This is a genomic window from Type-E symbiont of Plautia stali, from assembly GCF_059731115.1.
In genome coordinates this window covers 2,587,198-2,644,868 of record NZ_AP035906.1, presented here as the reverse complement: position 1 = coordinate 2,644,868, position 57,671 = coordinate 2,587,198, and the positions used below count along the sequence as shown (strand labels likewise).

52 protein-coding genes (2 of these 52 only partly in view) are annotated in these 57,671 nt (G+C 55.3%); 46 read left to right on the top strand and 6 right to left on the bottom strand.

What is annotated here, in order from left to right; genetic code table 11:
- The 14 genes from AC6I8L_RS12200 to AC6I8L_RS12135 form a co-directional block, all read left to right on the top strand.
- Nucleotides 1-1,019 carry the 3' portion of an NAD(P)/FAD-dependent oxidoreductase gene (locus AC6I8L_RS12200; protein ID WP_479398903.1) on the top strand. It extends 259 nt beyond the left edge of the window, so only the last 1,019 of its 1,278 coding nucleotides appear in the window; its start codon lies beyond the left edge, outside the window; the stop codon is at nt 1,017-1,019.
- Between the two features lie 229 nt (nt 1,020-1,248).
- A complete protein-coding gene (locus AC6I8L_RS12195) occupies nt 1,249-2,853 on the top strand; it encodes an ABC transporter substrate-binding protein (RefSeq protein WP_058962120.1) in 1,605 nt (534 codons plus the stop codon).
- A gap of 27 nt (nt 2,854-2,880) precedes the next feature.
- Entirely contained in the window at nt 2,881-3,834 is a 954-nt protein-coding gene (locus AC6I8L_RS12190) for an ABC transporter permease (protein WP_058962119.1), read from the top strand.
- On the top strand, nt 3,834-4,685 hold the full coding sequence (locus tag AC6I8L_RS12185; protein ID WP_058962118.1) for an ABC transporter permease: 852 nt from the start codon (nt 3,834-3,836) through the stop codon (nt 4,683-4,685). The genes AC6I8L_RS12190 and AC6I8L_RS12185 overlap by 1 nt, the downstream gene beginning before the upstream one ends.
- Nucleotides 4,682-6,346: an ABC transporter ATP-binding protein gene (locus tag AC6I8L_RS12180; RefSeq protein WP_058962117.1), complete on the top strand. Its 1,665-nt coding sequence runs from the start codon at nt 4,682-4,684 to the stop codon at nt 6,344-6,346. The genes AC6I8L_RS12185 and AC6I8L_RS12180 overlap by 4 nt, the downstream gene beginning before the upstream one ends.
- Nucleotides 6,347-6,446: 100 nt before the next feature.
- A complete protein-coding gene (locus tag AC6I8L_RS12175; RefSeq protein WP_058962116.1) occupies nt 6,447-7,292 on the top strand; it encodes a GNAT family N-acetyltransferase in 846 nt (281 codons plus the stop codon).
- Complete coding sequence (locus AC6I8L_RS12170; RefSeq protein WP_058962115.1) at nt 7,292-8,218, top strand: 2-hydroxyacid dehydrogenase; 927 nt, start codon at nt 7,292-7,294, stop codon at nt 8,216-8,218. The genes AC6I8L_RS12175 and AC6I8L_RS12170 overlap by 1 nt, the downstream gene beginning before the upstream one ends.
- A 1-nt stretch (nt 8,219) precedes the next feature.
- Entirely contained in the window at nt 8,220-9,359 is a 1,140-nt protein-coding gene (locus tag AC6I8L_RS12165; protein WP_058962114.1) for a M20 aminoacylase family protein, read from the top strand.
- Between the two features lie 115 nt (nt 9,360-9,474).
- Nucleotides 9,475-10,791: a 4-aminobutyrate--2-oxoglutarate transaminase gene (gabT, locus tag AC6I8L_RS12160; protein WP_058962113.1), complete on the top strand. Its 1,317-nt coding sequence runs from the start codon at nt 9,475-9,477 to the stop codon at nt 10,789-10,791.
- Between the two features lie 142 nt (nt 10,792-10,933).
- Entirely contained in the window at nt 10,934-11,446 is a 513-nt protein-coding gene (locus AC6I8L_RS12155; protein ID WP_034824599.1) for an Lrp/AsnC family transcriptional regulator, read from the top strand.
- 209 nt (nt 11,447-11,655) lie between these two features.
- Complete coding sequence (locus AC6I8L_RS12150) at nt 11,656-12,102, top strand: GNAT family N-acetyltransferase (protein ID WP_034824597.1); 447 nt, start codon at nt 11,656-11,658, stop codon at nt 12,100-12,102.
- An 18-nt stretch (nt 12,103-12,120) separates the two neighbouring features.
- Nucleotides 12,121-14,169, top strand: a complete 2,049-nt coding sequence (locus AC6I8L_RS12145; RefSeq protein ID WP_058962112.1) for a hydantoinase/oxoprolinase family protein — start codon at nt 12,121-12,123, stop codon at nt 14,167-14,169.
- Between the two features lies 1 nt (nt 14,170).
- Nucleotides 14,171-16,186 carry a hydantoinase B/oxoprolinase family protein gene (locus AC6I8L_RS12140; RefSeq protein ID WP_058962111.1) on the top strand — a complete coding sequence of 672 codons (2,016 nt, stop codon included), beginning with the start codon at nt 14,171-14,173 and terminating at the stop codon, nt 16,184-16,186.
- Nucleotides 16,187-16,269: 83 nt separating this feature from the next.
- Nucleotides 16,270-17,112, top strand: coding sequence for an oxidoreductase (locus tag AC6I8L_RS12135; RefSeq protein ID WP_058962110.1), 843 nt, complete (start codon nt 16,270-16,272; stop codon nt 17,110-17,112).
- 108 nt (nt 17,113-17,220) lie between these two features.
- On the opposite strand, the gene AC6I8L_RS12130 is transcribed toward AC6I8L_RS12135, so the two are convergent.
- Nucleotides 17,221-19,386, bottom strand: a complete 2,166-nt coding sequence (locus tag AC6I8L_RS12130) for a putative bifunctional diguanylate cyclase/phosphodiesterase (protein WP_058962109.1) — start codon at nt 19,384-19,386, stop codon at nt 17,221-17,223.
- 310 nt (nt 19,387-19,696) lie between these two features.
- Between AC6I8L_RS12130 and phnF the strand changes: the two genes are divergently transcribed.
- The 14 genes from phnF (at nt 19,697) to phnE (AC6I8L_RS12060) (ending at nt 30,946) form a co-directional block, all read left to right on the top strand.
- Nucleotides 19,697-20,413, top strand: a complete 717-nt coding sequence (gene phnF / locus AC6I8L_RS12125; RefSeq protein WP_034824586.1) for a phosphonate metabolism transcriptional regulator PhnF — start codon at nt 19,697-19,699, stop codon at nt 20,411-20,413.
- Nucleotides 20,410-20,856: a phosphonate C-P lyase system protein PhnG gene (phnG, locus tag AC6I8L_RS12120; protein ID WP_058962108.1), complete on the top strand. Its 447-nt coding sequence runs from the start codon at nt 20,410-20,412 to the stop codon at nt 20,854-20,856. Before phnF ends, phnG begins: the two co-directional genes overlap by 4 nt.
- Complete coding sequence (gene phnH, locus AC6I8L_RS12115) at nt 20,856-21,431, top strand: phosphonate C-P lyase system protein PhnH (RefSeq protein WP_034824582.1); 576 nt, start codon at nt 20,856-20,858, stop codon at nt 21,429-21,431. Before phnG ends, phnH begins: the two co-directional genes overlap by 1 nt.
- Entirely contained in the window at nt 21,431-22,507 is a 1,077-nt protein-coding gene (locus AC6I8L_RS12110; protein WP_058962107.1) for a carbon-phosphorus lyase complex subunit, read from the top strand. Before phnH ends, AC6I8L_RS12110 begins: the two co-directional genes overlap by 1 nt.
- A complete protein-coding gene (locus AC6I8L_RS12105; protein ID WP_058962106.1) occupies nt 22,500-23,348 on the top strand; it encodes an alpha-D-ribose 1-methylphosphonate 5-phosphate C-P-lyase PhnJ in 849 nt (282 codons plus the stop codon). The genes AC6I8L_RS12110 and AC6I8L_RS12105 overlap by 8 nt, the downstream gene beginning before the upstream one ends.
- Entirely contained in the window at nt 23,338-24,099 is a 762-nt protein-coding gene (gene phnK / locus AC6I8L_RS12100) for a phosphonate C-P lyase system protein PhnK (protein WP_058962105.1), read from the top strand. Before AC6I8L_RS12105 ends, phnK begins: the two co-directional genes overlap by 11 nt.
- An 18-nt stretch (nt 24,100-24,117) precedes the next feature.
- A complete protein-coding gene (gene phnL, locus AC6I8L_RS12095; protein WP_034824574.1) occupies nt 24,118-24,822 on the top strand; it encodes a phosphonate C-P lyase system protein PhnL in 705 nt (234 codons plus the stop codon).
- Nucleotides 24,819-25,955: an alpha-D-ribose 1-methylphosphonate 5-triphosphate diphosphatase gene (gene phnM, locus AC6I8L_RS12090; RefSeq protein WP_058962104.1), complete on the top strand. Its 1,137-nt coding sequence runs from the start codon at nt 24,819-24,821 to the stop codon at nt 25,953-25,955. The genes phnL and phnM overlap by 4 nt, the downstream gene beginning before the upstream one ends.
- Nucleotides 25,955-26,491 carry a ribose 1,5-bisphosphokinase gene (gene phnN / locus AC6I8L_RS12085; RefSeq protein ID WP_034824570.1) on the top strand — a complete coding sequence of 179 codons (537 nt, stop codon included), beginning with the start codon at nt 25,955-25,957 and terminating at the stop codon, nt 26,489-26,491. The genes phnM and phnN overlap by 1 nt, the downstream gene beginning before the upstream one ends.
- Nucleotides 26,488-27,258: a phosphonate metabolism protein PhnP gene (gene phnP / locus AC6I8L_RS12080; RefSeq protein ID WP_058962103.1), complete on the top strand. Its 771-nt coding sequence runs from the start codon at nt 26,488-26,490 to the stop codon at nt 27,256-27,258. The genes phnN and phnP overlap by 4 nt, the downstream gene beginning before the upstream one ends.
- Before the next feature lie 79 nt (nt 27,259-27,337).
- Nucleotides 27,338-28,168, top strand: coding sequence for a phosphonate ABC transporter ATP-binding protein (phnC, locus tag AC6I8L_RS12075; RefSeq protein WP_034824566.1), 831 nt, complete (start codon nt 27,338-27,340; stop codon nt 28,166-28,168).
- Between the two features lie 26 nt (nt 28,169-28,194).
- On the top strand, nt 28,195-29,121 hold the full coding sequence (phnD, locus tag AC6I8L_RS12070) for a phosphonate ABC transporter substrate-binding protein (protein ID WP_034824564.1): 927 nt from the start codon (nt 28,195-28,197) through the stop codon (nt 29,119-29,121).
- Between the two features lie 80 nt (nt 29,122-29,201).
- On the top strand, nt 29,202-30,065 hold the full coding sequence (phnE, locus tag AC6I8L_RS12065) for a phosphonate ABC transporter, permease protein PhnE (protein WP_058962102.1): 864 nt from the start codon (nt 29,202-29,204) through the stop codon (nt 30,063-30,065).
- A complete protein-coding gene (gene phnE / locus AC6I8L_RS12060; RefSeq protein WP_058962101.1) occupies nt 30,062-30,946 on the top strand; it encodes a phosphonate ABC transporter, permease protein PhnE in 885 nt (294 codons plus the stop codon). The genes phnE (AC6I8L_RS12065) and phnE (AC6I8L_RS12060) overlap by 4 nt, the downstream gene beginning before the upstream one ends.
- Here phnE (AC6I8L_RS12060) and AC6I8L_RS12055 read toward each other — a convergent pair.
- Nucleotides 30,900-33,485, bottom strand: a complete 2,586-nt coding sequence (locus AC6I8L_RS12055) for an ATP-binding protein (RefSeq protein WP_479398873.1) — start codon at nt 33,483-33,485, stop codon at nt 30,900-30,902. The two genes, phnE (AC6I8L_RS12060) and AC6I8L_RS12055, sit on opposite strands and share 47 nt — an antisense overlap.
- 145 nt (nt 33,486-33,630) lie before the next feature.
- On the opposite strand from AC6I8L_RS12055, the gene AC6I8L_RS12050 reads away from it, so the two are divergent.
- The 6 genes from AC6I8L_RS12050 (at nt 33,631) to AC6I8L_RS12025 (ending at nt 39,810) form a co-directional block, all read left to right on the top strand.
- Nucleotides 33,631-35,136: a sugar ABC transporter ATP-binding protein gene (locus tag AC6I8L_RS12050; RefSeq protein WP_058962100.1), complete on the top strand. Its 1,506-nt coding sequence runs from the start codon at nt 33,631-33,633 to the stop codon at nt 35,134-35,136.
- A 10-nt stretch (nt 35,137-35,146) separates the two neighbouring features.
- Complete coding sequence (locus AC6I8L_RS12045; RefSeq protein WP_058962099.1) at nt 35,147-36,130, top strand: ABC transporter permease subunit; 984 nt, start codon at nt 35,147-35,149, stop codon at nt 36,128-36,130.
- A gap of 81 nt (nt 36,131-36,211) precedes the next feature.
- Complete coding sequence (locus AC6I8L_RS12040) at nt 36,212-37,150, top strand: ABC transporter substrate-binding protein (RefSeq protein WP_058962098.1); 939 nt, start codon at nt 36,212-36,214, stop codon at nt 37,148-37,150.
- 50 nt (nt 37,151-37,200) lie between these two features.
- Nucleotides 37,201-37,884 carry a D-lyxose/D-mannose isomerase gene (locus AC6I8L_RS12035; RefSeq protein WP_058962097.1) on the top strand — a complete coding sequence of 228 codons (684 nt, stop codon included), beginning with the start codon at nt 37,201-37,203 and terminating at the stop codon, nt 37,882-37,884.
- Between the two features lie 11 nt (nt 37,885-37,895).
- Entirely contained in the window at nt 37,896-38,756 is an 861-nt protein-coding gene (locus tag AC6I8L_RS12030) for a ketose 1,6-bisphosphate aldolase (protein WP_479398868.1), read from the top strand.
- Nucleotide 38,757: 1 nt separating this feature from the next.
- A complete protein-coding gene (locus AC6I8L_RS12025) occupies nt 38,758-39,810 on the top strand; it encodes a carbohydrate kinase family protein (protein ID WP_058959929.1) in 1,053 nt (350 codons plus the stop codon).
- Here the strand turns inward: AC6I8L_RS12025 and AC6I8L_RS12020 are convergent.
- The gene (locus AC6I8L_RS12020) at nt 39,747-40,493 is read right to left on the bottom strand and encodes a response regulator (protein WP_058959928.1); all 747 of its coding nucleotides are present in this window, start codon (nt 40,491-40,493) and stop codon (nt 39,747-39,749) included. The two genes, AC6I8L_RS12025 and AC6I8L_RS12020, sit on opposite strands and share 64 nt — an antisense overlap.
- Before the next feature lie 416 nt (nt 40,494-40,909).
- Here AC6I8L_RS12020 and AC6I8L_RS12015 point away from each other — a divergent pair, with 416 nt between their 5' ends.
- Both AC6I8L_RS12015 and AC6I8L_RS12010 read left to right on the top strand, forming a co-directional pair.
- Nucleotides 40,910-42,208, top strand: a complete 1,299-nt coding sequence (locus AC6I8L_RS12015) for an NCS2 family permease (protein WP_211728366.1) — start codon at nt 40,910-40,912, stop codon at nt 42,206-42,208.
- Nucleotides 42,209-42,465: 257 nt separating this feature from the next.
- On the top strand, nt 42,466-43,089 hold the full coding sequence (locus tag AC6I8L_RS12010; RefSeq protein WP_236699727.1) for a hypothetical protein: 624 nt from the start codon (nt 42,466-42,468) through the stop codon (nt 43,087-43,089).
- 48 nt (nt 43,090-43,137) lie between these two features.
- Here the strand turns inward: AC6I8L_RS12010 and AC6I8L_RS12005 are convergent, their stop codons facing one another.
- Nucleotides 43,138-44,586: an AMP nucleosidase gene (locus tag AC6I8L_RS12005; protein WP_058959926.1), complete on the bottom strand. Its 1,449-nt coding sequence runs from the start codon at nt 44,584-44,586 to the stop codon at nt 43,138-43,140.
- Between the two features lie 402 nt (nt 44,587-44,988).
- Here AC6I8L_RS12005 and AC6I8L_RS12000 point away from each other — a divergent pair, with 402 nt between their 5' ends.
- The 10 genes from AC6I8L_RS12000 (at nt 44,989) to AC6I8L_RS11955 (ending at nt 55,634) form a co-directional block, all read left to right on the top strand.
- Nucleotides 44,989-46,047 carry a branched-chain amino acid ABC transporter substrate-binding protein gene (locus AC6I8L_RS12000; protein WP_167347104.1) on the top strand — a complete coding sequence of 353 codons (1,059 nt, stop codon included), beginning with the start codon at nt 44,989-44,991 and terminating at the stop codon, nt 46,045-46,047.
- A gap of 80 nt (nt 46,048-46,127) precedes the next feature.
- Nucleotides 46,128-47,042 carry an ABC transporter permease subunit gene (locus tag AC6I8L_RS11995; protein ID WP_045832249.1) on the top strand — a complete coding sequence of 305 codons (915 nt, stop codon included), beginning with the start codon at nt 46,128-46,130 and terminating at the stop codon, nt 47,040-47,042.
- Nucleotides 47,043-47,052: 10 nt separating this feature from the next.
- Nucleotides 47,053-48,336: a high-affinity branched-chain amino acid ABC transporter permease LivM gene (livM, locus tag AC6I8L_RS11990; RefSeq protein ID WP_058959924.1), complete on the top strand. Its 1,284-nt coding sequence runs from the start codon at nt 47,053-47,055 to the stop codon at nt 48,334-48,336.
- Nucleotides 48,329-49,204, top strand: coding sequence for an ATP-binding cassette domain-containing protein (locus AC6I8L_RS11985; RefSeq protein ID WP_058959923.1), 876 nt, complete (start codon nt 48,329-48,331; stop codon nt 49,202-49,204). The genes livM and AC6I8L_RS11985 overlap by 8 nt, the downstream gene beginning before the upstream one ends.
- Nucleotides 49,197-49,946 (top strand): ABC transporter ATP-binding protein, encoded by a 750-nt coding sequence (locus AC6I8L_RS11980; protein ID WP_058959922.1) that lies wholly within the window; start codon nt 49,197-49,199, stop codon nt 49,944-49,946. Before AC6I8L_RS11985 ends, AC6I8L_RS11980 begins: the two co-directional genes overlap by 8 nt.
- Nucleotides 49,947-50,066: 120 nt before the next feature.
- Nucleotides 50,067-51,479 (top strand): EmmdR/YeeO family multidrug/toxin efflux MATE transporter, encoded by a 1,413-nt coding sequence (locus tag AC6I8L_RS11975; RefSeq protein ID WP_034824533.1) that lies wholly within the window; start codon nt 50,067-50,069, stop codon nt 51,477-51,479.
- Between the two features lie 135 nt (nt 51,480-51,614).
- Nucleotides 51,615-51,782 carry a hypothetical protein gene (locus tag AC6I8L_RS11970; protein ID WP_167347102.1) on the top strand — a complete coding sequence of 56 codons (168 nt, stop codon included), beginning with the start codon at nt 51,615-51,617 and terminating at the stop codon, nt 51,780-51,782.
- A 360-nt stretch (nt 51,783-52,142) separates the two neighbouring features.
- Entirely contained in the window at nt 52,143-54,422 is a 2,280-nt protein-coding gene (locus AC6I8L_RS11965) for a catecholate siderophore receptor Fiu (RefSeq protein WP_058959921.1), read from the top strand.
- Nucleotides 54,423-54,469: 47 nt separating this feature from the next.
- A complete protein-coding gene (gene ybiX, locus AC6I8L_RS11960; protein ID WP_034824529.1) occupies nt 54,470-55,147 on the top strand; it encodes a PKHD-type hydroxylase YbiX in 678 nt (225 codons plus the stop codon).
- A gap of 115 nt (nt 55,148-55,262) precedes the next feature.
- On the top strand, nt 55,263-55,634 hold the full coding sequence (locus tag AC6I8L_RS11955) for a hypothetical protein (protein ID WP_167347101.1): 372 nt from the start codon (nt 55,263-55,265) through the stop codon (nt 55,632-55,634).
- Nucleotides 55,635-55,827: 193 nt separating this feature from the next.
- Here AC6I8L_RS11955 and AC6I8L_RS11950 read toward each other — a convergent pair whose 3' ends face one another.
- Both AC6I8L_RS11950 and AC6I8L_RS11945 read right to left on the bottom strand, forming a co-directional pair.
- Complete coding sequence (locus tag AC6I8L_RS11950; RefSeq protein WP_131028749.1) at nt 55,828-56,997, bottom strand: hypothetical protein; 1,170 nt, start codon at nt 56,995-56,997, stop codon at nt 55,828-55,830.
- Between the two features lie 379 nt (nt 56,998-57,376).
- On the bottom strand, nt 57,377-57,671 hold the 3' end of the coding sequence (locus AC6I8L_RS11945) for a HEPN domain-containing protein (protein ID WP_117117013.1). 524 nt of this gene lie beyond the right edge of the window; the window shows 295 of its 819 coding nt (coding positions 525-819); its start codon lies beyond the right edge, outside the window; it ends in the stop codon at nt 57,377-57,379.

The window sequence follows — 57,671 nt, the reverse complement described above, 5'->3', positions numbered from 1 at the left end:
GGATCGAGCAAGCCAGTCGCTTCTATCGGGCTTTTGATGACGCCGTGAGTTATGTCCAGCAACTGGTGCGGGAAGAGCAGATTGATTGTGATTTTCGCCTGTGCGGCAAGCTCAAGCTTGCCAGCAAAGCGTCGCATTTTCCCGGTCTGCGCAGTGCGTGGCAGCTGATGCGTGACACGGTGGATCCGGAAATCGAGTTGATCAGCAAAGATGAGATTCGCCGTGAAGTCGGCAGCGATGCCTTCCACGGTGGCTTACTGCAAAAACGCGGTGGCCAGATGCATATGGGCAAGTTCGGCATTGGTCTCGCCAATGCCGCAGCCCGCGCGGGAGCGAAGATCTTTCCCCATCACGCGGTGACCGGCTTGACGCGTCTGGACGGCTACCGTCATCGCGTCACTACCGCCCAGGGCGAGATCATCGCGGAAAAAGTCATGATGGCCACCGGCGTATCGAATGAAGGGCCGTTCCCGTGGTTCCAGCGCCGCATCGTGCCGGTAGGCAGCTTTATCGTGGTGACTGAACCGCTGGGTGATGCGCTGATTGAACAAGTGCTGCCCAAAGACCGCACCTATGTCACCTCGCTGAACATCGGCAACTATTTCCGCACCACTGCCGATCGTCGCCTGGTGTTTGGGGGGCGCGCACGTTTTGCCGTCAGCAATCCGACCTCGGATACGCGCAGCGGCGAAGTGTTGCGCGCCGCGATGACCGCGCTGTTCCCGCAGCTGGGCCAATCGCGCATCGATTACTGCTGGGGCGGCATGGTGGATATGACGTCCGATCGCCTGCCGCATGCGGGTGAGCACGATGGTGTGTTCTATTCACTGGGCTACAGCGGCCACGGCACACAGATGTCGGTGTGGATGGGGCGGGTGATGGCCGATTTACTGGCAGAAAAGCGTAACGAAAATCCCTGGCAGCGCGATACATGGCCTGCGCTGCCCGGTTACCACGGGAAACCCTGGTTTTTGCCTCTCGCGGGGCTGTATTACAAGGCTAAGGATCGGCTCTCCTGATCGTTAATCCGGTGCGCATCAATGTGCACTCTACGATGGGATTCTTCAGGTCGCTATTGATGCGCGCCAGGGGAATGCTTTCGAGGGGAACGCATAAATGCACATCCTAAGGTGTCATTGATTTGGCATTCATGCGGACGCTATCCGGTTTGGTAGGGGCCACATTAATGGCGATCTGATTGACGCTCGATTATCAAAACAAACCACTTTTCATATTGAGGGTGTGCAGATGAGTAAAATCGATAAAGAGTCTGACGCTGTAAATCCGGCCCTGACACGTATGCTGACTGAGGGATCCCTGTCACGTCGTGGCCTGATGAAGTTGTTGTCTGCGGGTGCTGTCATGAGCAGCGGCTTTATAGGTTTTCCGCAGATGAGCTTTGCGGCTGAAACACCGGTGAAAGGCGGCAAGATGCGCGCAGCCATGTCCAACGCCTCCGCTACTGACACACTCGATCCTGCCAAAGGCAATAACAGCGGTGACTATACCCGCCAGTTTATGGTCTACAGCGGCCTGACCGAACTCGACCAAAAGTTGGCGATTCAACCGGGGCTGGCGGAGTCCGTGGAGTCTTCGGATGGTGTCACCTGGCACATTAAATTGCGCAAAGGGGTCACGTTCCACGACGGTAAACCTCTCACCGCGAAAGACGTCATTTACTCACTCAGCCGCCACAAAGATCCCGCCGTGGCTTCCAATGCCTTCAAGCTGGCCGATCAGTTCAAAACCTTCACGGCGGTGAACGATAACGAAGTCACACTTGAGCTGAGCAGCGCCAACTTTGACGTGCCTTATATGCTCGCCAGTGCCCCATTCCTGATTGTGCAGGATGGCACCAAAGACTTCAGTAAGGGTATAGGCACGGGGCCGTTCAAATTGAAAGAGTTCACGCCGGGCGTACGCTCTGTTGGCGTGAAGAACCCAAACTACTACAAGCCCGGCTTGCCACATCTCGACGAAATCGAACTGCTGGGCGTCACCGATCAGGCGGCACGTGTCAATGCGCTAATGTCGGGTGACTTACATATCGTTTCGACCCTGAGCGCAGCCGACAGTAATCGTTTGAAAGCCACGCAAGACTTCGCCGTGCTGGAGAGCAAGGCGGGGATGTACACCAACCTGATTATCCGCACCGACATGAAGCCGGGCAGCAGCGAGGATTTCGTGTTGGCGATGAAATATCTGCAGCCGCGTGACATCGTGCTGAAAACCGTGCTGCAAGGCTACGGTGATATCAGTAACGACACCCCCGTGCCGCCGTGGCATCCGCTGTTTAACGCCGATCTCAAACCGCGTCCGCTGGATGCCGAAAAGGCCAAATTCCATATCGAGAAAGCCGGTATGAAGGGCGCAACGGTAGAGATCATCACCACACCAAACATTGAAGGTGCGGTGGAAGGGGGGCAGTTAATCCAGCAGGTGGCACGTAACACCGGGCTGAACGTTAAGGTGCGTCGCGTGCCGTATGACGGCTACTGGTCAACACACTGGACTAAAGACCCGGTGGGTTATGGCTCGATCAACCCGCGTCCAACGCTGGATATGCTGTTCTCTCAGTTCTATATGTCGAGCGCGGCCAACAATGAATCGGGCTGGAAGAACGATCAGTTTGATCAGTTGGTCGTCGCCGCACGCGGTGAGCGCGATCAGGGCAAACGCAAGCAGATGTATGGCGATATGCAGAAGCTAATCTATGACCACTGCGGCACCATCATCCCCACCTTTATCAGTACCCTCGACGGGTACAGTAAAAAAGTGGGCGGTGTTGAAGCCTGGCCAAGCGGCATGATGATGGGTTACCGATTCCATGAGTTCGCCTGGCTGAAAGCCTAATCCGTCATCCGTCAGAGGAGAACGCCGATGAACCGATACATGTTGTTTCTGATTGCCCGGCGTGCAGGTGCGGGCATCCTGACCTTGCTTATCGTCTCGGCGGTGGTGTTTTTTATCACCAGCCTGCTGCCCGGCGATGCCGCGCAGATGATCCTGGGGCAAAACGCCACGCCGGAAACGGTGGCGGCGTTACGCCAGCAGCTGGGTCTCGACCAGCCGTTATTGATGCGCTACTTCAGCTGGCTCGGTGGAATGTTGCAGGGTGATTTTGGTACCTCGTTTGCCAGTCATCTGCCAGTGACGCAACTGGTGGGGCAGCGTATTCCTGCCACGCTGGAACTGGCAGGCATCACTACGGTGATCTGCGTCCCTCTGGCGATGGTGATCGGCATTCTGGCCGCTATGAACCGCGGTTCAACGCTGGATCGATTCCTGGTGATCGCCACCATGGCGACAGTGGCCGTACCGGAGTTTCTGGTGGCCACCGTGGCGGTGTTGATCTTCGCGGTCAAACTGCATTGGGTCTCGGCAATGTCGTTTGGCAGCCCCGATATGGATCTCGTCAGTTATTTGAAAGCCTATGCACTGCCGGTACTGACATTGTGCTGCGTATTGGTGGCGCAGATGGCACGGATGACGCGTTCGGCGATCATTAATCAGCTCGACAGCCCGTATCTTGAGATGGCGTTGCTGAAAGGGGTCTCGCCGCTGCGTGCCGTGTTGCGTCATGCGCTGCCGAATGCGGTGGGACCGATTGCCAACGCCATTTCGCTCAGCCTGTCTTACTTGTTTGGTGGCGTGATCATTATTGAGTCGATCTTCAGCTACCCCGGTCTCGCCAGTGCGCTGGTGGATGCCGTGAGTAATCGCGATCTGCCGGTGGTGCAGCTATGCGTGATGATGTTCGCCGCCTGTTATCTGGTGCTGCTGCTGATTGCTGACATCCTGACTATCGCCTTTAACCCAAAATGGAGGAGCTGATGAATAGCTTGCTGCTTCCTGTACGTATCTTTCAGTCGCTGTCGATCTCCGGTCGCATTGGCCTGGCAATCTCTCTGTTTTGGGTACTGATGGCGCTGTTCGGCAATCAACTGGCGCCGCATAGCGTAGAGGATATCGGTGGTGGCCCGATGCTAGGAGGGATGACCGCTGACAACCTGCTGGGCACCGATTATCTCGGTCGCGATATCCTCAGCCGCATCTTATACGGTGCGAAGTTCTCCATTGGTCTGGCGTTGACCGCTGCGCTGGGTGCCAGTTTAATTGGCACCTTGCTGGCGCTGCTGGCCGCCGTTGCAGGACGCTGGCTCGAAGAGTTGCTGGGCCGCATCAACGATGCCATGTTGGTGCTGCCAGGCAAAGTGCTGTCGCTGATGATTGTGGCCGTGTTTGGTTCCTCGCTGCCGATGCTGATTCTGACAGCCATCTTCACCTACTGGCCCGGTGCGTTCCGTATCGCGTTCGCTATGGCCAGCAGTTTGCGCAATATGGATTATGTCCGTGCTTCACGACTGCGTGGCGAAAGCCGCTGGTACGTGGCTATCCATGACATTCTGCCGAATATGGTGCATCCGATGCTCACCGATTTTGGCCTGCGTTTTGTCTATATCGTGCTGTTACTCAGCGGCTTGAGCTTCCTGGGCTTAGGCGTGCAACCACCTTATGCTGATTGGGGCACGCTGGTACGTGAAAATCTACAAGGCCTGTTTAACGGTTCGCCTGCGGTATTGATGCCGGCAGTGGCGATTGCCAGTTTAACCATCGGCGCCAACCTGTTTATTGACAGCCTGCAACAGATGCGTCCGCTGACGCTGGCGAAGGAGGGAGCATGAACGTGACACCCCATACAGCCATGCCCGTGATCTCCGTTGAAAACCTGCGTGTCACCGCCGAGACGGATAAGGGCGAAGAGATCGATCTGGTTTCTGATATCCGTTTTACCGTACAAAAAGGCGAAGTGCTGGCGCTGATCGGTGAATCCGGTTCGGGTAAAACCACCATCGCCATGGCGCTGATGGGCTATGCGCGCCACGGCTGTCGCATCGCCGAGGGCAACATTCATCTGGCGGGCACCGATGTGCGTAGTCTGTCGCCCGGCCAGCTGCGCGAATTTCGCGGCAACAAAGTGGCCTACATCGCCCAAAGTGCAGCAGCCTCCTTCAACCCGGGGATGCGTATTCTCGACCAGGTTATCGAGCCAGTGGTGATCCATGGCACCATGAAACGCAAAGCCGCCAAAGAGAAGGCGATCACGCTGTTTCGCGAGCTGGCACTGCCGAATCCTGACACCATTGGCGACCGTTTCCCGCATCAGGTCTCTGGCGGACAGCTGCAACGTCTGATGACGGCCATGGCACTGATTGGCGACCCGGATGTGGTGATCCTTGACGAGCCGACCACCGCCCTGGATGTCACGACACAGGTTGAAGTGCTAAAAGCGTTTCGTCGCGTAGTGGCACAGCGCGGTGTCACAGCTATCTATGTCAGTCACGATCTGGCGGTGGTGGCGCAGATGGCCGACCGCATTCTGGTGCTGCTGCGCGGAAAAATGGCGGAATATGGTTCCACAGAGCGGCTGATTGGTGCGCCGCAGGCCGAATATACCCAACTGCTGATGGATGCCGCTCGTCAGAAAGAGCGCGAGAGCAGCTGGACCTGTGCAGAGGCTGATGCACAGCCGCTGATGGAAGTGCGCGATCTCAGCGCCGGTTATGGCTCGCGTGACAGTGAGGGCAAACCGAAAACGCTGATTCTGGAAGATATCAATCTCAAGCTGTGGAAAGGGCAAGCGATTGGCATTATCGGCGAGTCGGGTTCGGGTAAAACCACGCTGGCGCATGCGATTGCCGGCCTTAATGCCCCGAGTCACGGTCATATTCTGTTTAATGGTCACTACATCAATGGCGACATGCACAAACGCCCGGATAACGAACTGCGCCGGATCCAGTATGTGTTCCAGATGGCGGATACGGCGCTCAATCCCGCGCACAGCGTTGAGCGCATTCTTTCACGTCCGCTGACGCTGTTTCACGGACTGAAAGGGCCCGAACTGCAGCGCCGTCTGCATCAACTGCTGGATTTGGTGAAACTGCCACGCACCGTGTTGTGGCGTCGCCCCTGGGCGCTGTCGGGCGGACAGAAGCAGCGCGTGAATCTGGCGCGTGCACTGGCGGCGGAGCCGGATCTGATTCTGTGTGATGAAGTCACCTCGGCACTAGATACCGTGGTCGCGGCGGCGGTGCTGGATCTGATCAGTGAGCTACGCCGTGAGTTAGGGCTGTCAGTGTTGTTTATCAGTCACGACATGCACGCGGTTCGCGCCGTATGCGACGACATCGTGGTAATGAAATCCGGTCGCATCGTGACGCAGATTTCCCGTGCTGATTATGATAAACCCACCAGTGAGCTTTATTTTGAACGCCTGAAGCGAGCCGTACCGGAACTGCGTCAAGGCTGGCTGGACGAGCACGAAGAAGTGCTGAAAGCGGAATAGAGATGGTGCAAGCCAGCGTACATGCGTGCCCACCCTGTGGCAGCCGCGCAAAGAATTTGTCAGGTGGCCATTTATGGCGGCCCCAAACCAGGAGCAGCAAATGATCACATTACGCGCCATGACGCAGGATGATATTGAACATGGCTATGCCATCACCCAACAGCTTAAGTGGCCACATCGCCGTGAAGACTGGCAGCAGGCGCTGGCGCTGGGTGAGGGCGTGGTGGCGGAAGAGCAGGGGCAGTTTGTCGGCAGCGCCTTCGGTTGGCGCTGGGGTGACAGCGCGGCAACCATTGGTTTGGTGGTGGTGAATCCAGCCTGCCAGGGACGGGGAATTGGCAAACAGTTGATGCTGGCGGTGATGGAGAAATTCCCGGATTGCGTGATTCGCCTGCATGCTACCGAAATGGGCCAGGGGCTATACGAGAAACTGGGTTTTGTGGTGAAAGGCACCATTCAGCAGCACCAGACGCGTGAACTGGCAGCGGTGCCCGCCGTCAACATCCCGACGGGGTTAACGCTGCGCAATGCTGAAGCCGATGACGTTGAATTGCTCACTGAGTTGGATCATCAGGCGCACGGCATGTGGCGCCCGCAACTGATAAAAACGCTGGTTGCCGATCAACAGACCGTGTTACTGCAAGATCCGCAGCAACAGGTGCAGGGTTTTGCCAGCCTGCGCCGTTTTGGGCATGGCTGGGCAATTGGCCCGGTGATTGCGCGCCATGTTGATGTCGCGCAGGCGCTGGTGGCCGCGCTGATGCAAGGGCTGGGCGGTGAGTTTGTCCGCATCGACACCGACAGCGCGCTGCCACTGGCAAACTGGCTGGTGAGTTTAGGGCTGGTCAAGGTTGACGCGCCGACCACCATGTATCGGGGAATGCCGTGGTCACCGCAAGCCGGTGAGATGCAGGCATTTGGGTTAATGACCCAGGCGATGGCCTGATGCATATCGTTTATAAATCAGAAGCCACGCGCGGTGTCCACTGGCAGCGCTGGCTGGCTGAACATGCTCCCGATGTGCAGATGCATATCTGGCCAGATATCGGCGATGCCTCGGAGGTTGAATTTCTTATCGCATGGCAGCCGCCAGAAGCGGTGATGACCACCTTCCCAAATCTCAAGGCCTTACTCTCTGTGGGCGCGGGGGCCGATCAATTCGACCTGAGCCTGTTACCGCCAGAGTTGCCGGTGGTGCGCATGATTGAACCCGGCTTAACGCAAGGCATGGTGGAGTATGTCACCTTTGCCGTGCTGGGATTGCATCGCGACATGCCGCGCTATTTCCAGCAACAGCGCGCGGCGCAGTGGCAAACGCATCCGATTCGTACCGCCCATCAACGTCGTGTTGGCGTAATGGGGCTGGGTGAACTGGGGCAGGCAGCGCTAAAACAGCTGGTGTCACTGGGATTTGACTGTGCAGGCTGGAGCCGCACCCCGCGCGAACTCGACGGCGTGCGCTGCTGGCATGGTGCTGAACAGTTAGAGGCGTTTTTGGCGCACAGTGAGATTCTGGTGTGTTTGCTGCCGCTCACCGACAGCACCCGCGGCATGCTCAACGCGGGTCTTTTTGCCAGGTTGCCGCACGGTGCGGCGCTGGTGCAGGTCGGGCGTGGCCCTCAGCTCAATGATGACGATTTACTGACGACGCTTGAGAGTGGGCAACTGAGTGCCGCGGTGATCGACGTCACCGATCCGGAACCTTTACCGCCAGAGCATCCTTTCTGGCAGCATCCGGCGATCTGGCTCACACCGCACATTGCCAGCCAGACGCAAACCGACAGCGCGGTGGCTGCGCTACTCGATAACCTGCGCCGCTATCAACGTGGCGAACCCATGGTCGGCCTTATCGATCGTAACCGGGGATACTGATATGCAACGGGATCAATTAGTCGCTCTGCGACGGGATCTGCACGCCCATCCCGAACTGGGCTATCAGGAAACGCGCACCAGCGACATCGTGGCGCAGGTGCTGCAAGAGCACGGTGTTGAGGTGCATCGCGGCCTGGGTAAAACCGGCGTGGTCGGTGTGCTGAAACGTGGGAATAGCCCGCGCATGATAGGTCTGCGTGCGGACATGGATGCGCTGCCGATGCAGGATAACGGCACCCAGCCGTGGAAAAGTGTGCATGACAATGTCTGTCACGCTTGCGGTCACGATGGTCACACGGTGATGCTGCTGGGCGCGGCTATCCAGTTGGCTCAGCAGGGCGATTTTGACGGCACGCTGGTGTTTATCTTCCAGCCAGCGGAAGAAGGTTTAGCCGGCGCGAAAGCGATGATCGATGACGGCCTGTTCCAGCAATTTCCTTGCGATGCGGTATTTGCCCTGCATAACTGGCCTGAACTGCCTCTGGGCGAAGTGCAGACGCGGCCGGGTGCCATCATGGCGGCGGCGGACCGTTTTGATATCACGGTAAAGGGCGGTGGCGGTCATGCGGCACAGCCACACCTGACGCGTGACACCTTGCTGGCCACCAGTGAATTGGTGGTGCAACTCAATACGCTGGTGGCGCGCGCACTTGACCCGTGCGAGCCGGGTTTGCTGACGGTGACGCGCATGCAGGGCGGTTTCTCACACAACATGATTCCGGCGGAGGCCAGTATCACCGGCACGGTACGTACGTTCAGCCCAGCGGCGCAGGACATCATTGAAAGCCGCCTGCGTGAAATGGCGCAACATGTCACGGCGGCGCACGGTCTGCAGGCAGAGGTAAGCTATCTGCGTTATTACCCGGCCACGGTCAATCAAGCGGGTGCTGCGCAACTGGCGCTGGATGCCCTGCGTGAGGCAGGCATCCCTGCTGAACAAGCCAGACAGCCTGCTCTCACCTCGGAAGATTTTGCCTTTATGTTGCAGGCCAGAACGGGGGCTTATCTATGGATCGGATCGGCACCCAGCCAGCCCTTGCACCATTCCTCTTACGACTTTAACGACGCACTGATCCCGCACGGTATTCAGACTTTGACGGCCATCGCCCGCCACGCGCTGCGTGCAGAATTTCCCTGCTGATTGGCAGAAGATTTTGAAACGAAATGCCGCTGCTTTGCTGATTACGGCAGCGTGAGAAACCAACGGGTTGCGATACTTGAGCCAACCGAACGTTACGTGGATGAGGATTTTGAAAATGCAGAATGTCATGGCGGAGCAGCAAACGTATAGCGATAACGGCCTGTTACTGGATGCACGTGAACAGAACGTGCCGCGTGGTGTGGTCACCGCGCATCCGTTGGTGATTGAACGGGCAAAGGGCAGTGAAGTATGGGATGTTGAGGGCAATCGCTATCTCGATTTTGTCGGCGGGATTGGCGTGCTCAACGTGGGTCATAACCATCCGGCAGTGGTGAATGCGGTGACGAAACAGCTTGGACTGGTGTCACACGCATGCTTCCAGGTCGTTGCCTATCCCGGTTACATCGAACTGGCGCGGCGCCTGAATGCGCTGGTCGGCAAAGGTGAAGATTTCAAAAGCGTGTTCTTCACCAGCGGGGCGGAAGCGGTAGAAAATGCGGTGAAAATTGCCCGTGCGCACACCAACCGCAGCGGCATTATCGCGTTTGATGGTGCCTTCCATGGGCGTACGTTGCTAGGCTGTACCCTGACGGGGATGAGCCAGCCGTATAAACAGAACTTCGGCCCGTTCGCCTCAGAGGTGTATCGCCTGCCTTATCCTAATGCCTTCCATGGCGTCAGCGATGATGACTGCCTGCAAGCGCTGGAACAGTTGTTCGCCGTGCAGATCCTGCCGGAGCGTGTGGCAGCAATCATTATCGAGCCTGTTCAGGGCGACGGTGGCTTCCTGCCAGCGGGTGCGAACTTTATGCAAGCGCTGCGTCGCATTACCGAAAAACACGGAATCGTGCTGATTCTCGATGAAGTGCAGACCGGATTTGGTCGCACCGGTACGCTGTTCGCCTTCGAGCAACTGGGCATTACACCGGATCTGGTGACCGTGGCGAAGAGTCTGGGGGGCGGTCTGCCGATTTCCGGCGTAGTCGGCAAAGCGGCCATCATGGATGCGCCATTGCCGGGCGGTCTTGGCGGCACCTATGGCGGTAACGCGCTGGGCTGTGCGGCGGCGCTGGCGGTGCTGGACCTGCTGGAAAACGACAATCTGCTGGCGCGCAGCAATCAGCTGGGTGAACAGCTGAATGCACGTCTGCAACAGCTGGCGGAGAAATATGCCTGCATTGGTGAAGTACGTGGCGTGGGCTTTATGCAGGCGGTGGAGATCATCGACTTCGAAACCAAACGCCCTGACGCAGCGATGACGCAGAAAATCCTCGACTGCGCCTGCCAGGAAGGTCTGTTGCTGATCAAATGCGGCCTGCATCGCAACGTGGTGCGCTTCCTCGCGCCACTGGTGACCACAGATTCTCAACTGGAAGAAGCGTTACATATCTTTGATATTGCGCTGGCCCGTGCCAGTGGTCGCCTGGGATAAATCCGGCTTCCTCATTGATATCTCTGGAATTATTGACTCGACCAATGAATGACGTGGCGTGCGGAAGTCGCTAGCGCCGTCACGTCAAAGCGTGATATACCATCGTATCAGCCTGCGCGATTGGTCAACAATGAGGGGTGCTATGAACGGCTTAATGAAACTCGACCGCATCGACATCAACATCCTGGTGCAACTACAAAAAGATGGCCGTATCAGCAACGTCAATCTCGCCGACGCCGTAGGACTTTCGCCCAGCCCTTGTCTGCAACGGGTGAAGCGCCTGGAGCAGGCTGGATTTATTACCGGCTATGAAGCCCATATCAATCTGACCAAAATTACCGATTCCGTTACGGTGTTCACTGAGGTCACGCTCTCGGGCCATCGACGCGAAGATTTTATGAAATTCGAAAATTCGGTTCGCGACGTGGATGAGCTGATGGAGTGCCATCTGATTACCGGCGGCTACGACTATTTGCTGCGCTTTATTACCCGCAGTATCGAGCACTATCAGGAAGTGATTGAGAAGATGCTGGACGCACAAATCGGCATCGATAAGTACTTCAGCTATATCGTGATCAAATCCCCGATTATGAAAAGCACCGTTCCATTGCGATCGCTGATTGCTAAGCATAATTCTGTGGATTTTAGTGTGTAATTGACCCCATCCTGACCTTCTCCCAGACAGGGAGGAGGTATTGTTTCAAAACCGCTATTTGCCCCAGAACCTCCGTACGCATCTGCCACAGCATAAAATTTCTTCTCTGCCGTAAATTCCCTTTATCTTTACTGTTCCGGTCGTGGCTTCACGCGCGTCCTGTGCCTGCATATCCGTACACTCAATTTATCGCTTTACAAGGAGTTGCCATGACCGCTTTAACCCTTGCCGATCATCAATGGCAGCGCGACGAGTTCACCATCTCTACCGATCGTCAGCGCCTTGATATGGATTACATCCACCAGCAATTGACTGAGAAGTCTTACTGGGCCAACGCGCAGCCACGCGCCAAAACCGAGCGCGCATTTGCTGGCTCGTTGCCGTTTGGTGTTTACCATCAGCAACAGCAGATTGGCTTTGCGCGACTGGTGACGGATTACACCCGATTCGGGTGGTTGTGCGATGTGATGATCGACGAAAACTGGCGGGGACATGGACTGGGCAGCTGGCTGGCGACCTGTGTGCGTGCGCACCCGGAGTTAGCCACGGTGCACCGCTGGATGCTTTCTACTAATGATGCCCATCAGCTGTATCAGCGCCTTGGCTGGCGCGTGGTGCAGGATCCGCAAAAACTGATGGAATTTCCTCTCTCCTGATAACGGAGTTTTCTCACCATGGGTTACCGCGTTGGCGTTGATATTGGCGGATCCTTTACGGATTTTGCCGTGCTGAATGAACAGACTCATCAGATTCATACCTTAAAAGTCCTGTCGCGACCGGATCAGCCCGGCAGCGAAATCCTCACCGGGCTGTCGCAGTTGCAGCAGCGTGACGGTATTGAAACCCAGCATATTGACTACTTTACCCACGGCACCACCGTGGGCATCAACGCGGTCATCCAGCGACGTGGCGTGCGGCTGGCGCTATTTGCCACCGAAGGATTTTGTGATGTGCTGGAGCTGGCGCGTCTTAAAATTCCCCATATTCACGATCTCTTTTCGCGACGTCCGGCACCGTTGATTACCCGCGATCGGGTGTTTGCCATCAAAGAGCGCACCGACCGCCATGGCACGGTGTTGCAGCCAGTGGATCGGCAATGTGTGCTGGATGCCATTGATCAGGCGCGTGCGGCGGGTTGTCAGGGCATTGTGGTGTCGCTGTTACACAGTTATCGCAATCGCCACAACGAAGCAGCAGTCAAAGCCATTATCGACGAGGTGGCGCCTGAACTGCTCACCTCTTGCTCCGCCGACATCTGGCCGATCATTCGCGAATATGAACGGACTATCACCGCCACCATTAATGCCTATGTGCAGCCGATGGTGATTCACTACCTGGAATCGTTTGAACAGGCGTTGCACACCATGGGCGTGAAGTCGCCGCCGCGTATCACCAAGTCCAATGGTGGCGTGATGGGCGTGGAGCAGGCGAAAAGTGAATGTGTGCAGATGGTGTTGTCCGGCACGGCTTCAGGGGTGATCGGTGCCAGCTTCCTTGCCAGCGCTTGTGGTTTCGACAAGATTCTGAGTCTTGATATTGGCGGCACCAGCGCGGACGTGGCGGTGATCGTCGATGGGCAAGTGGCGCAGGGCAACGGTGAAATCATCGGTGATTTCCCGATTTATATTCCGTCAGTGGCAGTCACCTCGGTGGGGCAGGGTGGCGGCTCGCTGGCGTGGATCGATAACCAGGGCGTGCTGCAGATGGGTCCGGATAGCGCCGGATCGCTGCCCGGCCCGGTATGTTTCCAGCGCGGAGGGACGCAACCGACGGCGACCGATGCCTTTGCCGCCTGTGGCATGATCGGTCATGGCGATCTTGGTTACAACGCGGTGAAAGTCGATGTTGCTGCTGCACGTGCTGCCTGGCAACCGCTGGCAGATCAACTGGGTATCACGGTGGAAGAGACGGCGGAAACCGCCATCGAGCTGGCGATCTCCAGTATGTACGGTGATACCAGCGGATTGCTGTCGCGTTTTGGGCTGGATCCGCGTGAATTTTGGTTCCTTGCCTTTGGCGGCGCGGGCCCGATGATGGGGTGTTTCCTCGCCCGCGAACTCAATATGAAAGGGGTGATCGTGCCGCCTACGCCGGGCGTGCTGTCTGCGCTTGGGGGGCTGGTGGCGGATATCCGCAATGATTTTATCCGTACGCTCTATAGCAATCTGGACGCGACGCTGGCGGATGCACTGGCAACGGAAGCGGAAGGCCTGAGCCAACGCGCACGCGGCTGGCTGTGCGAGCAACACGGCGCTGATATGCCATTCACCTTGCACTACAGCGCTGATATGCGCTATCGCGGTCAGTCGTTTGAGATCGAAGTCGCGCTACAGCCACAATGGCTGGCGCAGGCCAACGTGGCGGCCTTGCACGAGGCCTTTGACCGCCAGCATCAGCTGCTATTTGGTCACTGTGATGCCAATGCACCCGTGCAGATTATCAACCTGCGTTTAGTGATCGCCTCGCCCACACCGAAGCCGACGCTCAACATCTTACCCGACGCGACCGAGCCCGTTGCTGTTGCGAAACGTGTCAGTGCCTGGATTGATGGCGCATCGCATCAGGTGGATGTGGTGGTACGTGCCAGTCTGCGGGCCGGGCATCATCTCAACGGACCGGTGATCATCGCACAAGATGACTGTACCACCTGTGTTCCACCGCAGATGCAGGTGGATGTCGATACTTTTGGCAACTTGCTGATTACGCCTGTGGAGGCAAACTAATATGGCCATTAACGGACGTAACCTGCAAATTCTCGCGAACTATTGTGCCGCTGCGGCCGATGCGATGGCGTTTACGCTGATGCGCACCGCGCACTCCACTTTCGTTAAAGAGACCGAAGATTTTTCCTGTCAGATTGTCAGCCGTGACGGCATGGCGTTCGCTTCGCCACGCAGCTTTGGCGCGCCCTGGTACAGCGGCATCGATTACGGCCCGGTGCTGGCGTTAATCGATCATTATGAAGAGGGTGATATCTGCATCACCAATGATTCGTATGCGGGCAATGTGGCAACGCACTCGCCGGATATCCACATCTGGAAGCCGGTGTTCCATAACGGTGAAATTGTCTGTTTTGTGGTGGGTCATATTCACAACACCGACGTGGGCGGTGCGGTGCCGGCTTCGCTGTCGCGCTCGCTGACTGATATCGTGCAGGAGGGCATCCGCATTCCGCCACTCAAGATTGTGCGCAACGGTGAGTTGAATGAAGAAGTCGCCAGCATTATGCGCCTCAACGTGCGTGTACCAGACCAAAATTGGGGGGATTTCAAAGCGCAGATTGCCTCGGTAAACGTGGGCGAGCGTAAGATCCACGACATTATTGCGCGTTTTGGTATAGAGGATTTCCTGCAGGGTATCGAAGGCATTCTGGACTATGCCGAAGCGCAGGCGCGCAGCATTATCGCCACCATTCCGGATGGTGAATACTTCTATGCTGACTTTGCCGACGAAGATGGTGAAGGCGGCTATCCGTGCCGCGTGGCGATCACGCTGCGCATTAGCGGCGACACGCTGGAACTGGATTATACCGGCAGCGATCCACAGCTGGCCTCCTCGCTGAATATGCCCACCGGCGGCCGTGAACGGCATCCGCTGGCGCTGGTGGGCGTCACTTATGTGCTCTCAACGCTGGATCGCCATCTGCTGCTTAATGCGGGCACCTTACGCCCGACGCGCGCCATCCTGCCGCCGGGCACCGTAATGAACTGTGAAGCGCCCGCAGCGGTGGGCATGCGTTCGCTGACCTGTGCGCTGTCACAGATTGCCACCATTGGCGTGTTTTCCCAGGCATTGCCCGATCGCTTACCGGCTAACTCACCCGGCGGCAACTCAATCATGAATATCCGTACCAGCGATAGTCAGAACCGCAGCGTCGTGGCCTCGCTAGGACCTGTCGGCGGTGGCGCGGGCGGAACGCCACGTCATGATGGCCCGGATGGTTCTGGCGGGTTATCGGCGTTTCTGAAAAACACGCCCATTGAGATCAACGAGGCAGAAGTACCGATCCATTTCCATCGCTATGGGCTGGCGGCGGACAGTGCCGGTGCCGGGCGCTATCGCGGCGGTCTGGCCACGGAGATGGCGTTTGAAATTACCGCGCCCAACACCACGGTAACTGCGCGCAATCGCAACCGGTCAGTGTTCGCCTCGGCTGGCGTGCTGGGCGGTGAGTCAGGGGCATTGTCGCACTTCCGCACGCTGCGCAACGGCAAGGTCATTGAACACGGCAACACCGATGTCATTCGTTGCCAGCCGGGCGATATCGTTGAGGTGCGCGGGCCGGGCGCGGGAGGGTATGGCCTGCCGGTGGAACGTGACGCGGCGGCAGTGCTGCAGGATGTGCGCTGCGGATTTGTTTCAGTGCAAGTGGCACGTGATAGCTATGGCGTGGCGATCATCGATGATGAGGTGGATGAGGTCACCACTGCGCGTTTACGCGCTGAGATGCAGCGCGAAGCCCGGCAGCATTTTGATCACGGCCCAGCCCGCACTGCGTTTGAACAGCAGTGGTCACCGGCGCGCTATGCGTTGCTCACCGCGTTTCTGGCAGAAGCGCCGGTCAGCTGGCGCCACTTCCTGAAGCAACAGGTGTTTGACGCCGTGGCGGCGGAGGCACAACCCGTTGCATTTAAGCCAGCCATAGCAGATACACAGCTGGCAGCACTTGACGCGCAGATGCAGGCTATCTTTCAAAATCTGCAACAGCGCTATCCGGCGATGATGAACCGGTCGCACTAAGCGCTAATATTCAGCTTCAGGCTTTGCCATAGTCTTTTGTTGCCCGATGACGGTTCATCAGGCGCATTTAAGAGGATGTCACTATGGCTTCAGCAAACACGCCCGTTTGGTTTATTTCTGGTTGTTCAACCGGCTTTGGCCGGGAGCTGGCGCAGCAGGCCATTGCGCGCGGCTTTCACACCGTGGTGACCGCGCGTGACCCGGCGAAAGTGCAGGATTTGGTGGCGGGGCATGACAATGCCCTTGCGGTGGCACTGGATGTGACCGATCAGAGCAGTATCGATCGCGCGGTTCACGCGGCGCTGGAGAAATTCGGTACCATTGATGTGCTGGTCAACAATGCGGGTTACGGCTATCAGAGTTCAGTCGAAGAGGGGGATGATCGCGAGATCCGTGATCAATTCGATGCCAACGTCTTTGGCCTGTTTGCCTTAACGCGTGCGGTATTACCGGCGATGCGCAAACAGCGTCGCGGGCACGTGATCAATATCACCTCAGTGGCCGGATTTATTGGCTTTGCCAGTTCAGGTTACTATTCGGCCAGCAAACACGCGGTGGAAGGCTGGTCTGATTCCCTGGCGGTGGAAGCGGCGCCTTTAGGCATCCATGTCACTTGTGTCGAGCCGGGGCCATTCCGCACCGACTGGGCGGGGCGTTCACTGCACCAGACGCCAAGCATCTTACCGGAATATGCCGATACGGCGGCGGCGCGCATGAAAGCCACGTCTGAATACAGCGGCACCCAGGCCGGCGATCCGGCACGCGCGGCCACGGCGATGATTGCCATCACCGAACATGACAATCCTCCGCGCCATTTGGTGATGGGCGCATGGGGTTATGAGGCGGTGACCAATAAGTTGAAAGAGCGCCTGGCGCAGATCGAAGACTGGAAACAGACGTCGATTGATACAGATTTTCCGTCATAACCCTGGTGCAGGGTAGATCGCGCCGCCACCGCTAACCGGATTAAACGCGAGCGGCGCGGTTTTGACGTCAATGCCCGCAGGGCGGAACACTCTCCTCCCGCTGGGCATTTATATCATCTTTTCAATCTCTTCAAACGGTACGGCCTGGCTGAACAGATATCCCTGCAGCTGATTACATCCCGCATCGGCCAGCGCCATTTTCTGGCCTTCGGTTTCGACCCCTTCAGCGGTCACCGTTAAGCCCATGGCGTGACCCAGACGCACCACGGATTCAACGATTGCCGCAGAATTTTGCGCCACGCCCAGTGATTGGGTGAAGGAGCGATCAATCTTGATTTTGTCGACCGGGAACGTGCTGAGATAGTTGAGGCTGGAATAACCGGTGCCAAAATCATCCAGCGCAATGCGGAAACCGGCTTCACGCAGCGCGATGATGTTATTGCGCGCTTCGTGCTCATCCTCAATCAATACGCCTTCGGTGATCTCCAGTTCCATATGATGCGGATTGGCGCCTTCTTCACGCACAATTTCAACGATGCGCTCCACAAAGCCACTGGCGCGGAACTGCACGGGAGAAACGTTGACCGCCACAATCATCTGCGGCAATTTCAGTGAGGTTTTACAGGCTTTACGTAATACCCATTCGCCCAGCGGAATGATCATCCCGGTCTCTTCGGCGATGGCGATAAAGTCACCCGGCGAGACATCACCACGTACCGGATGCTGCCAGCGCAGCAGGGCTTCTAATCCCACCACACGCTGTCCGCTGATCTCCATCAGGGGTTGATACCACACGCGCAGGCCATCGAAATTGACCAGCGCCTGACGTAAATCCGTCGCCATCTGCTGGCGGGTGCGCAGCGATTCATCCATCACTTTTTCGAACTGGCGATACTGGCCGCGACCACTGTTTTTCGCCTCATAGAGCGCGATGTCCGCTTTACGCATCAGCTCCATACGGTCAATGCCATCTTTAGGGGCCAGCGCCAGCCCGATGCTGACCCCAACCCAGACTTCGCTGCCTTGCAACTCATAGGCTTCACTCAACTCACTGATAATGCGTTTTGCCAATGCCTGCACCTGACCGATGTTATCGACGTCCGGCATCATCACAATAAATTCATCCCCACCGATGCGTCCAACGGTATCGCTGGCACGCAAGATGTGCGTAAGGCGGCGCGCCACCTCAATGATCAACTCATCACCCGCATGATGACCATAGGTATCATTGATGTTTTTAAAGCGATCGAGATCAAGCAACAGCAGCGCCACACGCTGATCGTGCCGGGCGGATGCCGCCAGCGCCTGGGTCAGCCGATCTTCCACCAGCGCCCGATTCGGCAACCCGGTCAGCACATCGTGAAAAGCCAGATGCTGCGCTTGCGCTTCACTGGCACCGAGCTTAAGCAAAGATTGCGACAGATTGAGAGAGGAGGTCCAGATGCGCCTGACCATAAACAGGCAGAGCAGGGTAATCAACAGCACGGATAACAGTGTTGAAGGGCCGAGCATGCGCAACATCTGCGCACCGGGTTTATCCGGTAGCCAGCTCAGGTAACCCACGGCATCGCCTTGCTGTGAATTCAGTTGGTAGAGTGCATCTGTTCCAGGCTGCGGCGCGCCATCGCTAAAATGCAGCTGCTGCAGCTGGCTGCGATCCGCCAGATTACGTAAATAGCCATCATCGAGGAATTTGATACTCACTAATCGATAGCGGCCTGCTTCACGGGTGCTGCTGATATCGCCAACGGCCAGGGCCGCGGCACGTTGCCCAATGCGCACGAAATCGGCGCGATCGCTGGGACCCGCCACCTCATCGCTGCTCACCACGAGCGGACTGGCCAGCATGTCTTTAAGGTATTGCCCTACGCTGTCACTGGATACGCGTTTACCCTCACGCCAGATCGCCAGTGGCTGATTGTTACGATCCATCAGCAGAATCAACTGGTGGTCAAACATGTCATAAAGCCAGCCGCCGATATTTTGATCTAACCAGTTCTGATCCGGCACGCCCAATGCCAATTGGTCAGCGAGAGGCGACCAGCGAGTCAAACTGCGCAGCTGACGCAAATGTTCATTCAAACTCTGGCTAAAGGAGGCCTCAATCATGCGTTGCTGTTGATCGCGAGCCTGTTCATTGCTCAGCGAGGTGCCCCAGAACAAGCCAACACCTGCTCCGGCAAAGGTTAAAACTAAAATCGCCACCAAAGGCAAAATCACTTCCCGAACGAAATTGCGTCTGAATCCATCTGACAGTTTGATTGTATTAATCATTTTAAGGTTCGCGTGACAAGGAAGGCTCATCAATAACGTTAGCAGACTTTACGCAAGCTGCACCCAGTAAGGAAAGCGATAAAGCGGTGAAAATAAGCGATAATTTTTTGAACACTGTCACAAAGGCAACAGTTAAAAATTTTTTATCAAAACCGCAGCCGTTTCGCTTCGATCCTGCTGCCCTAAAGCAAATTCATCCTCACGTCATTGAGTCGTCACGGCGCTGTCATCTGGCTCGCGCACTGTAGTCGCCATCTCGCAGCACTTGTCGCTGCGTTCCTCAACCATAGCGAATGAGGTATTGAACGTGATAGAGATATCCAGACATCCGACCACTGTTTACCAGGCGGTCGCCGCCCAACTGGAGCAGGCACTGCAAGAGCGTTATCGCTGCGGTGACTATCTGCCTTCCGAACAGCAGTTAGCCGACCACTATGAAGTCAACCGCCATACGTTGCGCCGCGCGGTGGATGAACTGGTGAACAAAGGGCTGCTGCAACGCCGTCACGGCGTCGGCATCCTGGTGTTGATGCGTCCCTATGATTACCCCTTGCATGCGCAGGCGCGCTTTAGCCAAAACCTGCTGGAGCAGGGCAGCCATCCGACCAGCGAACGTTTGTTGGCAGTGCTGCGACCGGCCAGCAGCGACGTGGCCAGTGCACTGGCCATTAATGAAGGCGACAACGTGATTCATCTGCGCACGCTGCGCCGCGTCAATGGCGTACCGGTGTGTGTCATCAATCATTTCCTGCCGGAACTGAGCTGGTGGCCGACGATACAGCAGTTCCAGAGCGGCTCGCTGCATGACTTTATGCAGCAGCACCTTGGCCTCGATTTAACGCGTTCGCAAACCCGAATCAGCACCCGCCGCGCCCAGGCTAAAGAGTGTAAACAGCTGGAGATTGCCCTGCAGTCACCACTGCTGTGCGTGCGCACCCTGAATAAACACCGTGACGGTCAGGTAGCGGAATACTCCGTCAGCCTGACGCGTGGCGACATGATTGAACTGACTCTGGAGCATGAATGAAACAGCAAACCGCTCGCCAGCATTGGCTATCGGTACTCGCGCACAGCGAAGCCAGCCAGCTAAATGCCCACTGGCAGTCGCTGCACCTCAATGCACAATTTGAAGCGATTCGTCCCGCCGAAACCGGTTTAACCCGTTTGCAGGCGCGCATGGGCGGTAGCGGCAAACGCTTCGTGATGGGCGATGCCACCGTCACGCGTGCCGTAGTGAAACTGCACGATGGCACCCTCGGTTTCAGTTATGTGCTGGGCCGCGATAAAGCCCATGCCGAACGCTGCGCCGTGATTGATGCGCTGCTGCAACAGTCGGAAACCCATGCGCTGCTGCAGGAAAAATTAATTGCCCCGTTGGCGGCACTGCGTGAAGAGCAGCGTCAGCTGCGTGCACGTGAAATCGCCAGCTCTAAAGTGGACTTCTTTACGCTGGTACGCGGAGATAACTAATGACATTACTGGCCAGTTTTAACCATCCGGTTGCCGATTCACAGCGTGCTTTTCGTCGCATCCTGAAAGCCATGAGCGAGCCAGGCGTCATGGTCTCACTGCCGCTGGAACAGGGATGGGGCGATTTGTCTCCTGCCGCGACGGCGGTACTGCTGACGCTGGTGGATCAGGAGAGTGCGCTGTGGCTGGATAGCCGTGTAGACAGCGAAATCGTGCGTAACAACCTGCGTTTCCACACCGGTGTGCCGATTGTGGAAGAGCGCCATGCACCGTTTGCCTTAACCCATGCAGCGTCAAATCCAGATCCTGCGCAGTTCGCGCCGGGCGACAACATGTCACCGGAAAAAAGCACCACGCTGATCATTGAAGTGCCCTCCCTGAATGGGGGTTTAACCCTGCGCCTGTCCGGCCCTGGCCTGCGTGAATCACGCGCCATCGCGCCACAGTTGCCGGAAGCGATTCTGACTTATCTGCGCGAGCGTCCGCATCCGTTCCCACTGGGCGTGGATCTGATTTTCACCTGCGGTGAAGCGATGATGGCCTTGCCACGCACCACTGACGTGGAGGTGTGCTGATGTACGTTGCGGTGAAAGGGGGCGAGAAGGCGATAGCCAGCGCCCATGAGCTTCAGGCCGATCTGCGGCGTGGCGACCGTGACGTGGCGGAACTGGGTTGCGATCAGGTCGCGCAACAGTTGGGATTAGCGGTGGATCGCGTGATGACCGAAGGCGGCATTTACGATCCCCAGCTCGCGGCCTTAGCGATTAAACAAGCCAGCGGCGATTTGGTGGAAGCCATCTTCCTGCTGCGCGCCTATCGCACCACGCTGCCCCGTCTGGCTGATAGCCTGGCGCTGGAAACCGATGAGATGCGCATCGAACGTCGTATTTCGGCGGTCTACAAGGATTTGCCAGGCGGTCAGGTGCTCGGCCCCACTTACGATTACAGCCATCGTCTGCTCGATTTCACTCTACTAGCCAACGGTGAAACCCCGGCGGCACCGCGTGACGATCAGGCGCTGCCTGAACGCTGTCCGCATGTGTTCAGCATGATGACCAAAGAGGGTCTGGCGGCACGTGAAGAGGATGATGGCAGTGAACCCTGTGATATCACCCGTGAACCGCCGGGTTATCCAGCGACGCGCGCGGCCCGTTTGCAACAGTTGGTGCGCGGCGATGAAGGTTTTCTGCTGGCACTCGGTTACTCCACCCAGCGTGGCTACGGGCGTAACCATCCCTTTGCTGGCGAAATCCGCACCGGCTATCTCAGCGTATCAATCTGCCCGGAAGAGCTGGGCTTCGAGATTGATATCGGCGAAATCCTGCTGACCGAGTGTGAAATGGTTAACGGCTTCACCACGCAAACTGAGGTTGCGCCGCACTTCACCCGTGGTTACGGCCTGGTGTTTGGCCGTTCAGAGCGTAAAGCGATGGCGATGGCGCTGGTGGATCGTGCCCTGCAAGCACCCGATTACGATGAACGTATTGCCGGTCCGGCGCAGGACGAAGAGTTCGTGCTGTCGCATGCCGACAACGTGGAAGCGGCGGGCTTTGTTTCGCATCTGAAACTGCCGCACTACGTCGATTTCCAGGCGGAGCTGGAGTTGCTGAAACGGCTGCGTGAACAGGTTCAGGAGCAAAACGATGAGTGAGTTAACCGGCTATAACAACGGCTATCTGGATGAGCAGACCAAGCGCACTATCCGTCGCGCGATCCTCAAAGCGGTAGCGATTCCGGGTTATCAGGTGCCGTTTGCCGGACGAGAAATGCCGATGCCTTACGGCTGGGGCACCGGCGGGATCCAGATCACCGCCAGCATCATTGGCGACAGCGACGTGCTGAAGGTGATTGACCAGGGCGCGGATGACACCACGAATGCCGTATCGATCCGTCGTTTCTTCCAGCGCGTCAGCGGGGCCGCCACTACTGAAGCCACCAAAGACGCCACGCTGATCCAGACCCGCCACCGTATTCCGGAGACGCCGCTGCAGGAAGATCAGGTACTGATTTTCCAGGTGCCGATCCCCGAGCCTTTGCGCTTTATCGAACCGCGCGAAACCGAGACGCGTACCATGCATGCGCTGGAGGAGTACGGCATCATGCAGGTGAAGCTGTATGAAGATATCGCCCGCTACGGCCATATCGCCACCACCTATGCCTATCCGGTCAAGGTTAACGATCGCTACGTGATGGATCCCTCACCGATTCCGAAATTCGACAACCCGAAGATGCACATGATGCCTGCACTGCAGTTGTTTGGTGCCGGGCGTGAAAAGCGCATTTATGCATTGCCGCCTTATACCAAAGTGGAAAGCCTCGACTTCGACGACCACCCATTCACCGTACAAAGCTGGGATGAACCCTGCGCGCTGTGCGGTTCGCGCCACAGCTACCTCGATGAGGTGGTGATGGATGATGCCGGTACGCGCATGTTTGTCTGCTCCGATACCGATTTTTGCCACCAGCAGCAGGAACAACAACATGCACAGTGAACAGCCGCTGCTTGCGGTCAACAATCTGACGCACCTCTATGCGCCAGGCAAAGGTTTTGAAGACGTCAGCTTTGAACTCTATCCAGGGGAAGTCTTGGGCATTGTGGGCGAGTCTGGTTCCGGCAAAACCACGCTGCTGCGCAGCCTGTCGGCGCGTTTAGCGCCACAGCAGGGCAACATTCTCTATCGCGCTCAGGATCTCTATCAGCTAAGTGAAAGCGATCGCCGCCGCTTATTGCGCACGGAGTGGGGCGTGGTGCATCAGCATCCATTGGATGGATTGCGTCCGCAGGTCACGGCAGGCGGCAACATTGGTGAGCGCTTGATGGCCGTCGGCCAGCGCCATTACGGCGATATCCGTAAAGAGGCGATGCGCTGGTTGCAGGACGTCGAAATCCCCGCCAACCGCATTGACGATTTGCCGACCACCTTCTCCGGCGGTATGCAGCAGCGTTTGCAGATTGCCCGCAACCTGGTGACCCAGCCCACGCTGGTGTTTATGGATGAGCCGACCGGCGGACTGGATGTATCCGTGCAGGCGCGACTGCTGGATCTGCTGCGTACCCTGGTACGTGAACTCAATCTGGCGGTGTTGATTGTTACTCACGATCTCGGCGTGGCGCGCTTGCTGGCGCACCGTCTGTTGGTGATGAAGCAGGGCAGAGTGGTGGAGAGCGGTCTGACCGATCGGGTGCTGGACGATCCGCACCATCCCTACACCCAACTGCTGGTTTCATCGGTGCTGGCTTAACTTCATCAGGACATCAACATGCAACCTTTATTGCGCGTAGAGAAACTCAGCAAAACCTTTGTGCTGCACAACCAGAGCAGCGCCGAGCTGCCGGTGCTGCAGGATGCCAATCTTGAAGTGTGCGCCGGTGAGTGCGTGGTGCTGCACGGTCGCTCCGGCAGCGGAAAATCCACCTTACTGCGCGCGCTGTACGGCAACTATCAGGCCAACAGCGGTCATATCTGGCTGCAACATCAGGGTGAGTGGATCGACATGGCGCAGGCTCCCGCGCGCCAGATACTGGCGATTCGCCGCGAAACCGTTGGCTGGGTCAGCCAGTTCCTGCGGGTGATCCCTCGCGTCCCGACGCTGGAGATTGTGATGCAACCGCTGTTAGAGCGCGGTGTGGAGCGTGCTTTCTGTGAGAAACGTGCCAAAGAGCTGCTGACACGGCTGAATGTGCCGGAGCGTTTATGGTCACTCGCGCCCTCGACCTTCTCCGGCGGTGAACAGCAGCGCGTCAACATCGCGCGTGGTTTTATCGCCGACTATCCAGTGCTGCTGCTGGATGAACCTACCGCTTCCCTCGACAGTGCCAACAGCGCAGCGGTGGTGGAATTGATTGAACAGGCGCGCACCCGTGGTGCCGCCATTGTGGGTATTTTCCATGACGAAGCGGTGCGCGCACGCGTGGCCGATCGCCTGCACGTCATGCAGCCGGTTAAAACAGGAGCAGAAGCATGATCGTCAATAACGTCCGTTTGGTGCTGGAACATGAAGTTGTCACCGGTTCGCTGGAAATCCGTGAGGGTCGCATTGCCAGTTTCAGTGACAGTACCAGCCAATTAGCGGGCGCACTGGATGGCGAAAACGCCTTCCTGCTGCCAGGTCTGGTCGAGTTGCACACCGATAACCTCGATAAGTTCTTCACGCCGCGTCCGAAAGTGGACTGGCCGGCACACTCAGCGATGAGTAGCCACGATGCGCTGATGGTCGCCAGCGGTATTACCACGGTGCTGGATGCCATTGGTGTCGGCGATGTGCGCGACGGCGGTCATCGCATTGAGAACCTGAGCAAGATGATCAACGCGATTCAGGACAGTAACCGCAAAGGGATTAACCGGGTCGATCACCATCTGCACCTGCGCTGCGAGCTGCCCCATAACACCACATTGCCGCTGTTCGAAAAGCTGATGAGCACTCCGGAGCTGTCGCTGGTATCGCTGATGGACCATTCGCCAGGTCAGCGTCAATACGCTTCACTGGAGATGTATCGCCTCTATTATCAGGGCAAATATTCGCTGAATGATGAGCAGATGGATCAGTTCGAGCGTGAGCAACTGGCGCTGGCCGCCGAATTCTCCACCCCGAACCGCAACGCCATTTCCGGCCTGTGCCGTTCGCGCGGCATTCCGATTGCCAGTCATGATGATGCCACAGCGGCACACGTTGCCGAATCACACGATGTGGGCAGCACCATTGCTGAGTTCCCCACCACGCTGGAGGCCGCACGCGCCTCGCGCGAATGCGGTATGCAGGTGTTGATGGGCGCGCCGAATATCGTACGTGGCGGCTCGCATTCCGGCAACGTGGCAGCCTGGGAGCTGGCCAGCCATGGCCTGCTGGATATTTTGTCATCCGACTACTACCCGGCGAGCCTGCTGGACGCGGTGTTCCGTTTAGTGGCAGATGAGCGCAACAGCCTGACGTTGCCACAAGCCGCCGCGCTGGTGACACGTAATCCGGCTCGCGCTATTGGCTTGCACGATCGCGGAGTGATTGGTGAAGGCATGCGAGCCGATCTGGTGCTGGCGCATACCGAACATGGTCATCCGCACATTCGCCACGTCTGGTCGCAGGGCAGGATGGTGTTCTGATGGCGCGCCTGATCTGGCTAACCGGGCCTTCGGGCTCGGGTAAAGACAGTCTGCTGAATGCGCTACGCGAAGCGCCGCCGGATAACCTGGTGATTGCCCATCGCTACATTACGCGTCCGGCCGATGCCGGGGGCGAAAACCATGTGGCGCTGAGTGAGGCCGAGTTTCGGCGGCGTCAGACACTGGGATTGTTTGCCATTAGCTGGCAGGCACACGGCCTGTATTACGGTCTGGGAGAAGAGATCGATCACTGGCTGGCGCGGGGTTTAAATGTGCTGGTCAATGGTTCACGTCTGCATTTGCCGATTGTTGAGCAGCATTACGGGGCACAACTGTTGCCGCTGGTGCTGCAAGTCTCTCCGGCGGTGCTGGAAATGCGTTTACGGCAGCGCGGACGTGAAAGTGAAGCCGAAATCGGTAAACGGCTGGCGCGTGCGGCAGAACCGCTGCCTGCGCACTGCCATCCGCTCAATAACGATGGCGCACTGAGCGACACGCTCGACACACTGCGTCAACTGCTGGAGCATCCGCCATGAACCTCACTTTTCTCGGTACTGGAGGCGTGCAATCTGCGCCGCTGTTTGGCTGTGATTGCCACGCTTGCGAACGTGCACGTCTTGAGCCACGACGCGCTCGTGCTGCCACCAGTGCGCTGATTGACACCGGCAGCGAACGTATTTTGCTGGATGCCGGACGTCACGATCTGCATCAGCGGTTCCGCCCTGGCGAGCTGAGCCGCATTTTACTGACCCATTTTCATATGGATCATGTAGCGGGACTCTTTAGCCTGCGTTGGGGATTGGGTGAACCGATCCCGGTGTGGGCGCCACCGGATGAGAAGGGCTGTGATGACCTGTTTAAGCATCCGGGCCTGCTGGATTTCCGTTCTGCGTTAACGCCTTTTGTGCCTCACAGTTTCGGGGCGTTGCAGGTCACGCCGCTGCCGTTACAGCACTCAAAACTCACTTATGGCTACCTGTTCGACTGGCACGGTACGCGGCTTGCCTGGCTGTGTGATACCTGCGGATTACCCCCGGACACTGCAGATTTTCTTGATGGTCAACCGCTGGATCAGCTGGTGATTGACTGCAATGACCCGCCGCGAGAAAGCGTACGCAATCATAATGATGTGACGCGCGCATTGCAGATTATTGAACAGCTGGCGCCGCGCCAGGCCTGGCTTATCCACCTGAGCCATGAGATGGACAGTTGGTTACTCAATAATCGCTTACCGGACAATGTGCTGGCGGCTACCGACGGTCAGACCATCACGGTCGGATCCTCACACGCTGTCACTGTTTAATCATTTTACTGTCATCAAGACTTCATCGGATTTGCCCGTAATAACGGGCAATCAAGACCTCAGCGAGATGGAGTGCAACATGGCACAGGCATTACTGAAAACCGTTATCGACAATCCTTATGTTCCGCACGCCGGGCAAGGCAACAAGGTGCTGTCGGTACAGGGACTGTGCAAGGCGTACGGCGAAAACCGCGTACTGGATAACGTCAGCTTCGATCTGCATGCGGGCGAGCTGGTGGCCGTGATTGGTCGCTCAGGCGCAGGCAAATCGACACTGTTACACATGCTGAACGGCACCATCAGTGCTTCGCAGGGCGCGATTCTCAGCAATCGTCAGGGTGAAGCGGATCGTGATGTGGTGACGCTCAACAGCCGCCAGATGCGCGAATGGCGCAGCGAATGCGGCATGATCTTCCAGGACTTCTGTCTGGTGCCGCGTCTTGATGTGCTGACCAACGTCCTGCTGGGACGCCTGAGCCAGACCTCAACCCTGAAATCCTTCTTCAAAGTGTTCTCCGAAGCGGACCGCGCGCAGGCCATTGAGCTGCTGCAGTGGATGAACATGCTGCCGCAGGCGCTGCAGCGTGCGGAGAATCTGTCAGGTGGACAGATGCAACGCGTGGCGATTTGCCGTGCGCTGATGCAGAACCCGCGCATCCTGCTGGCCGATGAGCCAGTAGCGTCTCTCGACCCGAAAAACACCAAACGCATCATGGATGTGCTGCGCCAGGTGAGTGAGCAGGGCATCAGCGTAATGGTGAACCTGCACTCGATTGAACTGGTGAAGCAGTACTGCACCCGTGTTATCGGCATTCAGCGCGGCAAAGTGCTGTTTGACGGACATCCTTCTCAGTTGACCGATGGCTTGCTGCATGAGCTGTACGGCGACGAAATTAACCAGCTCCACTAACTTCCACGGCAAGAGAAAAAACACGAATGAAACTGACCTCTTTAGCTTTATTGACTGTTGCAATGACTTTTGGCGTTAACGCAGCGGATGCACCAAAAGAATTGAACCTCGGGATTTTGGGTGGACAGAACGCCACTCAGCAGATCGGTGATAACCAGTGCGTGAAAGATTTCTTCGACAAAGAGCTGAATGTCGATACCAAAATGCGCAACTCGTCTGACTACTCAGGCGTGATTCAGGGCCTGCTGGGTAACAAAATTGATATGGTGCTGAGCATGTCTCCAGCATCTTACGCTTCAGTCTATCTGCAGAACCCGAAAGCGGTTGATGTTGTCGGCATCGTGGTGGATGACAAAGACGGTTCACAGGGTTACCACTCAGTCGTGATCGTGAAAGCGGACAGCCCGTACAAAAAACTGGAAGACCTGAAAGGCAAATCTTTCGGTATGGCCGATCCGGATTCAACTTCTGGCTTCCTGATGCCAAACCAGGCGTTCAAGAAAGAGTTCGGTGGCACAGTTGACGACAAGTACAACAACACCTTCTCCAGCGTCACCTTCTCTGGCGGCCATGAGCAGGACATCCTGGGTGTGCTGAATGGTCAGTTCGAAGGCGCAGTGACCTGGACCTCTATGATCGGCGATTACGACAAGGGTTATACCTCTGGTGCCTTTGGCCGCATGATGCGTATGGACCAGCCTGACCTGATGAAGAAAATCCGCATCATCTGGCAGTCTCCGCTGATCCCGAACGGCCCCATCCTGGTGAGCAACAACTTGCCCGCTGACTTCAAACAGAAGCTGGTGGCGGCGATCAAGAAGCTGGATAAAGAAGACCACAGCTGCTTTGTTAAAGCGGTGGGCGGTGCTCAGCACATCGGCCCGGCAACCGTTGCCGATTATCAGAACATCATCGATATGAAACGTGATCTGATGAAAGGCTCACGCGGTTAATTTCGCGTCTGACCGGCAGGGTCGCCCTTGATGGCGACCCTTTTCACATCTGCACCATCCTCTACCACAGGACATTCCCCTTGACCGATTTCGAACACTACTATCAACGCATTCGTCGCCAGCAAAAGCGCGACACTGTGCTCTGGTCGCTGCTGTTGGTGGCGCTCTACCTCGCTGCGGGCAAGATGGCGGAATTCAATCTGGTCACCGTCTGGCAATCACTGCCACACTTTTTCGATTACATCGGCGAAACCGTGCCGGTGTTGCATCTGCCCGTGCTGTTCTCCGATGGAAAAACCGAAGGCTCGCTGGCCTATTGGGGCTACCGTCTGCACTTCCAGTTGCCGCTGATCTGGGAAACCCTGCAGCTGGCGCTGTCGTCGACCATTGTGGCGGTGATGGTGGCTGGGGTACTGGCGTTTTTCGCTGCTGATAACACCCAGACGCCGCGCAGCGTCCGCATCGCGATCCGTGCTTTCGTCGCTTTCCTGCGCACCATGCCAGAACTGGCGTGGGCAGTGATGTTCGTGATGGCGTTTGGCATTGGGGCAATTCCCGGCTTCCTCGCACTGGCGCTGCACACCGTGGGCAGCCTGACCAAACTGTTTTATGAATCGATTGAAAGCGCTTCAGACAAACCGGCGCGCGGCCTCGCGGCATGTGGAGCGACCAAATTACAGCGCATGCGCTTCGCCTTCTGGCCGCAGGTGAAACCAACGTTTCTCTCTTACAGCTTTATGCGTCTGGAAGTGAACTTCCGTTCTTCTACCATCCTTGGATTGGTGGGGGCGGGCGGTATCGGTCAGGAGCTGATGACCAACATCAAACTGGATCGTTACGATCAGGTCAGTATTACGCTGCTGCTGATCATTGTGGTGGTGTCGCTGCTGGATACGGTATCCGGGTGGTTGCGCCGTCGCGTGGTGGAAGGGGATATCAAATGATCGCATTAGCACCGGATGTGGCAAAACTGAAGCAGGAACATCCTGCACTGTTCGCCGCACAGAACCGTTATCTGCGCCGCGTGGCTGGCGTTGCACTTGCCATCGCGCTCTATTACCTGTTCTTCTTTGAGTTTTTCGGTATTGAGTGGAGCCGAGTTATTATCGGTTGCGAGCAATTAGGGCGTTACTTCCTGCGCATGTTCGTTTGGCAAGACTTTATGAACTGGCCATTTGGCTATTATTTCTCGCAGATTGGCATCACGTTGGCGATTGTCTTCGCCGGGACGCTGACCGCTTCCATTATTGCGCTGCCGGTGTCTTTCCTTGCCGCCCGCAACGTGATGCACGATCCGATTGCCCGTCCGATTTCCTTAGTGGTGCGCCGTTTGCTCGACATCCTGCGCGGTGTCGATATGGCCATCTGGGGGCTGATCTTTGTGCGTGCGGTTGGCATGGGGCCACTGGCGGGTGTGCTGGCGATTGTGGTACAGGACGTGGGCTTACTGGGCAAACTGTATGCCGAAGGGCATGAAGCGGTTGAGCGTTCGCCGAGCCGGGGTTTAAGTGCGGTGGGGGCCAATAGTCTGCAAAAACATCGCTTTGGCATCTTTACCCAATCCTTCCCGACCTTCCTGGCATTGAGCCTGTACCAGATTGAATCCAATACCCGTTCGGCGGCGGTACTCGGCTTCGTTGGCGCAGGGGGTGTCGGTCTGGTTTATGCCGAGAACATGCGCCTGTGGAACTGGGATGTGGTGATGTTCCTGACCATCTTGTTGGTTGGCGTGGTGATGATCATGGATGTCATCTCCAGCAAACTGCGTAAGCGCTACATTACGGGGAAACCGTTGCCGCTGTGGCAGCCTGCCGTGCGCGATTAAGCCGTTCACTGCGTTGCCAGGCGCGCTCCAGCGCCTGCGCTAACTGTGCCTGTTGCCAGGGTTTTGCCAGCCGTTCACACAGTGGCAAAGTGACCTGGCTCTGGCGCAAATCCTGACCGCTGATCAGCAGGGTGGCCAGTTCTGGCCACTGCTGCTGTGCCTGGCGAATCACATCCGCCCCGTTTAACGCGCCGGGTAACATCAAATCACTGATCAACAACTCAATATCTGGCGTCTGCCGCAGCAGCGTGAGCGCGGATTCGCCATCGCCACACTCTAAAGTGAGGTAGCCGAGTTGATGCAGATGCTCGCACAATGTCTGCCTGACGGCGGGTTCATCATCCAGCACCAACACCAGCCGGTCACTGCTGGCACCCGGCGTAAACTCGGGAAGAGTCGGCGCGGGCTGGACCGCTTCCGGTGCGCGCGGCAGTAACAGGCGCACGGTGGTGCCCTGGCCGGGGGCGGTTTCCACCTCGATTTGCCCGCCGGATTGACGCACAAATCCATATACCATCGACAACCCCAGTCCGCTGCCGCTGCCGGTCTCTTTGGTGGTAAAAAATGGCTCAAACACCTGTTCACGTACCTCGGCTGACATGCCGCAGCCGTGATCGATAACTTCAATGGTCACGCGATCGCGTTTACCATCCGCTTCCTGCATTCGCTGATTCCAGATGCGCAGGCGAATTTCTCCGCTCTGTTTCTCCATGGCATCGCGTGCATTGACCACCAGATTCATCAGCGCATTTTCCAGTTGCCCGGCATCGATCCACGCGGGCCAGCCGGGCCGCTGTGCATCAACCACCAGATGCTGGCCGGGCAGCAGTGAGTGCTGCAACAGTGAGTGCAGGTTATCGACCAGTTCAACCACCGATACTGCACGTGGATACAGCGCCTGTTTACGTGAGAAGGCGAGTAAGCGTTGGGTTAGCTGTGCCGCGCGGTCGGCCGCCAGCCGCGCACGCTCAATGCGACTGGCCAGCGAACCAGAGGGGAGCTCGCCCACGGTAAGCGCCAGACTGCCAATAATCACGGCCAGCAGGTTGTTGAAGTCATGAGCGATGCCGCCGGTGAGTTGGCCCACCGCTTTCATTTTTTGGCTGTGCAGCAGCGCTTCTTCCAGCGCCTTACGCGTGGTGCGCTCCAGCACGGTATTGACCATGCCACGGCGTGGCACCGGGCTAAAGCGCAGTTCCAGCGTGCGGCCGTCGGGCAGGCGAACTTCTTGCGCATCCTGCAGGCTGGTGAGCTGCACATCCATCCGTTCTAGCAGACGCTGATAATGCAGGCCACGATGCAGATCGCGTGCCGGAATGCCGAGTAACTCGGCGTACTGCGCGTTCCACACCACCAGTTGCCCACTGTTATCGAACAGCGCAAAGCCATCGCGCATCGCGAGGAAAGTGGATTCCAGCTGATTGCTTTTCTCTTTTAACAGACGTGAAGTGTGGGCCAGTGAAGCTGTATTGCGTGCAAACACGTTAAAAGCGCGAGCCAGATCCCCTAGCTCATCGCGCCTGGCTAAACCCGGCACATTAACGCTCTTCTCGCCCTGTGCCAGACGCGTCATGGCGTGGGCGATAGCGGTCAGGCTCGAACCGAGATTGCGATAGATGTAGTAACCTGCATAACCGGTGATCAGCAGTGCCAGCAGCATAAACAGGCCAATAAACCCGATGATGGAATCCAGCTCCTGATGCGTGGCGGTACTGCGCGCATCGCTCTGCTGCGCCACCAGTTGCACATAATGGGTGATGTCACCATTCAGCATCGCCACCAGCGCTTTGATGCGATAGGTCGCGTAGGCAATGGCAATATCGCTCTGCTCAAGCTGATCAGCGATGGGTTGTAAGCTGCGCGTGGTGTCGACCAATCGGTCACGCTGCATCGCCAGCGCATCCTGTAACGGTAGGGCGGACCAAATGGGCAGCACCTGCTGTAATTGCTGTTCAGCGGCTTGTGGCGCAGTGGATTGGATTGCCACCTTTAACAGGGCATCCGTTTGCTGGCGCAGCGGCAGAAAAGCGCCGTCGATGGCAAGCACATCAATGCGATTCAGCAACAGTTGTGCCTGCCACAAGCCACTCAGCATCACGTTGCGTTGTAAATGGCGTTGATGGCCAACCCTAAGCAGCTGATTGATGCTCTGTTCCAGCATCTGGCTGCGTTCTCGAATGCGCGCCAGCAGCGCGGGTTGCTGTGCGGCCAATGGCGCGTTCGCCAGCAGAGATAAGGACTGCTGCAAGGCTTGCTGCGTCTGCTGCAGACGAGCCGACTCGCTTTGATACTCCAGCGCACCCACCACCTGCGCCAATCGTACGGCGGCGGTGGCCACGTGGGCTGTATCCCTCGCCAGCGCCAGGCTGCCGTTCATATCCGCCAGGGTTTGCGCCTGTGCCTGCTCCTGAATGTGACCGGCGTGGCGAAATCCAAAAATAGCCACCAGGCTCACCGCCAGCGTGACGCTCACCACTAACAGGTTAAACAGCAGCAGGCGACCCCGCGCGCCAGCGTGCCAATGCAGACTCTGACTCATTGCGGCCACTCCTTACCTCTCAACTCCCGGCGAGTATAAAAGCGTGACCGGGGCGCAATATGACAAATATGAATGGCCGCTGACATTTTCCATTTATCTGGCGTTGCAACACTCGGCGACAACTTCAGACAGCAGGAGCCTGGCGATGGCGGCGACACCGATATTAGAAATGCGCGAAATCACCCGACGCTTTGGCAGTTTCTACGCGTTGAAGGGCGTGGATCTGACCGTGTGGCCAGGTGAAGTCCACGCGCTGATGGGCGAAAACGGTGCCGGGAAAAGTACGCTGATGAAGATTCTGGCCGGTGCGTATACCGCCAGCAGCGGGGAAATTCTTATCGACGGTAAACCCTACGCCATCAAAGGCCCAAAAGAGGCACTGGCCGCGGGCATCACGCTGATTTATCAGGAAATCAATCTGGCGCCCAATCTGACCGTGGCAGAGAACATCTTCCTCGGCAGCGAGATCACGCGCGGTGGGCTGGTGAAACGGCGGCAGATGGCAGAAGAGGCACAGCAGGTGATTAATCGCCTGGGTGCCCAATTCAGTGCCAACGATCTGGTGAGCAAACTCAGTATCGCTGAGCAGCAGCAGGTGGAGATTGCCCGCGCGCTGCACCGCAACAGCCGCATTCTGGTGATGGATGAACCCACGGCAGCACTCTCCAATCGCGAAACCGAACAGCTGTTTGCGCTGATTAAACGCCTGCGCAGCGAAGGCATGGCGATCATTTACATCAGCCATCGCATGGCCGAAGTGTATGAGCTTTCGGATCGCGTCAGCGTGCTGCGTGATGGGCAGTATGTTGGCAGCCTGACGCGCGATCAGCTTAATGCCAGTGAACTGGTGCGTATGATGGTTGGCCGTCCGCTGAGCGATCTGTTCAATAAAGACCGCAACATTCCCTTCGGCGAGGTCCGTCTCGCTGTCAATCACCTGACCGATAACCGCAAAGTCCATCCCAGTAGTCTCTCGGTGCGTGCCGGGGAGATTGTCGGATTGGCGGGATTGGTCGGTGCCGGACGCAGTGAGCTGGCGCAGCTGATTTTTGGCGTGCATCAACCCAAGGGAGGCGAAATCTGGATCGATGGCGAGAAAGTCAAAATTCATTCGCCGCGAGATGCCATCACACGTGGTATTGGCTTCCTCACCGAGAACCGTAAAGAGCAGGGGCTGTTCCTGGAACTGGCCGCACAGGAAAACATCGTGATGGCGACGCTGGAACGCGATGCCAGCTACGGCCTGCTTAATCGGCGTAAAGGGCAAAAGATTGCCGGTGATGCCATCGAATCACTCAACATTCGTGTGCCGCACGCCCAGGTACGGGCCGGGGGGCTATCGGGCGGTAATCAACAGAAACTGCTGATCTCACGCTGGGTAGCGATTGCACCGCGCATTCTGCTGCTGGATGAGCCCACACGCGGCGTGGACGTCGGCGCCAAGAGTGAAATCTACCGCATGATGAACCAGATGGCGCAACAGGGCGTGGCGATTTTGATGATCTCCAGCGAACTGCCGGAGGTGGTCGGGATGAGTGACCGCGTGTATGTGATGCGTGAGGGCAGTATTGCCGGAGAGCTGAGCGGCGCAGAGATTAGCCAGGAAAACATTATGACACTGGCCACCGGCGCACAGCCGGTACAGGCCTGAGGAGACCACAATGACCAGTGAAACTGCTCGCGTAAAAAGTCCAACGCTTAAACGCGCCTTGATGAGCGACCTGCTGCAAACGGTAGGGATTTTGCCGATTTTGATCCTGATTGTGGCGGTATTTGGTTTTGTTGCGCCGAACTTCTTTACCGAAGCTAACCTGCTGAATATTACCCGTCAGGCTTCGATCAATATCGTGCTGGCGGCGGGGATGACCTTTGTGATCCTCACCGGCGGGATCGATCTGTCAGTGGGCTCGATGCTGGGCACCACGGCGGTCGTGGCGATGGTGGTGTCGCTGGATCCGGCCTTTGCGGGACTGACCATTCCCGCGGCGCTTGGGGCGGGTCTTATCATGGGGCTATTCAACGGCCTGTTGGTGGCGGGGGCAGGTTTGCCGCCCTTTATCGTGACGCTCGGCACCTATACCGCCTTGCGCGGAGCGGCGTATTTGCTGGCGAATGGCACTACCGTCATCAACTCTGACATCAATTTCGAGTGGATAGGCAACGGTTATCTCGGGCCGATCCCCTGGCTGATCATTATTGCCTTTGCCGTCATCGCGCTGTGCTGGTTCATTCTGCGCCGTACCACCCTGGGGGTTCACATCTACGCGGTGGGCGGCAACGTGCAGGCGGCGCGCCTCACCGGGATCAAGGTCGGCATGGTGCTGGTGTTTGTCTATGCCATGAGCGGCATGTTGTCGGGATTAGGCGGATTGATGAGCGCCTCACGCCTCTACAGCGCCAACGGCAACCTGGGTGTGGGGTACGAGTTAGATGCAATCGCCGCGGTGATTCTGGGCGGCACCAGTTTTGTCGGCGGCATCGGCACCATTACCGGCACGCTAATTGGTGCGCTGATAATCGCCACGCTGAACAACGGCATGACGCTGATGGGCGTTTCTTACTTCTGGCAGTTGGTCATTAAGGGCGCTGTGATCATCATTGCCGTACTCATCGATAAGTACCGCACACGTCATCACGTGGGTTAAGGGTGTATTTGCAACAGGCTGTCACACAACGGCGATCTGCTGGATCGCCAACATAATCAAAAAAGCAGGAGAACATCGACTATGCGTTTTAATCCGATTCTGACCGGACTGCTGGCGGCGACGTTATTGAGTGCGCCACTGGTGCAGGCAAAAGAACTCAAATCCATTGGTGTTACCGTCGGCGATCTCGCCAACCCGTTCTTCGTGCAGATCACCAAAGGTGCTGAGCTGAAGGCGCGTGAACTGGCGGGGGATAAGGTCAATGTGACGCTGGTCTCCAGCGGTTACGATCTTGGTCAGCAGGTGGCGCAGATTGATAACTTTATCGCCGCCAAAGTGGACATGATCATCCTCAATGCCGCCGATTCCAAAGGCATCGCTCCCGCGGTGAAACGTGCGCGTGATGCAGGCATCGTGGTGGTGGCGGTCGACGTGGCGGCTGACGGTGCCAATGCCACCATTACCTCCGATAACACCCAGGCAGGTGCGATGGCCTGTAAATACATCTCTGATCGCCTGAAAGATAAAGGCAACGTGGTGATCATCAACGGACCGCCGGTGTCAGCGGTGCAAAACCGGGTTGAAGGCTGTATGAACGAGCTGAAAACTCATCCCGATATCAAATTGCTCTCCTATAACCAGAACGCCAAGGGCAGTCGCGATGGTGGCCTGGAAGTGATGACCGGACTGCTGTCTGCCAATCCGAAGATCGATGCGGTGTTTGCGATTAACGACCCAACGGCGATTGGTGCCGATTTGGCTGCCAAGCAAGCCCAGCGCAGTGAGTTCTTTATTGTCGGCGTCGATGGTTCGCCAGACGGCGAAGAAGCCCTGAAACGTAAAGGCTCGCTGTTTGTCGCCACCCCAGCGCAAGACCCGCAGGTGATGGCAGCCAAAGCGGTGGAGATTGGCTACGACATCCTGCAGGGCAAACCCGCACCTGACAAACCGGTGCTGATTCCGGTCACGATGATCGATCGCAATACTGTAAGCAGCTACAAAGGCTGGACGGTGAAATAACGTTGATTTCTTGAGGCGGTCTCTGGGCCGCCCACATTGGGAGCGGAGTTATGCATCGATCCGAAGTGAACGCCATTCTGCAACTCACCCGCGAATTCTTTATGCGTCAGGATGTGCACCTGCCGCCCTGGGCAGATTACGGTCTCAGCCAGTGGCGTGCGCTAGATAAACACCGCGCCGAAGAGCTGCTGGCGCTGCATCTGGGCTGGGATGTCACCAGTTTTGGTGCTGATGATTTCTCTCAGACTGGCTTAACCCTGTTTACTCTGCGCAACGGGTCGCGCGGCGGTCAGCCGTGGGGAAAACCTTACGCTGAAAAAATCATGCACGTGCGGGAAGGGCAGGTGACGCCGATGCACTACCATCCACAAAAGATGGAAGACATCATCAACCGCGGCGGCGGAAATCTGATCGTGACTTTGCATAACCGCGCGGGCGACCGGCTTGATGACTCACCGGTTAACGTCACGTTGGATGGCATCCGCCAGACTCACGCGGCGGGATCGCAACTGCGTCTCTCTCCTGGCGAGAGCGTCACCTTGCTGCCTGGTATCTGGCACAGTTTCTGGGGCGAAGAGGGCTATGGCGATGTGCTGGTTGGCGAAGTCTCGATGCCCAACGATGACGAGCATGACAACCTCTTTCTCACACCGCTGGCGCGCTTTAATCCGATTGATGAGGATGAAGATCCGCGCTGGCTGTTGTGCAACGAATATCACCGCTGGCTGGCATAAAGGAGTTCACGATGTCACTGATTTCACTGGCGCAAGGCCTGGCCCACGCGCAGCAACATCAATACGCGCTCGGCGCATTTAACGTACTGGACACCCATTTTTTGCGTGCGCTGTTCCAGGCGGCTGAGCAACAACGGTCGCCTTTTATCATCAACATCGCGGAAGTGCATTTTAAGTATGTCAGCCTCGAGCATCTGATTGCGGCGATTCGCACAGAAGCGGCGCTGCATGATATCCCGGTGGTGCTCAATCTTGACCATGGTTTGCATTTTGAGGCGGTAATGCAGGCGATTCGCCTCGGATTTACTTCGGTGATGTTTGATGGCTCCACCCTCAGCTATGAGGAGAATGTGCGCCAGACCCGTGAAGTGGTGAAGATGTGCCACGCCATTGGCGTATCGGTTGAAGCGGAATTGGGCGCGGTGGGCGGCGATGAGGGTGGGGCGCTGTTTGGTGAGGCCGACAGCAACAAATTCACCGATCCTGCTTTGGCGGCGGAGTTTGTCCAGTCAACCGGGATCGATTGTCTGGCCGTAGCGATTGGCAACGCGCACGGCAAATACAAAGGTGAGCCGAAGCTCGACTTTGACCGTCTGGCGGCAATTCGCTCGGCGACAGGCATTCCTTTGGTGCTGCATGGCGGTTCAGGGATCAGTGATGCCGATTTCCGCCACGCCATCAGTTTGGGCATTCATAAAATCAATTTCTATACCGGCATGTCACAAGCCGCACTAGGCGCGATAGAAAAGCAAATTACTCAGCGTGATGCGCGCTACGACTCGTTTGCTGAACTGCTGATGGCGGTAGAACACGATATTGCCAATGTGGTGGCGCAGCAGATGCAGGTGTTTGGCAGCGCCGGGAGGGCCTGACATGGTGCAACGCAACGGCATTCTCGGTGCGGGCAGTATGCTGGTGGATCATGTGCAACGTATCACGCATTGGCCAGAACAAGGCTGGTTAGCGGAGATCACCCACAGTGAGAAGTGCAGCGGAGGCGCTGCACTGAATGTGTTGTTCACCCTGGCGCGCATGCAGGTCAATTTGCCGCTGGCCGGTGTCGGCATGGTGGGCGGGGACAGTGACGGTGATTACATCGTGCAGTTGCTGGACGATCATCAGATTGATCGTCAGTTTGTACAACGCACGCGCAATGTTAGCACGGCGATGACACAAGTGATGACCACGCCCGATGGTCAACGCACGTTTTTCCATGCCCGCGGCGCCAATGCCGAACTGGATTTGCCCCATTTTGCTGAAGTTGTCACTTCACATCGTATATTTCATCTCGGCTATTTGTTGTTGCTGGATAGTCTCGACCAGCCTGATGAGATTTTTGGTACGCGCAGCGCGCATCTGCTGGCACAAATGCAGCAACGGGGTTACCTCACTTCGCTGGATTTGGTGTCGCGAACCGGGGAGTATCGCCCGTTGGTGGTGCCGGCGTTACGCTGGCTCGACTATCTGGTGATTAATGAACTGGAGGCGCAGTCACTCACTGGCGTGACGCTGCGCAGCGCTTCGGGGCTGGCAGCACCCAGCGCGTTTGCCGAGGCCGCCGCCTGGCTACTGGAACAGGGCGTGCGCCAACGCGTGGTGATCCATGCCCCTGAAGGTGCCTGGGGACAAGAGAGCAGGGGTGAAGGAGGGTGGCAGCCGGCGTGGTGCCTGAAACCAGAGGAGATTGTGGGCAGCGTTGGAGCGGGAGATGCGTTTTGTGCTGGGGTGTTATATGCCAGTCATGAAGGTTGGCCTCTGCTGGAGACATTGAAGCTGGCACATACCTGCGCTTGTTTCAATTTGCATGCAGCAAATGCGCTGGACGGCACGCGGCCATTGGCCGAGATGCAGCGCTGGATGAATCAGGCAATCTGTGTTTCACGCGCGGCTGAAGCCGGACGCAATACATCAGCGGAAAATACGTAACCGAGGCCACGGATGGTGCGGATAAGGCTGGGTTGGTGTGGATTGGCTTCGATTTTCCGCCGCAGTCGCATGATGAGCACGTCTATGGTGCGGTCGAACACCTCAAGACTCTCATTGTGAGTCAGTTCCAGCAGTTGATCGCGCGTCAGCACTTTGCGTGCGTGACCCACCAGGGCGCGCAACAGGGTATATTCGCCTTGAGTGAGGGCGACACTTTCGCGCTGAGGATTAAACAACTGACAACGCGCATCATCCAGCCGCCAGCCATTGAATTGCCATCCTTCATCCTGCTGTGCATCAGCTTGTGTCAGACGTCCACAGCGGCGCAGTGCTGCACGCGCGCGCGCGACAACCACCCGAGGATTAAAGGGTTTGGCGATGTAATCATCCGCACCCATCTCTAATCCCACCACCATATCTGCTTCCGACCCCATCCCGGTCAGCATGATGACCAACAGGTCCGGCCGCTGCCGCTGCATCTGTTGCAGCACCAGTAAGCCGTTGGTGTCCGGTAGCATCATGTCCAGCATCACCAGGGAGATCTCGGGATGCAGGCTGAGCAGCGCAAGGGCATCTTTGCCCTGATGGCAGCTGTAGACGGTAAACACATGTTCACTCAAAACATCGTGCAGCAATTCACACACGGCACGATCATCATCAACGACCAAAATCGCGGGCTTCATTGCGCTGTCTCTTATGTTGCGAAAGGGTTAAAAGCAGTGTAACCCGATGTTTTTGAGCTGCTGTCCTGTGCTGCAGAAACGTGAGCGCCATCGCTGAGCAGTGTGCGAAAGCGTGCGTTGCCGCAATCTTTTTCCTCTGGAAGGCAGTAGTAGGGAAAACGATTGCGCAGCCATGGTGCAATGCACCATAATCGCGCCCAGTTCGGGTTCAGAATTATCCTAACCGTAACCGCATTTTGAAACGTAAACGATTGCGTACGGTGATGGCATAGCTATTGCTATGTGGACAGGGGAAAGCGGAAGGTGTGTCTGCCTTGGGTCCAGCGTGTGTCGCTTTCATCAATACAATAATTAGTTTGTTAACCACATTGGCAAGAGAGAACGTGCACCCGTGCCGTCTCCGCTCATGAGAGATGATGATGTTAGAAAAACTCTTCAAACTTAAAGCGCACAACACCACCGTGCGCACCGAAATCATTGCGGGTATCACTACCTTCCTGGCCATGGCCTACATTCTGTTTGTTAACCCGAGCATTCTCGGTGCGACCGGCATGGATAAAGGTGCGGTCTTTGTGGCGACCTGCTTAGCGGCGGCAATTGGCTGTGTGCTGATGGGGCTGATCGCCAACTATCCCATCGCGCTGGCACCGGGCATGGGGCTCAATGCTTTCTTCACTTATACCGTTGTGCTGCACATGGGCTACACTTGGCAGATCGCACTCGGCGCGGTGTTCCTGTCAGCGGTGATCTTCTTTGCGCTGTCAATTTTCAAAATTCGTGAGTGGATTATTGCCAGTATTCCACTGCCTCTGCGCGCGGGTATCGCTGCCGGTATCGGCTTGTTCCTGGCACTGATTGCGCTGGAAGGCGCGGGCATTGTGGTGGATAACCCGGCAACACTCGTTGGCCTGGGCGATCTGACCAAACCGGGTCCGCTGCTGGCACTGTTAGGCTTCTTCATCATTGTGGCATTGGAAGCGCGTCGCGTGACCGGCGCAGTGTTGATCGGCATTCTGGTCGTGACCTTTATCTCGATGGGCATTGGTCTGACGCCATTTGGTGGCGTGTTCTCAGCACCCCCTTCTATTGCACCCACCTTTATGCAACTGGATATCGCCGGTGCGTTTAACGTGGGTCTGGTGAGCGTTATCTTCGCCTTCCTGTTTGTGGATGTGTTCGATAACACCGGTACGCTGCTGGGCGTGACCAAGCGTGCGGGTCTGGCGGATGAGCAGGGCAATGTGCCGAAAATGGGCCGTGCGTTAATCGCTGACAGTGCGGCTGCGCTGTTTGGTTCACTGTTGGGTACCTCAACGACCACCAGCTATGTTGAATCGGCTGCGGGTGTCAGTGCTGGTGGTCGTACTGGTTTGACAGCGATTGTCGTCGCTGTGCTTTTCCTGCTGAGCCTGTTCTTCTCGCCGCTGGCGGGTAGCGTCCCGGTTTACGCCACCGCACCGGCATTACTGTTTGTGGCGGTGTTGATGGCCTCTGGTTTGGCCGAAATTGACTGGAAAGACATCACCACGGCTGCGCCAGTGACCGTCACCGCGCTGACCATGCCTTTGACTTACTCCATCGCCAACGGTATCGCCTTCGGTTTCATTACCTGGACCGTGGTAAAACTGCTGAGTGGCCGTACGAAAGAGATCAATGCTGCACTTGTGATTCTCTCGATTCTGTTCGTCATCAAACTGGGCTGGCTGAGCGCTTAAGTTTTGGTTTCCGGAAGCCCGATCGGGCTTCCGTGTTTTCTGTTTCATCCCCACCAATATTTTATGTGCCATCTATCGCAATCCCTCACTGTGACTGCTTTTGTTATTTCTCTGCCAGTTTTAACCTGCGCGACGTATTGATGCCTGCCTGAACTTTTTTGCCGCGAATGGCGGGTTCGTGGAATGTTTAAGCGGCTCGAATCTGTTTCACTACGCTGCAAGGTGAAGAGATAGCCGGGACTCTCTGGAGGTTTGTAATGGAATACGCCATGCGTACTGCCCCGTTTCTTCCACCACTAATCTATGTCGTCAGGAATATCGGAGATTCAAAAATGGAAGAGTTAACTCAACGAGTCGGGTTACTGGAAAAAACTACGCATCAAATTCAACAGGATGTTGCCGTCCTGACCGCGCGATCCGAGAATTTCGCGACCAAGGCCGATATCGGCACGCTGCGTACCGAACTGCTGGGAGAAATGGGACAGTCGGAGAAGCGTACCGATGGTAAGTTCGAAAAGATGGCGCTGCACTTTGACGATAAGCTGGGGGGAATGGCGCTGAGTTTCGACGATAAACTGGGGAAAATGGCGCTGCATTTCGATGATAAATTGGGAAAAATGGCGCTTCACTTTGACGATAAACTGGAAAAGTTAGAAGTGCGCATCGACGATAAGCTGGACAAAATGGAACAACGCATCGATGTGAAGTTTGAACGCATGGATGAAAAATTTGAGAAGAAGTTTGTCAGGATCGATGAGAGGTTTGAAAAGCTCAATGTGAAATTTGAAAAGCTGAATGACCGACTCACCTGGTCCATTATGGTGCCCGCTATTCTGGCTGTGCTGGCCTGGTTTGTGAAAGACCTATTGGTTAAAGTTTGAACTGAAATCCCATGTAACTCCGGCCCCAATGGGACCGGAGTTAAACCTTTACCTGAAAGGGGGTTCATTAAAGGTGCGCAACTTCCTTGAATGCAACTTATCGCCCTCAGCACGCAGCAGTTCTACCGCGCAAATGCCAATCTGCAGGTGCTCAGAAATAGCCCCCTCATAGAAACGATTCGCCTGGCCCGGCAATTTAATCTCGCCGTGCAGTGGCTTATCCGAGACGCACAGTAAGGTGCCGTAAGGTACACGGAAGCGATAGCCTTGCGCGGCAATCGTGGCACTCTCCATATCAACTGCCACCGCGCGACTCAGGTTAAAGCGCAGTGCAGAAGCGGAGTAACGCAACTCCCAGTTACGGTCATCTGTGGTCACTACCGTACCGGTGCGCAGACGCTGTTTCACCTCTTCTCCCGGCATGCCGCTCACGGCTTTGGTGGCGTCATATAGCGCGCGCTGCACTTCAGCAATGCTAGGAATAGGAATGTCCGGCGGCAGCACACTATCCAGTACATGATCGTCACGCAAATATGCATGCGCCAGCACGTAATCACCGATGGTCTGGCTTTCACGCAGGCCGCCGCAGTGACCAATCATCAGCCAGGCGTGTGGGCGAATCACTGCCAGATGATCGCAGATGGTTTTGGCATTGGACGGACCCACACCAATGTTCACAAGGGTGATGCCACGGCGATTCGGTGATGTCAGGTGCCAGGCCGGCATCTGGTGCTTCTTCCAGGCCAGATCAGACATCATTGCCGTGGGATCCTGGGTGTCAGCGGTGATCACCACATCGCCAGCACAGGCAAGGCTGTCATAGGGTGTGGAAGGATCCTGCACCTGCTCAATCGCCCAACGCACAAACTCATCGACATAGCGCGTGTAGTTGGTAAACAGCACAAACGGCTGGAAATGCTCGACGGCTGTGCCGGTGTAGTGGCGTAAACGCGCCAGTGAGAAATCAGTGCGCAGTGCATCGAAGTGTGACAGCGGGAAAATGGCATTCGCATGGAACAGGCCATCTGCGGTTTCATCGCCAATCTGCGACAGTTCGGTGGTAGGGAAATGGCGCGCAATGCTGGCGCTCATCGAGCGATCCAGTGTCAGGCCGTCAATCACGTACGGGTACGGAATCTCCTGCTGTGAAGGCACCACTTCAACCAGGACGTCGTACTCTTTCTCCAGCATCTGTAATTGCTCACTCAGGTAGTGACGCAACAGTGCCGGGCGGGTAATGGTGGTGCTGTAACTGCCGGTGTGGGTAAAACGTCCCCATGCACGAGTGCGGTTTTGCTGTGGGCCTTCACCCAGCCAGGTGATGCGCAGTTCCGGATAAACAAACAGACCTTTCTGTCGCGCATCTTCATCCGGCAGCGTGCCGGTTGTCGTGAAATCGCGAATCGCATTACGCAGTGCTTCCACCGCACTGTCATACAGGCGCTCCAGCTCATCCAGTGCCTGCTGGCTACTCAATCCGTTCCGTTGCGTATTCATAGATTCTCCTTCAGGAAACGTGGACCGATTTGACCAGAGCATAGCGGATAAACACTCCGGCACGATGAATAATCTGTGATCGACCGCATTCTGCACCGTCACGGTGCTGGTATGCGGCTTAACTCTGGCTATGTTTATGATTAGCAGGGATGTCACCTCGCGCCTCGTCTGCCCTGGCGCGATGCCACTGCAAAAAGCTGCCACCGACCGTCTTCTTTGGCGAGTTTCTTGCTTGATCCTAAATCGTGGCCCTATCGGCTGCATACAGTGCTGCAAAAGTTTCAGAAATTGATTTCTCCCAGGCCGTGGTATGGCTCCGTTCCTGACCCGTTGAGGATTGAAAGCATGTCTTTGAAATTCATGAAACACCCAGTGAAGGTGGTACTTGCAGGTTGTCTGAGCATGGCATTTTACGCTCAGGCGGATATCAAGATTGGTGTGGCAGGCCCGTTCTCTGGTCCAAATGCGACCTACGGGGCGCAATACTGGAAGGGCGCTAGTCAGGCTGCCGATGATATCAATGCCGCTGGCGGTATTAACGGCGAAAAAATTGTGCTGGTGCAGGGCGATGATGCCTGCGAACCCAAACAAGCAGTATCAGTAGCAAACCGACTCGTCGATCAGGACAAAGTGATGGCGGTGGTGGGTCACTTCTGTTCCTCCTCCACCATGCCCGCGTCAGAGGTGTATGACGAAGCGGGCGTGTTGGCGATCACCCCCGGCTCCACCAACCCGCAAATCACCGAGCGCGGCATGAAAACCATGTTCCGCATGTGTGGCCGTGACGATCAGCAAGGCGCGATTGCGGCGGACTTCATTATTGACAAACTGAAAGCGAAAAAGGTGGCGGTAATCCATGACAAAGACACTTACGGTCAGGGACTGGCCGATGCCACCAAAGCTGCGCTGGAAAAACGTGGCGTGAAAGAGGTGCTGTATGAAGGGCTTTCACGCGGTGAGAAAGACTTCAATGCGCTGGTCACCAAGATTGGCGCGGCGAAACCCGACGTGGTCTATTTCGGTGGTTGTCATCCTGAAGCCGGTCCGCTGGTGCGTCAAATGCGTGAGCAGGGTGTGAATGCCGCCTTCTTCTCCGGAGACTGCATCGTGACGCAAGAGATGGTGACAGCGGCTGGTGGCCCTCAATACACCAAAGGGGTTTATATGACCTTCGGTAATGACCCGCGCACCATTCCGGATGGCAAAGCGGTGATTGAGAAGTTCCGCGCCAGTGGCTTCGAACCGGAAGGTTACACCCTGTACGCTTACGCCTCTGTGCAGGCTATTGCGGCGGCTTACAAAGCGGCGGGTAAAGACAACGCCAAAGCCAGTGACTGGTTAAAAGCCAACAGCGTCGATACCGTAATGGGTAAAAAAGCCTGGGATGGCAAAGGCGATCTGAAAGTCTCGGATTATGTGGTTTATCAGTGGGATGACAAAGGTAAATATCACCAACTGTAATTCGATACGCGGCCCCGCATCGCGGGGCCTTTCGCCATTGGGCGCGAGGTGTGCGCTCCCTTTACGCGCGGGATGGATTTATGGACGCCTTTTTCTTACAGCAGCTGATTAACGGCCTGACGCTGGGCGCGGTGTATGGGTTGATCGCCATCGGTTACACCATGGTTTACGGCATTATCGGCATGATCAACTTCGCGCACGGCGAGGTGTATATGATCTCCGCCTATTTATGCGCGATAGGCTTAGCGTTACTGAGTTTCTTTGGTATTCACTCCTTTCCATTACTGATTTTCGGCACCTTGCTGTTCACCATTATTGTCACTGCGGCTTATGGCTGGGCCATCGAGCGTATTGCTTATCGACCCCTGCGTAACTCCACGCGCCTTGCACCGCTAATTTCCGCCATCGGTATGTCACTGATTCTGCAAAACTACGTGCAACTAAGCCAGGGTCCCAACCAGCAGGGCATTCCGACGCTGCTGACGGGGGTGCTGCGCATGGAAGTGGATGGTGGCATCGTGCAAATCACCTGGACCAAAGTCTTTATTCTGATTGCCGCTTTCTGTGGCATGGCGCTGCTCACCTGGATCATTCAGTACACCAAACTTGGCCGCATCTGCCGGGCCGTTCAGCAGGATCGGCGCATGGCATCCATTCTCGGCATTAACACTGATCGCGTGATTTCGCTGGTGTTTGTCATCGGCGCAGCCATGGCCGGACTGGCGGGCGTGCTGGTGACCATGAACTACGGCACGTTTGATTTTTATGCGGGATTCATCATTGGTATCAAAGCCTTTACGGCGGCAGTACTGGGCGGTATCGGTTCTCTACCCGGAGCCATGCTCGGTGGACTGCTGCTTGGGGTTGCGGAAGCGCAGTTTGCGGGACTGGTTAACTCTGACTACAAAGATGTGTTCTCGTTTTCGCTGCTGGTGGTGATTTTAATCTTCCGTCCGCAGGGACTGCTGGGTCGTCCGCTGGTCGCAAAAGTGTGAGGAAGCCACGATGAATGCAATGACGCAAAAAGCGGGCGTGCGTGAAGCATTGCTCGACACACTGCTGGCGGGAGTGATTGCGCTGGTGGTGTTTGGCCCGATCGTGGGCGTGGTGCTGGAGGGTTACAGCTTCACACTGTCGCCGCAACGTGTGGCGCTGTTAGTGGGATTAGTGATGGCAGGGCGCTTAATGCTCAGCCTGTTCACCCGTACGTCCTATGGACAACGCTTTACACGCAAGTTTGAAGGCAATGACGATGGCGTATATGTCCGCGAACCGGGTTATCGCTCGCGGATGCGCTGGATATTGCCGCTGTTATTGATTGCTGCATTTGCCTTTCCATTTCTATCGAGTAAATACCTGTTAACCGTGGCCATTCTGGGGCTGATTTATGTGCTACTGGGGCTGGGGCTCAATATTGTGGTGGGGTTGGCGGGATTACTTGATTTGGGTTATGTCGCATTTTATGCCATCGGCGCTTATGGCCTGGCACTGGGCTACGAGTACCTCGGCCTGGGATTTTGGAGTATGTTGCCGATCGCGGCATTAATGGCGGCCTTTGCCGGAGCGCTGCTGGGGTTTCCGGTGTTGCGCATGCATGGTGACTATCTGGCGATTGTGACCCTCGGCTTTGGTGAAATCATCCGTCTGGTCTTAACCAATTGGTTGTCGTTTACCGGTGGACCCAATGGCGTATCGGTGCCTTCCCCGACATTTTTCGGCCTCGAATTTGCTCGCCGGGCGCGGGACGGGGGCGTGCCTTATCACGAGTTTTTGCATCTCGATTACAACCCGAATATGAAATTCATCTTCATCTATGTGGTGCTGGTACTCGTGGTGCTGCTGGTGCTGTTGATCAAGCATCGGTTAACGCGCATGCCCATTGGCCGCGCCTGGGAGGCATTGCGGGAAGATGAAATTGCCTGCCGCGCCATGGGGCTTAATCATGTACTGGTCAAACTCTCCGCCTTTATGTTAGGTGCCTCGACGGCCGGGATTGCCGGGGTGTTTTTCGCCAGCTATCAGGGGTTCGTGAATCCAACTTCCTTTACTTTCTTCGAATCAGCGTTAATCCTGGCGATTGTGGTTCTGGGGGGGATGGGCTCGACACTGGGCGTGGTGCTTGCCGCTTTTGTACTGACAGTCGCGCCTGAACTGCTGCGTAGTTTTGCCGAATATCGTGTGCTGCTGTTTGGCATGCTGATGGTGTTAATGATGATTTGGCGACCACGCGGATTGGTTCGTACTGCACGTGTGGGTGTTCCGCTGCGGAAAGGAGTACGCCATGAGTGATGCCATTCTACAAGTTGATCATTTAATGATGCGCTTCGGCGGCATCAAAGCCCTGAACGATGTCAGCCTTTCTGTGGCGCGCGGTTCGGTTACCTCATTAATCGGCCCTAACGGGGCGGGAAAAACCACGGTGTTCAACTGCCTGACCGGGTTTTATCGCGCCACCGGCGGGCGCATCATACTCAATGCCCAGCAGCGCAGTACCGATGTAATCCAGGTGCTGGGGCAAAAAATTCATCCGCAGGACTGGCTTCATCCGGCGCGGCTGGGTTCGCGCGTGTGGTACAAAATGTTTGGCGGCGCACATCTGGTTAACCGGGCCGGCCTGGCGCGTACTTTCCAGAATATCCGCTTGTTCCGCGAGATGTCGTTGGTGGAGAACCTGCTGGTGGCGCAGCATATGCAGGTGAATCGTCATCTGCTGGCCGGCGTATTGAATACCCGTGGTTATCGCGAAGCGGAAAATCGCGCGTTAGACCGCGCTTTTTACTGGCTGGAAAATGTGGATTTGGTCTCCAGCGCCAATCGACTGGCTGGCACGCTCTCGTATGGTCAGCAGCGCCGACTGGAGATTGCGCGTGCCATGTGCACGCGACCGGAATTGATTTGTCTGGATGAGCCGGCCGCGGGATTAAACCCGGTCGAAACCGATGCGCTGAGTCAGATATTGCATCGCTTACGCGCTGATCACCGTATCAGCGTGTTGTTGATTGAGCACGACATGTCGATGGTCATGCGCATCTCCGATCACATTGTGGTACTGGATCATGGCGATGTCATTGCACAGGGGACGCCTCAGCAAATTCGCCACGATCCCAACGTTATCGCCGCTTATCTCGGCGCAGATGAGGAGAGCGACCATGACTGAACCGATGTTGAGTTTTGAACAGGTGGACGTGTTTTATGGTCCGGTTCAGGCGCTCAGGCAGGTTTCCCTGACGGTGAACCAGGGGGAAACGGTGGCACTGATTGGTGCTAACGGCGCGGGAAAATCTACGCTGCTAATGTCGATTTTTGGCCAGCCGCGCATTGCCAGTGGTGACATTCGCTTACGTGGCGAGTCGATCAGCCATCGCAGCACCCATTTCATCGCCGCCAGCGGCATTGCACAAGCGCCCGAAGGCCGCCGCATTTTTCCCGATATGACAGTGGAGGAGAACCTGCTGATGGGCACGATTGCCGTGGGTGACCGCTTTGTGAAAGAGGATAAAGATCGCATGTACCAACTGTTTCCACGCCTGCTGGAGCGGCGTAAACAGCGTGCCATGACGCTCTCGGGTGGAGAGCAGCAGATGCTGGCGATTGCGCGGGCGCTGATGAGTCGCCCAAAACTGCTGCTGCTGGACGAACCGAGTCTGGGTCTGGCGCCGATTGTGGTGAAGCAGATTTTCAATATCCTGCGCGAACTTACTCAGCAAGGCATGACGCTGTTTCTGGTGGAGCAGAATGCAAGGCATGCGTTAAGGTTGGCCGATCGCGGTTATGTGATGGTCAACGGCGAGATCAAACTGAGCGGCAGTGGGGAAGAACTCCTAAATAACGATGAGGTGCGCAGCGCTTATCTCGGTGGTGCAGCGGATCCTGCGGTGGTGGCGACAAAAAGTTTGTAATAATGATTAAATGGTGATGGGAAACACTTTGCATATTTCTCAGTGGCCTATCATCATTATTACTCTTCTTCCTCTCCAAAGTGATTTGGTACTCCCTTGCAAAATCCTGGCGTAGCAGTGATGCGGGCGGTCAGAAATACGGCGTGGTATCCGAAACGTCGCTCTTATCGCACGCTGTTGTGGCGTGAAATTACCCCATTAGCCGTGCCCATCTTTATTGAAAACCTCTGTGTGATGCTGATGGGCGTCCTGAGTACTTTCCTCGTGAGCTGGCTGGGGAAAGAGGCGATGGCGGGCGTCGGTCTGGCCGACAGCTTCAACATGGTGATTATCTCCTTCTTTGCGGCGATTGATCTCGGCACCACGGTGGTGGTGGCCTTTAGCCTCGCCAAGCGCAACGGCAAACGCGCGCGCGCAGCTACGCGGCAGTCGCTGGGCTTGATGACGGTGCTGGCATTCGTGCTGGTGATCGTGATTGAGATCTGGGGACATCTGATTATCGATGTTATCGCGGGCAGCGCGGAACCCAAGGTGAAGGAACTGGCGCTGAGCTACCTGCAAACGTCGGCGTGGAGCTATCCAGCCGCGGCGATCGCCCTGATCGGTAGCGGCTCGCTACGCGGAGCGGGAAACACTAAAATTCCGATGCTGATTAATGGCGGCATGAACATCCTTAACATCGTGATCAGTAGCGTACTGATTTATGGTGCGATGGGGTGGGAAGGGATGGGCTTCGTTGGGGCCGGGTTAGGATTAACCATCTCACGCTATATCGGCGCGGCGGCGGCCATTTATGTGCTGTATCGTGGCATTACGCCGGCGTTAAGAATCAGCATCGCCAGCTATTTCCGTCGCTGGGATCGCAACATCCTGATGGAAGTGCTGGGGATCGGGGTGCCGGCCAGTATTGAGTCAGTGCTGTTTAACGGCGGTAAATTGCTGACGCAGATCTTTGTGGCAGGCATGGGCACCAATGAAATCGCCGGTAACTTTATCGCCTTCTCCATTGCCACGTTAATTAACCTTCCGGGCAACGCCCTCGGTTCGGCTTCCACCATCATTACCGGTAAGCGGCTGGGTAAAAATCAGGTGATGCAGGCGGAAAGGCAGATTAAACATGTGTTCTGGCTGGCGATGATTGGGCTGTGCACACTGGCCTTGATCACCGTACCACTGGCGGGCACGCTGGCTAAATTCTACACCCGCGATCCTGAAGTTATTGAAGTCACCAAACATCTCATCTGGCTCAATGCGGCCTTTATGCCAATCTGGACCGCATCCTGGGTGCTGCCTGCTGGTTTGAAAGGCGCGCGCGATGCGCGATACACCATGTATGTGTCGATGTTCAGCATGTGGGGTGCGCGCGTGGTTGCCGGCTACGTGCTGGGGATCATGCTCGGTATGGGCGTGGTCGGGGTGTGGCTGGGCATGTTCCTCGACTGGACAGTGCGCGGTGTGTTCTTCTGGTTCCGTTTGACCAGCGGCAAATGGCTCAATAATTACCGTCGTATGCTGGCGAAGAGCCGGGCATAACGGAGTTGGCCGTCGTAGCAGATGGCGGCCTTCAATATATGCATTAATTGGGATTCCATCGCATATCTAATCGTTTTGGTTATAAAGCTAGTTACGCTTTACTGTCAGGGTCAACTATTACTGGAGAACCTGACGATGAAAACGATACTGTCACTGTGGTTCCATCGCCTGATCAACGCCACATCACAACCCGCTGAAGAGCGTGAATTCGACCTCAGCAATCATATTGATTTGCTGATTCCGGTTAGCCAGCTTTATGGCATTGAATTCCATCCGTCGGTGTATCGCTACTATGAGCGATGAGCAACTCCATCACACCATGCGCTACAGTTACTGGAATGAACTGTGCGCTCTGCTTAAAAACCCGCTGCCATGTCCAGCGGGTTTTTTGTGCCTGAATTTTGTCCTTTCCTGACCACTTCCTGAGCAAACCCTGACACAACGTTCCTGCTGGTTCTGATTGTATTAATTATGTAAGGCTACCGTAAAGAAATGTATTCCCAAGCCGCTGCGCTCATGCAAGAATAAAAAGGTAAATGATAACCATTGGCGTTATCGTTTAGGTGTTGCATCTCGAGGCAGTGGAGATTATGGCACCTTGAGTGCTTTGGTTTACTGGATGCAATAAGCCCATCAATAATGATAAGAAAGTTACTTTTTAAAATGGATAACAATCGCAATTTGCCGTTTGGCAGTTTCAATTCACTGACCCTGTTCACCGGGCTATGTATTGGTATTTCTCCTGCTGCTGCTCTGGCCGCAGATAATGCCAACAAAAAATCTGACGACACTTTAGTGGTGACGGCACAAACGCCTTCTCTGTATGCGCCTAATACTTCTGCCGACCCCAAATTTACCCGTCCGCTGGTGGATACCACCCGCACCATGACGGTCATTCCGGATCAGGTGATCAAAGATCAAGGCGTCAATAACCTGACCGATGCGCTGAAAAATGTGCCGGGGGTGGGGGCGTTCTACGCCGGGGAAAATGGCAGTTCTTCGACCGGTGATGCCGTGTATATGCGTGGCATGGATACCTCAAACAGCATTTACGTGGACGGCATTCGTGATATTGGTAGCGTGACACGCGATACCTTTAATACTCAGCAGATTGAAGTGATTAAAGGACCATCGGGCACCGATTACGGTCGCAGTGCGCCGTCAGGTTCGATCAACATGATCAGTAAGCAGCCGCGCCTGGATACAGGCCTGGATGGATCGGTAAGTGTGGGCAGCGCGTGGATGCGCCGCGGTACGCTGGACTATAACCAGGCCATTAACGATAACAGCGCGTTCCGCCTCAATCTTATGGGCGAGAAAACCCACGATGCGGCGCGCGATAATGTGCAAAATGAGCGCTATGGCGTCGCGCCTTCACTGGCTTTCGGCCTGGATACGTCAACGCGTTTGTATCTGAACTATCTGCATGTGCATCAGAACAACACGCCAGATGGCGGCATCCCGACCATTGGTCTGCCGGGATACTCGTCACCGACTGCAGCTACCTCTGCACTTAACCATTCGGGTAAAGTGGCGACCAGTAATTATTACGGCACCGATTCCGATTTCGACAAATCCACCACCGATAGCGGCACCATTCGCTTCGAGCACGATCTCAACGACAGCACCACGATTCGCAACACCACGCGCTGGTCGCGAGTGAAGCAGGAGTATCTGCTGACTGCGGTGATGGGCAGCACTATCACCACGCCAAATCCGAATGATGTAGACACCTGGACCTGGACGCGCAACGCAAACCTGAAGGATGTCAGTAACCGCATTCTCACCAACCAGACCAATATCACCTCGAAATTCTATACCGGTTCAGTGGGTCACGATGTCAGTGCTGGCGTGGAATTCACACGTGAAAACCAGACCAACTACGGCGTCAATGCCATCACTGCACCTGCGGTGAATATCTATCATCCGATTAGCAGCATTTCCGTGGGTGGGCTGGATCGCAACGGCGCCAATGCCAACGGTCAGACCGATACCACCGGAATCTATGCCTTCGATACGCTGGCTGTGACCAAAAACTTCGAGCTGAACGGCGGCATTCGTCTTGATAGCTATCACACTGATTATGACAGTGCTACGGCGTGTGGCGGCAGCGGGCGCGGTGCGCTGGCGTGTCCAACGGGCATCGCACGTGGCACGCCGCTCACCACCGTTGATACGGCCAAGTCTGGCAATCTGGTGAACTGGAAAGCGGGTGCGCTCTATCGTTTGACCGAGCAGGGCAATGTTTACGTCAACTATGCTATTTCTCAGCAGCCTCCAGGCGGCAGCAGCTTTGCGCTGGCGGCAGGTGGCGCCGGCAATAGTGCTAACCGCACTGATTTCAAACCGCAAAAAGCCAAATCAAGCGAAGTGGGAACCAAGTGGCAGGTGCTGGATAAACGCTTGCTGTTGAATGCTGCACTGTTCCGTACCGATATCGAGAATGAAGTGGACGCCAACGACGACGGCACTTATTCGCAAACCGGTAAAAAACGCGTTGAGGGCTATGAGCTTTCAGCTACCGGCAACATCACCCCAGACTGGGAAGTGATTGCCGGTTACACCCAGCAGCACGCTTCGGTGAAAGAGGGCGTAGCCGTCGCTCAGGATGGTTCATCTGCTATTGCTTATACACCGAAACACGCCTTCACCTTATGGACGCAATATCAGGCCACTGATGCGATTTCTGTTGGTGCGGGGGCGCGTTACGTGGGCAGTCTGCGTCGCGGCAGCGATGGCGCGGTAGGCACGCCAGACCATACTGAAGGCTATTGGGTGGCAGATGCGAAACTGGGCTATAAGGTTAATAACAACCTCGATCTGCAGCTGAACGCTTACAATATTTTCGATACCCACTATGTGGCTTCCATCAATAAGAGTGGTTACCGCTACCATCCGGGTGAACCGCGTACCTTCCTGTTGACGGCAAACGTCCATTTCTAAGATTCAACGTGGGGCGTTCGCGCCCCTATTTATGAGAGAACACCGCGATGATGTATCACATTCCTGCAGTGCTGACGCCTGAAGAGGTGGCAAATTTCAGTTCGCTGCTGCAACAGGCCGATTGGATTGACGGACGCGCCACGGTGGGCAGCCAGGGCGCAACGGTAAAAAATAATCAGCAGATTGATACGCGTACGCCGCTTTATGATCGGTTGCAAACAGCAGTGATGCAGGCTTTGAACAACAACCCGCTGTTCTTTTCTGCTGCGCTACCGCGTTCTATTTCTACACCGCTGTTTAACCGTTACGAACAGGGTGAAACCTACGGTTTTCACGTTGATGGCGCGGTGCGGCATAACGGCGCTGCCGGGTGGATGCGAACCGATCTCTCGGCCACGCTGTTTCTCAGTGAACCTGACAGTTATGACGGCGGCGAATTAGTGATTGAAGACACTTATGGTCAGCACAAGGTGAAATTACCTGCCGGCCATCTGGTGCTTTATCCTTCGAGTAGCCTGCACTGTGTCACACCGGTAACGCGCGGCGCGCGCGTGGCATCGTTTCTTTGGATTCAGTCGATGGTGCGTGATGATAAACAACGCGCCATGCTGTTCGAACTGGATCGCAATATCCAAAGCCTCAAAGCACGTCATGGCGATAGCGAGGAGCTGCTGTCTCTGCTGAACATGTATCACAACCTGCTGCGGGGTTGGACGGAAGTGTAGCGAATGAGGGCAGTTTGCGGAGTGCACGTACACAACCTGATGGCTCAAAGGTTCATTTTTGAACCTTTGGCGTGTTTTCATTGGGAAGGTGGGCGTCAAAAATACATAAAAGGGTATGAAAGGTTCAAAAATGACCCTTTTGCGATCTGAATCTGCTACAGGATGTCGATGCCAGTTTTTTAGAGACGAGGGAACGCAACGTGATGAAAAGCAAAAAACCCGCTCAGGTTTCCCTGAGCGGGTTTCTCTAAATATGGCTCCTCTGACTGGGATCGCCTTTGCCAGTAACTGGCTAATAAGAAAGCTAAACCTTAATGCACTTTTTGTCAAGACCACCAGAATGACCACCAATTGTTGCGGGTTACGTCAATCTGGTATTAGCGTTTGCGGCACACTGATCATTGCTGCTAATAAATTTCTGCCTTCTAAAAATAGGCCTAATGTTGAATATTTACCGTTTGCCAAACGGCCCTCTTCAATACAATGATTTTGCTGTATTCAAACGACTTTTTACGCAGTGAAAAAGTTTAGGCGTTTTTCTGACATTGCATAACCATTATGGTCAGGTATGTTGCCAGCGTTGAATATAATGACGAGGGTAGATATGTATGAATGTGTGAGTTGCTTCTTTGCAATTAATATCACTGATTGCTATGATGGTTTCTATAATTAATATTATTTTACGTGAATAATTTGTTATTAATAAAATAAAATCCAAATCCAGGGTCAGTGAATTTTAGATCAAATCTTCCTTTATTGTACTCATTAGCTAACTCATTCTCATATAATTCTGATATTCGCCCCCAGCATTTAAATTCAATAATTTCAGCATCTTCAACCATAAATTCACGCAATGTTATCCAGTTTGATGGCGCTTCAGGCCAAGTTGAGCTGATTTCACGCAAATAGAAGTCTGCGTCATTTATGATTTCCCATAATGAATAGGTATTACCTGTGGATTCGTACTCCCATATTATATGCTGTAGTTCTGCTGCTATGCCTTTTTCATTACATGTAGAATACAAGTTATTTTTGAACGGGTTAATATCTACAATTGTAATACTATATGCTGCAAGACTGTACTTTCTGAAATCTCTCCATAAAAATGCGAAACCATGTGAGTGGAGCCTTGATGCTTTATTAACCATTCTTTGAAATGATGACTTAATTTGTTCTATGTTTTTTTCAATATCACTTACCTCGCCTCCAGAATAGATATCCTTTCCATAAATACAAAATTGATAGCCACTAAAGTCATTTGGTCTAAGTTTTCTATCGCTATAAGCTTTTGTTAAAATCGCAGGTCTTATACACTCAAGTTTAATTCCAGACTCATGTTTTACTGGTTGTAAGCAAAGAATACTCCTGTTTAGCCAAAAAATCTCATTGAATATATAATTTTTGATTAAAGTTGGCCAGTCATTAGATATGACTACATTTATCACATCCCCATCGGACATATTTGGAAAGTAAGTTTTCAAGGCATTGGTATATGCTCCCAGTTCGGTGCCGGCTTGTCTGGTTGGGTTTGGTATATTCTTGATTTCAATAATTATCCATGCCTCGTAGTCAACTGAATATAATAGAAAATCCGGACGTAGAATCTCATCTGAGAATTGTGATATATCTTGATTCTCACAAACTATTTTAGTATTTAATAATGTCTTCAAACAATAATTATAGCTGTCTGAAATTTTTTTATCAACATAAGAGTACTCTTCGTCTGAAAATGGAATTATTAAGTTAGCTAATCCTTCTGTTTTATTTAGCTCTGAACTCAACCACATTTGCATTTCGCTTTCAGATTTGAACAAATCATCCTCACTTATATATACTGAAGGTTTTGCCAATGCATTGTTATTTCTTAGTGATGCAAGGGGTGTTTATATAATATGATTTTTCTATGCGTAATCTGCAATGAAAAACTCATATGTAAATTAACCATATAAACCCGGGAGGGGGGTATTTGGTTTATTTAGTTCTATCTAGAAAATTCATATTATCATTTTTGTGTTATACACAAATCTAAGGTTTGATGATGAATTATATTATCACCCAGCCAGTATTAAGTTCTTACCTAGTTAGCTAATCCAGGCAGGAGGATATCTTTAGTAAACTCAATTTGAATTGAGTGATGTCTTCATGGTAACGGTGTTATACATAAAGTAAATATCTCTCAGTTGAGAACAAGGCAACGCCAAGTTCGCTATTTTAAAATACATTACTGGATTAAACAAATTTTTCCGAAATAAAAAAATGTTTCGACAGATGTTGATCAAAATCCTTCGCTAAACTAGAAAGAAATTTACATTTTTCTGTTATGTCGGTCAAGTCCAAATTGACAGTGTCACCGTGAGCAATTTTATTTCTTAACTCTCTTATATTGTGAAATGTTTCAACTGAGTCATCATTTAATTCGAATGCGAATCCATTGGTTAAAAAATCAGGAATTTCAAATGATTTTATATTTGAGTTTTTTTCTGATATTACTCTCAACCCGAATGCTGAGAACATTTCGCTAGGG

Excerpts from the sequence above, each read along its gene's own strand:
- gabT (WP_058962113.1), top strand. The coding sequence starts at position 9,475 with ATGCAGAATGTCATGGCGGAGCAGCAAACGTATAGCGATAACGGCCTG.
- phnN (WP_034824570.1), top strand. The coding sequence starts at position 25,955 with ATGGCGCGCCTGATCTGGCTAACCGGGCCTTCGGGCTCGGGTAAAGAC.
- AC6I8L_RS12150 (WP_034824597.1), top strand. The coding sequence starts at position 11,656 with ATGACCGCTTTAACCCTTGCCGATCATCAATGGCAGCGCGACGAGTTC.
- ybiX (WP_034824529.1), top strand. The coding sequence starts at position 54,470 with ATGATGTATCACATTCCTGCAGTGCTGACGCCTGAAGAGGTGGCAAAT.
- AC6I8L_RS11985 (WP_058959923.1), top strand. The coding sequence starts at position 48,329 with ATGAGTGATGCCATTCTACAAGTTGATCATTTAATGATGCGCTTCGGC.
- AC6I8L_RS12015 (WP_211728366.1), top strand. The coding sequence starts at position 40,910 with ATGATGTTAGAAAAACTCTTCAAACTTAAAGCGCACAACACCACCGTG.
- AC6I8L_RS11965 (WP_058959921.1), top strand. The coding sequence starts at position 52,143 with ATGGATAACAATCGCAATTTGCCGTTTGGCAGTTTCAATTCACTGACC.
- AC6I8L_RS12030 (WP_479398868.1), top strand. The coding sequence starts at position 37,896 with ATGTCACTGATTTCACTGGCGCAAGGCCTGGCCCACGCGCAGCAACAT.
- AC6I8L_RS12010 (WP_236699727.1), top strand. The coding sequence starts at position 42,466 with ATGGAATACGCCATGCGTACTGCCCCGTTTCTTCCACCACTAATCTAT.
- phnL (WP_034824574.1), top strand. The coding sequence starts at position 24,118 with ATGCAACCTTTATTGCGCGTAGAGAAACTCAGCAAAACCTTTGTGCTG.
- AC6I8L_RS12110 (WP_058962107.1), top strand. The coding sequence starts at position 21,431 with ATGTACGTTGCGGTGAAAGGGGGCGAGAAGGCGATAGCCAGCGCCCAT.
- AC6I8L_RS11980 (WP_058959922.1), top strand. The coding sequence starts at position 49,197 with ATGACTGAACCGATGTTGAGTTTTGAACAGGTGGACGTGTTTTATGGT.
- AC6I8L_RS12165 (WP_058962114.1), top strand. The coding sequence starts at position 8,220 with ATGCAACGGGATCAATTAGTCGCTCTGCGACGGGATCTGCACGCCCAT.
- AC6I8L_RS12040 (WP_058962098.1), top strand. The coding sequence starts at position 36,212 with ATGCGTTTTAATCCGATTCTGACCGGACTGCTGGCGGCGACGTTATTG.
- phnG (WP_058962108.1), top strand. The coding sequence starts at position 20,410 with ATGAAACAGCAAACCGCTCGCCAGCATTGGCTATCGGTACTCGCGCAC.
- phnP (WP_058962103.1), top strand. The coding sequence starts at position 26,488 with ATGAACCTCACTTTTCTCGGTACTGGAGGCGTGCAATCTGCGCCGCTG.
- AC6I8L_RS12140 (WP_058962111.1), top strand. The coding sequence starts at position 14,171 with ATGGCCATTAACGGACGTAACCTGCAAATTCTCGCGAACTATTGTGCC.
- AC6I8L_RS12190 (WP_058962119.1), top strand. The coding sequence starts at position 2,881 with ATGAACCGATACATGTTGTTTCTGATTGCCCGGCGTGCAGGTGCGGGC.
- AC6I8L_RS11995 (WP_045832249.1), top strand. The coding sequence starts at position 46,128 with ATGGACGCCTTTTTCTTACAGCAGCTGATTAACGGCCTGACGCTGGGC.
- AC6I8L_RS12105 (WP_058962106.1), top strand. The coding sequence starts at position 22,500 with ATGAGTGAGTTAACCGGCTATAACAACGGCTATCTGGATGAGCAGACC.
- AC6I8L_RS12130 (WP_058962109.1), bottom strand. The coding sequence starts at position 19,386 with ATGATTAATACAATCAAACTGTCAGATGGATTCAGACGCAATTTCGTT.
- AC6I8L_RS12185 (WP_058962118.1), top strand. The coding sequence starts at position 3,834 with ATGAATAGCTTGCTGCTTCCTGTACGTATCTTTCAGTCGCTGTCGATC.
- AC6I8L_RS12000 (WP_167347104.1), top strand. The coding sequence starts at position 44,989 with ATGGCATTTTACGCTCAGGCGGATATCAAGATTGGTGTGGCAGGCCCG.
- AC6I8L_RS12055 (WP_479398873.1), bottom strand. The coding sequence starts at position 33,485 with ATGAGTCAGAGTCTGCATTGGCACGCTGGCGCGCGGGGTCGCCTGCTG.
- AC6I8L_RS12155 (WP_034824599.1), top strand. The coding sequence starts at position 10,934 with ATGAACGGCTTAATGAAACTCGACCGCATCGACATCAACATCCTGGTG.
- AC6I8L_RS12025 (WP_058959929.1), top strand. The coding sequence starts at position 38,758 with ATGGTGCAACGCAACGGCATTCTCGGTGCGGGCAGTATGCTGGTGGAT.
- phnM (WP_058962104.1), top strand. The coding sequence starts at position 24,819 with ATGATCGTCAATAACGTCCGTTTGGTGCTGGAACATGAAGTTGTCACC.
- AC6I8L_RS12195 (WP_058962120.1), top strand. The coding sequence starts at position 1,249 with ATGAGTAAAATCGATAAAGAGTCTGACGCTGTAAATCCGGCCCTGACA.
- AC6I8L_RS12005 (WP_058959926.1), bottom strand. The coding sequence starts at position 44,586 with ATGAATACGCAACGGAACGGATTGAGTAGCCAGCAGGCACTGGATGAG.
- AC6I8L_RS12045 (WP_058962099.1), top strand. The coding sequence starts at position 35,147 with ATGACCAGTGAAACTGCTCGCGTAAAAAGTCCAACGCTTAAACGCGCC.
- livM (WP_058959924.1), top strand. The coding sequence starts at position 47,053 with ATGAATGCAATGACGCAAAAAGCGGGCGTGCGTGAAGCATTGCTCGAC.
- AC6I8L_RS11975 (WP_034824533.1), top strand. The coding sequence starts at position 50,067 with ATGCGGGCGGTCAGAAATACGGCGTGGTATCCGAAACGTCGCTCTTAT.
- phnC (WP_034824566.1), top strand. The coding sequence starts at position 27,338 with ATGGCACAGGCATTACTGAAAACCGTTATCGACAATCCTTATGTTCCG.
- AC6I8L_RS12035 (WP_058962097.1), top strand. The coding sequence starts at position 37,201 with ATGCATCGATCCGAAGTGAACGCCATTCTGCAACTCACCCGCGAATTC.
- AC6I8L_RS12050 (WP_058962100.1), top strand. The coding sequence starts at position 33,631 with ATGGCGGCGACACCGATATTAGAAATGCGCGAAATCACCCGACGCTTT.
- phnD (WP_034824564.1), top strand. The coding sequence starts at position 28,195 with ATGAAACTGACCTCTTTAGCTTTATTGACTGTTGCAATGACTTTTGGC.
- AC6I8L_RS12170 (WP_058962115.1), top strand. The coding sequence starts at position 7,292 with ATGCATATCGTTTATAAATCAGAAGCCACGCGCGGTGTCCACTGGCAG.
- AC6I8L_RS12145 (WP_058962112.1), top strand. The coding sequence starts at position 12,121 with ATGGGTTACCGCGTTGGCGTTGATATTGGCGGATCCTTTACGGATTTT.
- phnH (WP_034824582.1), top strand. The coding sequence starts at position 20,856 with ATGACATTACTGGCCAGTTTTAACCATCCGGTTGCCGATTCACAGCGT.
- AC6I8L_RS12180 (WP_058962117.1), top strand. The coding sequence starts at position 4,682 with ATGAACGTGACACCCCATACAGCCATGCCCGTGATCTCCGTTGAAAAC.
- phnK (WP_058962105.1), top strand. The coding sequence starts at position 23,338 with ATGCACAGTGAACAGCCGCTGCTTGCGGTCAACAATCTGACGCACCTC.
- AC6I8L_RS12135 (WP_058962110.1), top strand. The coding sequence starts at position 16,270 with ATGGCTTCAGCAAACACGCCCGTTTGGTTTATTTCTGGTTGTTCAACC.
- AC6I8L_RS11955 (WP_167347101.1), top strand. The coding sequence starts at position 55,263 with ATGAAAGGTTCAAAAATGACCCTTTTGCGATCTGAATCTGCTACAGGA.
- AC6I8L_RS12020 (WP_058959928.1), bottom strand. The coding sequence starts at position 40,493 with ATGAAGCCCGCGATTTTGGTCGTTGATGATGATCGTGCCGTGTGTGAA.
- AC6I8L_RS12175 (WP_058962116.1), top strand. The coding sequence starts at position 6,447 with ATGATCACATTACGCGCCATGACGCAGGATGATATTGAACATGGCTAT.
- phnE (WP_058962101.1), top strand. The coding sequence starts at position 30,062 with ATGATCGCATTAGCACCGGATGTGGCAAAACTGAAGCAGGAACATCCT.
- AC6I8L_RS11970 (WP_167347102.1), top strand. The coding sequence starts at position 51,615 with ATGAAAACGATACTGTCACTGTGGTTCCATCGCCTGATCAACGCCACA.